General features: G+C 31.3%; 57 protein-coding genes and 1 other annotated feature (1 of these 58 running past the window's edge). Of the genes, 8 read left to right on the top strand and 49 right to left on the bottom strand.

Annotation, left to right across the window (positions count from 1 at the left end):
- Positions 1-373, top strand: partial view of a manganese catalase family protein gene (locus AC5M21_RS03180; RefSeq protein WP_008789498.1) — the 3' portion only. The gene continues 302 nt to the left of window position 1, outside the view; only the last 373 of its 675 coding nucleotides appear in the window; its start codon lies off the left edge, out of view; the stop codon is at positions 371-373.
- Positions 374-528: 155 nt separating this feature from the next.
- Here AC5M21_RS03180 and AC5M21_RS03175 read toward each other — a convergent pair whose 3' ends face one another.
- On the bottom strand, positions 529-3,582 hold the full coding sequence (locus AC5M21_RS03175) for an FtsX-like permease family protein (RefSeq protein WP_008789497.1): 3,054 nt from the start codon (positions 3,580-3,582) through the stop codon (positions 529-531).
- The gene (locus tag AC5M21_RS03170; RefSeq protein WP_008789496.1) at positions 3,576-4,280 is read right to left on the bottom strand and encodes an ABC transporter ATP-binding protein; all 705 of its coding nucleotides are present in this window, start codon (positions 4,278-4,280) and stop codon (positions 3,576-3,578) included. Before AC5M21_RS03170 ends, AC5M21_RS03175 begins: the two co-directional genes overlap by 7 nt.
- 81 nt (positions 4,281-4,361) lie before the next feature.
- Between AC5M21_RS03170 and AC5M21_RS03165 the strand changes: the two genes are divergently transcribed.
- Positions 4,362-4,865 carry a metallophosphoesterase family protein gene (locus AC5M21_RS03165; RefSeq protein WP_008789495.1) on the top strand — a complete coding sequence of 168 codons (504 nt, stop codon included), beginning with the start codon at positions 4,362-4,364 and terminating at the stop codon, positions 4,863-4,865.
- A gap of 68 nt (positions 4,866-4,933) precedes the next feature.
- Here the strand turns inward: AC5M21_RS03165 and AC5M21_RS03160 are convergent, their stop codons facing one another.
- From AC5M21_RS03160 to AC5M21_RS03145, 4 genes are read right to left on the bottom strand one after another with little or no spacing between them, the layout of a single operon-like run.
- Entirely contained in the window at positions 4,934-5,602 is a 669-nt protein-coding gene (locus AC5M21_RS03160) for a potassium channel family protein (protein ID WP_008789494.1), read from the bottom strand.
- A 4-nt stretch (positions 5,603-5,606) separates the two neighbouring features.
- Positions 5,607-7,010, bottom strand: a complete 1,404-nt coding sequence (locus tag AC5M21_RS03155; RefSeq protein ID WP_008789493.1) for a TrkH family potassium uptake protein — start codon at positions 7,008-7,010, stop codon at positions 5,607-5,609.
- The gene (locus AC5M21_RS03150; protein WP_008789492.1) at positions 6,997-8,574 is read right to left on the bottom strand and encodes an NAD(P)/FAD-dependent oxidoreductase; all 1,578 of its coding nucleotides are present in this window, start codon (positions 8,572-8,574) and stop codon (positions 6,997-6,999) included. Before AC5M21_RS03150 ends, AC5M21_RS03155 begins: the two co-directional genes overlap by 14 nt.
- Positions 8,558-9,727 carry an aminoacetone oxidase family FAD-binding enzyme gene (locus AC5M21_RS03145; RefSeq protein WP_017143713.1) on the bottom strand — a complete coding sequence of 390 codons (1,170 nt, stop codon included), beginning with the start codon at positions 9,725-9,727 and terminating at the stop codon, positions 8,558-8,560. The genes AC5M21_RS03150 and AC5M21_RS03145 overlap by 17 nt, the downstream gene beginning before the upstream one ends.
- Before the next feature lie 115 nt (positions 9,728-9,842).
- Here AC5M21_RS03145 and AC5M21_RS03140 point away from each other — a divergent pair, with 115 nt between their 5' ends.
- Positions 9,843-10,580, top strand: coding sequence for a YebC/PmpR family DNA-binding transcriptional regulator (locus AC5M21_RS03140; RefSeq protein ID WP_008789490.1), 738 nt, complete (start codon positions 9,843-9,845; stop codon positions 10,578-10,580).
- Between the two features lie 6 nt (positions 10,581-10,586).
- Complete coding sequence (locus tag AC5M21_RS03135; RefSeq protein ID WP_236916461.1) at positions 10,587-11,270, top strand: MBL fold metallo-hydrolase; 684 nt, start codon at positions 10,587-10,589, stop codon at positions 11,268-11,270.
- Between the two features lie 22 nt (positions 11,271-11,292).
- Here AC5M21_RS03135 and AC5M21_RS03130 read toward each other — a convergent pair whose 3' ends face one another.
- The 5 genes from AC5M21_RS03130 to AC5M21_RS03110 form a co-directional block, all read right to left on the bottom strand.
- Positions 11,293-12,420, bottom strand: coding sequence for a DUF2812 domain-containing protein (locus tag AC5M21_RS03130; protein WP_008789488.1), 1,128 nt, complete (start codon positions 12,418-12,420; stop codon positions 11,293-11,295).
- Positions 12,410-12,733 (bottom strand): PadR family transcriptional regulator, encoded by a 324-nt coding sequence (locus AC5M21_RS03125; RefSeq protein ID WP_008789487.1) that lies wholly within the window; start codon positions 12,731-12,733, stop codon positions 12,410-12,412. The genes AC5M21_RS03130 and AC5M21_RS03125 overlap by 11 nt, the downstream gene beginning before the upstream one ends.
- 98 nt (positions 12,734-12,831) lie before the next feature.
- Complete coding sequence (locus AC5M21_RS03120) at positions 12,832-13,203, bottom strand: VOC family protein (protein WP_008789486.1); 372 nt, start codon at positions 13,201-13,203, stop codon at positions 12,832-12,834.
- A 15-nt stretch (positions 13,204-13,218) separates the two neighbouring features.
- Positions 13,219-13,413: a DUF6440 family protein gene (locus AC5M21_RS03115; RefSeq protein ID WP_008789485.1), complete on the bottom strand. Its 195-nt coding sequence runs from the start codon at positions 13,411-13,413 to the stop codon at positions 13,219-13,221.
- 51 nt (positions 13,414-13,464) lie between these two features.
- A complete protein-coding gene (locus tag AC5M21_RS03110; RefSeq protein WP_008789484.1) occupies positions 13,465-13,809 on the bottom strand; it encodes an MmcQ/YjbR family DNA-binding protein in 345 nt (114 codons plus the stop codon).
- A 170-nt stretch (positions 13,810-13,979) separates the two neighbouring features.
- Between AC5M21_RS03110 and AC5M21_RS03105 the strand changes: the two genes are divergently transcribed.
- Complete coding sequence (locus AC5M21_RS03105; protein ID WP_008789483.1) at positions 13,980-14,240, top strand: GroES family chaperonin; 261 nt, start codon at positions 13,980-13,982, stop codon at positions 14,238-14,240.
- Between the two features lie 12 nt (positions 14,241-14,252).
- Positions 14,253-15,872: a chaperonin GroEL gene (gene groL, locus AC5M21_RS03100; protein ID WP_008789482.1), complete on the top strand. Its 1,620-nt coding sequence runs from the start codon at positions 14,253-14,255 to the stop codon at positions 15,870-15,872.
- 216 nt (positions 15,873-16,088) lie between these two features.
- On the opposite strand, the gene AC5M21_RS03095 is transcribed toward groL, so the two are convergent.
- From AC5M21_RS03095 to AC5M21_RS03070, 6 genes are all read right to left on the bottom strand, one after another.
- A complete protein-coding gene (locus AC5M21_RS03095) occupies positions 16,089-16,634 on the bottom strand; it encodes a GNAT family N-acetyltransferase (protein ID WP_008789481.1) in 546 nt (181 codons plus the stop codon).
- Between the two features lie 45 nt (positions 16,635-16,679).
- Positions 16,680-17,858 (bottom strand): NAD(P)-dependent malic enzyme, encoded by a 1,179-nt coding sequence (locus AC5M21_RS03090; protein ID WP_017143712.1) that lies wholly within the window; start codon positions 17,856-17,858, stop codon positions 16,680-16,682.
- A gap of 169 nt (positions 17,859-18,027) precedes the next feature.
- Positions 18,028-19,110, bottom strand: a complete 1,083-nt coding sequence (locus AC5M21_RS03085) for a DUF4261 domain-containing protein (protein ID WP_008789478.1) — start codon at positions 19,108-19,110, stop codon at positions 18,028-18,030.
- 53 nt (positions 19,111-19,163) lie between these two features.
- Positions 19,164-20,099 (bottom strand): type I phosphomannose isomerase catalytic subunit, encoded by a 936-nt coding sequence (locus AC5M21_RS03080; protein WP_008789477.1) that lies wholly within the window; start codon positions 20,097-20,099, stop codon positions 19,164-19,166.
- A complete protein-coding gene (locus tag AC5M21_RS03075) occupies positions 20,065-20,559 on the bottom strand; it encodes a 2-thiouracil desulfurase family protein (RefSeq protein ID WP_008789476.1) in 495 nt (164 codons plus the stop codon). The genes AC5M21_RS03080 and AC5M21_RS03075 overlap by 35 nt, the downstream gene beginning before the upstream one ends.
- Entirely contained in the window at positions 20,540-21,196 is a 657-nt protein-coding gene (locus AC5M21_RS03070) for an HAD family hydrolase (RefSeq protein WP_008789475.1), read from the bottom strand. Before AC5M21_RS03070 ends, AC5M21_RS03075 begins: the two co-directional genes overlap by 20 nt.
- A gap of 90 nt (positions 21,197-21,286) precedes the next feature.
- On the opposite strand from AC5M21_RS03070, the gene AC5M21_RS03065 reads away from it, so the two are divergent.
- Positions 21,287-21,493, top strand: coding sequence for a hypothetical protein (locus AC5M21_RS03065; protein WP_008789474.1), 207 nt, complete (start codon positions 21,287-21,289; stop codon positions 21,491-21,493).
- Between the two features lie 231 nt (positions 21,494-21,724).
- Here AC5M21_RS03065 and AC5M21_RS03060 read toward each other — a convergent pair whose 3' ends face one another.
- From AC5M21_RS03060 to nifJ, 21 genes are all read right to left on the bottom strand, one after another.
- The gene (locus AC5M21_RS03060; RefSeq protein WP_008789473.1) at positions 21,725-22,945 is read right to left on the bottom strand and encodes a D-alanyl-D-alanine carboxypeptidase family protein; all 1,221 of its coding nucleotides are present in this window, start codon (positions 22,943-22,945) and stop codon (positions 21,725-21,727) included.
- Entirely contained in the window at positions 22,929-23,825 is an 897-nt protein-coding gene (locus AC5M21_RS03055) for a DMT family transporter (protein WP_008789472.1), read from the bottom strand. Before AC5M21_RS03055 ends, AC5M21_RS03060 begins: the two co-directional genes overlap by 17 nt.
- A gap of 48 nt (positions 23,826-23,873) precedes the next feature.
- Positions 23,874-26,606 (bottom strand): isoleucine--tRNA ligase, encoded by a 2,733-nt coding sequence (ileS, locus tag AC5M21_RS03050; protein ID WP_117598766.1) that lies wholly within the window; start codon positions 26,604-26,606, stop codon positions 23,874-23,876.
- Positions 26,607-26,641: 35 nt separating this feature from the next.
- Positions 26,642-26,846, bottom strand: a binding site (T-box leader).
- A complete protein-coding gene (locus AC5M21_RS03045) occupies positions 26,843-27,271 on the bottom strand; it encodes a DivIVA domain-containing protein (RefSeq protein ID WP_008789470.1) in 429 nt (142 codons plus the stop codon). Its footprint overlaps the feature before it by 4 nt.
- A gap of 10 nt (positions 27,272-27,281) precedes the next feature.
- Positions 27,282-28,034, bottom strand: a complete 753-nt coding sequence (locus AC5M21_RS03040) for a YlmH family RNA-binding protein (RefSeq protein WP_008789469.1) — start codon at positions 28,032-28,034, stop codon at positions 27,282-27,284.
- 38 nt (positions 28,035-28,072) lie between these two features.
- Positions 28,073-28,516 (bottom strand): cell division protein SepF, encoded by a 444-nt coding sequence (locus AC5M21_RS03035; protein ID WP_008789468.1) that lies wholly within the window; start codon positions 28,514-28,516, stop codon positions 28,073-28,075.
- Positions 28,517-28,632: 116 nt separating this feature from the next.
- Positions 28,633-28,872, bottom strand: a complete 240-nt coding sequence (locus AC5M21_RS03030) for a YlmC/YmxH family sporulation protein (RefSeq protein ID WP_008789467.1) — start codon at positions 28,870-28,872, stop codon at positions 28,633-28,635.
- Positions 28,873-28,900: 28 nt separating this feature from the next.
- A complete protein-coding gene (locus AC5M21_RS03025; RefSeq protein ID WP_008789466.1) occupies positions 28,901-29,680 on the bottom strand; it encodes a sigma-70 family RNA polymerase sigma factor in 780 nt (259 codons plus the stop codon).
- A 43-nt stretch (positions 29,681-29,723) separates the two neighbouring features.
- Positions 29,724-30,416: an RNA polymerase sporulation sigma factor SigK gene (gene sigK / locus AC5M21_RS03020; protein WP_008789465.1), complete on the bottom strand. Its 693-nt coding sequence runs from the start codon at positions 30,414-30,416 to the stop codon at positions 29,724-29,726.
- Entirely contained in the window at positions 30,413-30,859 is a 447-nt protein-coding gene (locus AC5M21_RS03015) for a hypothetical protein (protein WP_147344841.1), read from the bottom strand. Before AC5M21_RS03015 ends, sigK begins: the two co-directional genes overlap by 4 nt.
- Before the next feature lie 560 nt (positions 30,860-31,419).
- The gene (locus AC5M21_RS03010) at positions 31,420-31,671 is read right to left on the bottom strand and encodes a helix-hairpin-helix domain-containing protein (RefSeq protein ID WP_008789463.1); all 252 of its coding nucleotides are present in this window, start codon (positions 31,669-31,671) and stop codon (positions 31,420-31,422) included.
- Positions 31,671-32,111: a hypothetical protein gene (locus tag AC5M21_RS03005; protein ID WP_008789462.1), complete on the bottom strand. Its 441-nt coding sequence runs from the start codon at positions 32,109-32,111 to the stop codon at positions 31,671-31,673. Before AC5M21_RS03005 ends, AC5M21_RS03010 begins: the two co-directional genes overlap by 1 nt.
- Before the next feature lie 39 nt (positions 32,112-32,150).
- On the bottom strand, positions 32,151-33,011 hold the full coding sequence (locus AC5M21_RS03000) for a hypothetical protein (RefSeq protein WP_008789461.1): 861 nt from the start codon (positions 33,009-33,011) through the stop codon (positions 32,151-32,153).
- Positions 33,012-33,022: 11 nt separating this feature from the next.
- The gene (locus tag AC5M21_RS02995; RefSeq protein ID WP_008789460.1) at positions 33,023-33,391 is read right to left on the bottom strand and encodes a DUF4180 domain-containing protein; all 369 of its coding nucleotides are present in this window, start codon (positions 33,389-33,391) and stop codon (positions 33,023-33,025) included.
- Positions 33,392-33,651: 260 nt separating this feature from the next.
- Positions 33,652-34,434 (bottom strand): phosphonoacetaldehyde hydrolase, encoded by a 783-nt coding sequence (gene phnX / locus AC5M21_RS02990; RefSeq protein ID WP_008789459.1) that lies wholly within the window; start codon positions 34,432-34,434, stop codon positions 33,652-33,654.
- Between the two features lie 3 nt (positions 34,435-34,437).
- A complete protein-coding gene (phnW, locus tag AC5M21_RS02985; protein ID WP_017143710.1) occupies positions 34,438-35,529 on the bottom strand; it encodes a 2-aminoethylphosphonate--pyruvate transaminase in 1,092 nt (363 codons plus the stop codon).
- Positions 35,530-35,531: 2 nt separating this feature from the next.
- A complete protein-coding gene (locus AC5M21_RS02980; RefSeq protein ID WP_008789457.1) occupies positions 35,532-36,518 on the bottom strand; it encodes an extracellular solute-binding protein in 987 nt (328 codons plus the stop codon).
- Positions 36,515-38,143 (bottom strand): ABC transporter permease subunit, encoded by a 1,629-nt coding sequence (locus AC5M21_RS02975; protein ID WP_008789456.1) that lies wholly within the window; start codon positions 38,141-38,143, stop codon positions 36,515-36,517. The genes AC5M21_RS02980 and AC5M21_RS02975 overlap by 4 nt, the downstream gene beginning before the upstream one ends.
- Positions 38,144-38,145: 2 nt before the next feature.
- Complete coding sequence (locus AC5M21_RS02970; protein ID WP_008789455.1) at positions 38,146-38,907, bottom strand: ABC transporter ATP-binding protein; 762 nt, start codon at positions 38,905-38,907, stop codon at positions 38,146-38,148.
- Between the two features lie 123 nt (positions 38,908-39,030).
- A complete protein-coding gene (locus AC5M21_RS02965; RefSeq protein ID WP_008789454.1) occupies positions 39,031-39,897 on the bottom strand; it encodes a MurR/RpiR family transcriptional regulator in 867 nt (288 codons plus the stop codon).
- Between the two features lie 242 nt (positions 39,898-40,139).
- Positions 40,140-43,658: a pyruvate:ferredoxin (flavodoxin) oxidoreductase gene (nifJ, locus tag AC5M21_RS02960; protein ID WP_117768902.1), complete on the bottom strand. Its 3,519-nt coding sequence runs from the start codon at positions 43,656-43,658 to the stop codon at positions 40,140-40,142.
- Between the two features lie 228 nt (positions 43,659-43,886).
- Here nifJ and AC5M21_RS02955 point away from each other — a divergent pair, with 228 nt between their 5' ends.
- The gene (locus AC5M21_RS02955; protein WP_117598764.1) at positions 43,887-45,128 is read left to right on the top strand and encodes a 6-phosphofructokinase; all 1,242 of its coding nucleotides are present in this window, start codon (positions 43,887-43,889) and stop codon (positions 45,126-45,128) included.
- 177 nt (positions 45,129-45,305) lie between these two features.
- On the opposite strand, the gene AC5M21_RS02950 is transcribed toward AC5M21_RS02955, so the two are convergent.
- The 11 genes from AC5M21_RS02950 to AC5M21_RS02900 form a co-directional block, all read right to left on the bottom strand.
- Positions 45,306-47,474: a transglutaminase-like domain-containing protein gene (locus tag AC5M21_RS02950; protein WP_117768903.1), complete on the bottom strand. Its 2,169-nt coding sequence runs from the start codon at positions 47,472-47,474 to the stop codon at positions 45,306-45,308.
- A complete protein-coding gene (locus AC5M21_RS02945) occupies positions 47,471-48,307 on the bottom strand; it encodes a DUF58 domain-containing protein (protein WP_236916466.1) in 837 nt (278 codons plus the stop codon). The genes AC5M21_RS02950 and AC5M21_RS02945 overlap by 4 nt, the downstream gene beginning before the upstream one ends.
- Before the next feature lie 143 nt (positions 48,308-48,450).
- Positions 48,451-49,380 carry an AAA family ATPase gene (locus tag AC5M21_RS02940; RefSeq protein ID WP_054689198.1) on the bottom strand — a complete coding sequence of 310 codons (930 nt, stop codon included), beginning with the start codon at positions 49,378-49,380 and terminating at the stop codon, positions 48,451-48,453.
- A 93-nt stretch (positions 49,381-49,473) separates the two neighbouring features.
- Positions 49,474-50,628, bottom strand: coding sequence for an ABC transporter permease (locus AC5M21_RS02935; protein WP_117598762.1), 1,155 nt, complete (start codon positions 50,626-50,628; stop codon positions 49,474-49,476).
- Positions 50,615-51,736, bottom strand: a complete 1,122-nt coding sequence (locus AC5M21_RS02930) for an ABC transporter permease (protein ID WP_008789447.1) — start codon at positions 51,734-51,736, stop codon at positions 50,615-50,617. The genes AC5M21_RS02935 and AC5M21_RS02930 overlap by 14 nt, the downstream gene beginning before the upstream one ends.
- Positions 51,737-51,739: 3 nt before the next feature.
- Positions 51,740-52,678, bottom strand: coding sequence for an ABC transporter ATP-binding protein (locus AC5M21_RS02925; RefSeq protein ID WP_008789446.1), 939 nt, complete (start codon positions 52,676-52,678; stop codon positions 51,740-51,742).
- 74 nt (positions 52,679-52,752) lie between these two features.
- On the bottom strand, positions 52,753-53,172 hold the full coding sequence (locus AC5M21_RS02920) for a hypothetical protein (RefSeq protein WP_008789445.1): 420 nt from the start codon (positions 53,170-53,172) through the stop codon (positions 52,753-52,755).
- Positions 53,173-53,182: 10 nt separating this feature from the next.
- The gene (locus AC5M21_RS02915) at positions 53,183-53,620 is read right to left on the bottom strand and encodes a LytTR family DNA-binding domain-containing protein (protein ID WP_008789444.1); all 438 of its coding nucleotides are present in this window, start codon (positions 53,618-53,620) and stop codon (positions 53,183-53,185) included.
- Positions 53,621-53,722: 102 nt separating this feature from the next.
- Complete coding sequence (locus tag AC5M21_RS02910; protein ID WP_008789443.1) at positions 53,723-54,067, bottom strand: arsenate reductase family protein; 345 nt, start codon at positions 54,065-54,067, stop codon at positions 53,723-53,725.
- Between the two features lie 3 nt (positions 54,068-54,070).
- Positions 54,071-56,218, bottom strand: a complete 2,148-nt coding sequence (locus tag AC5M21_RS02905) for a Tex family protein (protein ID WP_054325575.1) — start codon at positions 56,216-56,218, stop codon at positions 54,071-54,073.
- Between the two features lie 301 nt (positions 56,219-56,519).
- A complete protein-coding gene (locus AC5M21_RS02900) occupies positions 56,520-57,587 on the bottom strand; it encodes a tyrosine-type recombinase/integrase (RefSeq protein WP_160340864.1) in 1,068 nt (355 codons plus the stop codon).
- Positions 57,588-57,671 lie beyond the last annotated feature (84 nt).

Below are 57,671 nucleotides of genomic sequence, written 5' to 3'. Positions count from 1 at the left end.
GCTGACTCCAATGTTAGCTAATGCATCAGGTTATTTATGGACTGCTGCATATGTTAATGAAACTGGTGATTTAGCTGCTGATATATTATCTGATATAGCTTCTGAACAACGTGCTAAAGTTGTTTATCAAAATTTATATCGTCAAATTGATGATAATGGAGTAAGAGAAACAATTGATTTTTTATTAAATAGAGAAGAAGCACATAACACAATGTTTAGACAAGCATTTAATAAAATCCAGGAATCAGCAAGTTCACAACAAGATTGGGGAGTCACAAAAGATTCTAGAATTTACTTTGATCTCTCAAACTTAGATGGGCAAAACTTTCAACCTAATGATGTTCCACCAAGTTTCAATTTAAATAAGTTTTAAATGATTATTTTGCCATATTGACTAAAAATATGGCATTTTTTCTTTCAAGAAAAAAAGAGATACTTTTATGTGAACTCCAAAAGTTGAACTATCAACTGAAAGGGTCAGTTCATTCATTATCTCTTTTTTGATATAATCCTGTATATAATTACTCTCTATTCAATACTTTTTAATGATTCAACCATATCAACCTTATTTAAAACATGACGCATTGTTAAATTAATTAACATTGTAAATCCTAAAGTTATAAAAACAGCGATAACATAACTTGATAAAGTTAAATTTCTCACAAACATTGTCATATCCAATTCAACAGTACGAATAATAAATTGATGTAAAGCAAAACCAAAAATCATTCCTACCAAAGATCCGATAACAGATAAAAGGATATTTTCTCTAAATATATAATCGTAAACCTCTTTTCTTCTAAAACCTAAAACTTTAATTGTTGCGATTTCACTCTTACGTTCTTGAATATTAATATTCGTCAAATTATATAAAACAATAAAATTTAACGCCCCTGCACAAATAATAAGAATCGCAATAACAATATCTAAACTCTGAACCTGATTATCGAATTCACTACCACTACTATCAATATAAGAGAGATTCCCATAGTGATGATCCTGCATATAATTTTCAAGGCTGGTTTTATTAGATTGCGTCATCTTCTTCATTGTCATAAAAGCGTGATTAATTTTCAAATGTGACGATGTTAAGTTCTCATATAATGTCTGAGACATATAAACGTAATTCATAAAATAGTTTTCCATAATACCAGAAACCTTTACATTATATTTCGTTCCTGATATTTCTATATCTATATTATCATTCACGTCAACACCTAACAGTTCAGCAGTTTTAATAGACAACACAATTCCATCATCTGATAAAGCAATTTTTTTATTCGTTTTCATATCATTGAAAGTTATAAAATTCTGAATATTATCCATGGATTGGTAAACCACCATACTCGCATACAAATCTTCCTTATTTTTCATCACCTGTACACTTTGATTCAATACATATTCTACGTTGCTAACTTCATCTCTTTTTAATAAATTCTCCTGATATGTCTTTGCATCTGTTATACTCACTTCTTTTTCCAAACGCACTTGCGCATCATAGTTTAATATCTTTTCATATTGTCTATCTACAACTTCTGATACTGAGTATTTAATTCCAAAACCAGTAATTATTAAGGCTGTACATCCAGCAATTCCAATAACAGACATAAAGAAACGTTTTTTATACCTAAAGATATTTCGCATTGTAACTTTTTGATTGAAAGAGAGTCGTTTCCAAATCATATCCATTTTTTCCAGAAAAATTCTTTTACCAAGTTTTGGAGCCTTTGGTCTCATTAATACGGCTGGCATTAAATTTAATTCACTCATACAAACCGAAAGTGTTGCTATCATTGTTACAAAAACAGAAATAAAGACTGTTTGAAAAGCAATCATATAAGTTGATGAAATGAAAGTTGGTGCATCTATTTGAAACAACATCAAACTATATAAATAATAAATGATTCTTGGGAAAAACTGTGTTCCTAAAACAATTCCTAGAACACATGCAAAGAACGTTGCAAAGATCACATAAACAATATACTGTTTAATAACATCCCATTTAGAATATCCTAAAGCACGTAAGGTTCCACTTTGACTTCTTTGTTCCTCAACCATTCTTGTCATTGTTGTCAAAGAGACAAGAGCTGAAACCAAGAAAAACATTAATGGAAATATATCAGCAATAGACGATATAGAATCTACATTAGAATCATAATTCACCAAACCAGCATTTTCATGCCTTGTTAATGTATAGAGTTTTCCTTTTGGAATTTGATTAACTTGTTCCTTAGCATCTTGAATCTGTAAATCTGCCTGATTTAATTTTTCTTTTGCCTGATCTAACTGATTGCGTGTTTTAAGTTCTTGTAAAGTTAATTTGTTTTCCTGCTGTTGTATTTGTAACTTTGCCTTTTGAATTTGTAAGTCTGCCTCATTTAATTTTGAAAATCCATCTAATGCAGATGATGTTGAATCCAACAGTGTTCTAATAGATGCAATATCATCTAATATTTTTTGTACCTCTGGAGGTGTTTCAGTTAATGGATTATCTTTATATTTTTCTAATTGTGCTTTCAATATTTCTAGATCTTTTTTGAGTTCTTGAGATGTTTCTTCAATTGTACCAATCATATCTTTGGTTTGTTGATTGGCTTGTGATTGTGCTTTAAGATAATCAGTCTCTTTTTCAGCTAATGCCATTTTTGCATTCGTTAATTGAATTTTTGCTTCTAAAATTTGTGTTTCAAAAGTCGTCTTTGAATCAGAATATGTTTTAAAACCTTTATCATATTCAGTTTGAGCTTCATCTAATTTCTTTTTTGCATCTGCTGACAAAGATTCATACAAGTCGCTTAAACGAAGTGATAGAGCACTTTTCACTTTTGTATTCACATTTTCAATATAATCATCATATTCCTCACTAAAAAGATTATAATCACTTGCACCATCAACAGCAATAGATATCTGATTATACAGCACCTTTTCATCACGCAAATCATACAAATCTTTAGGCAAAGCAAAAAAAGCATTATCTTGATTTAAAATTTCAATATATCCTAAGTTTGTTCCATCTCCTAATGTATTTGTTCCACGATCTGTCTTTGCAACATATCTTACATCCTTCACAATTCCGACCACTTCAAAAGTCTTTTTCCCTTGATCATTAGAGATTTCAATTTTATCACCAATTTGCGTTCCTGCTTTAGCAATTTCTACATCAATTAAACATTCATCACTTTTGCTAGGATATTTTCCATCATTTAAGATAGGCTGATTCAGCATCTCATCATTATACGTTTCACTCGTATAAACTTTGACACCTGACAATTTATTGTTCATCATCGTTAATGCATCAAATTGATATCCATATTCAATACGAGATATGCCTTTTAAATCTTTAACTTCATTTATATCATCTTGACTAAAGCCCAAAGTTGATAAATATGTTAAATCACAAAAACGATACTCATCTAAATAAGCATCCATTGTCTTCATCATGGTCCCTGGTGTATTTCTTAACCCTGCAAAAAAGGCGGCACCTAGAAATACAATAGAAAAAATTGAAAGAAATCTAGCTTTGGACTTAAAAATAGATTTCCATAAATTTTTCCAATACGCTGTTTTCTTTTGCTTTACCATTCGATTTGCTCTATTGGTTGAGGATTTTGATTCATCTCAACACTATAAACCTTTCCATTTCTCAAATGAATCACACGGTCTGCCATTGGTGCCAAAGCAGAATTGTGAGTAATAACAACCACTGTCATCTGATATGTTTCACACATCTCACGCAATAATCCTAAGATAGCTTTTCCAGTCTGATAATCCAACGCTCCTGTTGGTTCATCACATAATAACAGTTTGGGATTTTTAGCAATGGCTCTTGCAATCGCTACACGCTGCTGTTCCCCACCAGAGAGTTGTGCAGGGAAGTTAGACAAACGGCTATCAAGTCCAACCCTTTCTAAGACATTCCTTGCATCTAAAGGATTTTGGCAAATTTGTGTAGCCAACTCAACATTTTCTAATGCTGTTAAATTTTGTACAAGATTATAAAACTGAAAAACAAAACCTATATCATTACGACGGTATTCTGTAAGTTTTTTTTCATCATATAAAGCAATGTTTTCACCATCAACCAAAATAGAACCACTGGTTGGCGAATCCATCCCTCCAAGTAAATTTAAAATAGTCGTTTTCCCTGCTCCTGAGGCCCCAACAATAACAACAAACTCCCCTTTATTGACTTCAAAATTAACACCATCACTAGCATTAATCGTTATATCACCCATTGTATAGCTTTTTATAATATTTTTAAATTCTATCAAAGCACACATTTTTCTTACCTTCCTTTGCTGTATCTGTTAATATAATTATAGTAACACATTTTGAAATAAAAAAACATATGGAGGTTGAATATGAGTCAAATATTAATTATTTCAGATTCACACTATTTACGAAAGAATGAACTTCATCAATTTTTTAAACAATTTCCACACTGTAGCACGATTATTCATTGTGGCGATATTTATCCTGGATATCAGCCTGATGAATTTGACAACTTCTATATTTGCAAAGGAAATAATGATTATGTCAATCTGCCACGAATATTAAGTTTTACAATTGACCATGTTCGTTTTACTATAACTCATGGGCATATTAAAAACTATGCATATCAACCAGATTCATTATTAGAATTATTAAATGATTATCCTGCTGATGTCATTTGCTTTGGTCATACCCATATTCCATATTTTCAAAAAACCAAGGACTGTATAATTATCAATCCTGGAAGTTTAGCATTGGGCAGAAGTTACCCAAGGCAAAACACCTATGCTTTATTTGATACCGAGACCAAAGATATTCATTTCTATGATATGAAAACAAAAGATGAAATTATTTTAGAAAATAGACAGTTATAAAAAAAGATGGATTATCCAGTTGCGAAGCAACATATCCATCTTTTCATATTCCCAATCATTCATTTCTATTATTTTTCAACTAAATAATCAAATTTCTCTATTTTATCAGTTTCAGCAATCATTAGGAAATGGTCTTCATTTTGAATTAAATAACTTGGATCAATTGATAACAGTAACTTATGTGTTTTCATATCTCTTAATCCTAGAATATTAATACCGTAATTTTTTCTTAAGTCAAGACCATTTAAAGAATGCCCAACCCAGGCAAGTGGAACCTTCATTTCGACAATACTATAGCTTTCATCAATTTCCACAAGATCAGTAATATTCTTTCTCAACATTGATCTAGCAACTCTTTCACCCATTTCCTTTTCAGGGCGTACAACACGATCAGCACCGATTTTTTCTAATACGACTTTAAATTGCTTATTTTTTGCTTTGGCAATAATATGAGGAACACCTATTTCCTTTAAGTTCAATACACCTAAAAGACTTTCCTCAAGATGATTTCCAATCGCAACAACACCAACATCAAATTCTTCAACACCCAAGTCAATTAAAAACTGACGATCTGTAATATCCCCAATTACAGCCTTTGTGGCAAACTCCGAAACTCTTTGTACACATTCTGGATCTTTATCAATTGCTAAAACTTCACAACCAAATTGTGATAATGTTTTTGTAATTGTAGAACCGAAAACACCTAAACCTAAAACAACATATTGTTTACTTTGCATAATACTAACCTATTAAGACATCACTTTGAGGATATGAGATGTCTTTTCCTTTCATCTGACTATAACGTTTAGCAAACATCAAAACCATTGTAATTGGCCCTATACGACCTATATACATCAATATAATTATGATGACTTTACCAACACTTGTCAATAGTGGTGTTATACTTGCTGATAACCCAACAGTTGCAAATGCTGAGAAAGCTTCAAATGTTAAATCAATAAATGGCAATGCCTCTTCTGTAATTGAAAGTACAAACAAACCACTTATCGTTATAAAGAAACTGACCATAGCAATTGTTAAAGAACGCTTAACTACCTGATCAGCAATTGAACGCTTCATCACCTTCACAGTATCGCTCCCTTTAATCAACGCGAAAATATATAATAACATAATAGCAACTGTTACAGTTTTAATACCACCAGCTGTTCCAGCAGGTGATCCACCGATAAACATAAACATTGACATTAATAATTTGGTAGAAACATGTAAACTTGCCATATCAACAGTTGCAAAGCCAGCAGTTCTCAAAGTCGTTGACTGGAAGAAGCTAGCTAGAACTTTTTGTGGCCAATCTAATGGTCCTAAGGTTGCAGGATTATCAAATTCTAAAGCAAGAATAATCATCATTCCAGACACAATTAAGAAGGTTGTCATAATTAAAACAATCTTTGTATGAACTGATAAAGCAGATATATATCTTTTTAATTGAAAAACTTTAAAGTTCTCTTTATATTTATGCCAAGATGTTCTCAAATCAACCCAAACAATAAATCCAAGTCCTCCAGAAATGATTAATCCAGCAATGACAAGATTGACCAAAACATTTCCTTGATAACCAATCAATGATTGGCTGCCAAGAATATCAAAACCAGCATTACAAAAAGCAGAAATCGCATGAAAAATCGAATAATATATTCCTTTTGCAAAACCGAATTGTGGAATAAAAACGAAACTCAAAAGAAGTGCTCCTGTTAATTCTATAACTGCAGTATACTTAATAACTCTTTTGATATATATAGCAATTGCTCGCATTGAACTCTGATTTAAAGCTTCTTGCATAATTAACTTATTTGTATAAGATAATTTCTTTTTAAATGCAACTAACATCATATTTAGTAAAGTTAAAAAGCCAAGACCACCAATTTGTATAAGTGCTAATATAATCAATTGACCAATCAAAGAATATTGTTCTGATACAACAATTGGTACAAGCCCTGTCACACAAGTTGCAGAAGTTGCTATAAATAAGTGATCCAAATATGGAATAACTGTTCCATTATTAGAAAAAGAAAAACATAAAAGAATTGAACCAATCAAAATAACCATAAAGAAACTAAAAGCAATTCTTCTCGTTGGTGAGAAAGATTTCTTCTTCTTATCTTTATGAATATCAACAGCTTCCATTTTTATCCTCCCTCAAAATCATTTCTGCACACATGATTCCATCAACTGCGGCCGACATAATACCACCTGCATAACCAGCACCCTCTCCAATTGGGTAGATGCCAGCAAAACATGATTCATAATATTCATTTCTCAACAACCTTACTGGCGCACTACTACGTGCTTCAACTCCAGTAATTAATGTATTTTCATCTATAAAACCAGGCATTTTCTGATTCATCAATATGAGTCCCTCTTTTAAGTTGCGATTAATAAAATCAGGAAAAAGAAGATTCAAATTACTAAAAACATAGCCAATTTGATAACTTGGCTTAACAGTTCCAAGCTGAGTTGAAATTCTATTTTCTAAATAGTCCTGTACCAATTGAACAGGAGCACAATAATTGTGACCTCCCATTTCAAATGCAGCCTTTTCTAATTGACGCTGGAAAGCAATTCCTGCAAGTGGATGTTCACTTTCAAAGTCTTCCGTCTTTACATTAACCAATATTGCGCTATTTGCATTGACACCATCTCGTGCATAATAACTCATACCATTTACACACAACGTTTTCTCTTCGTGCATGGAAGGCACAACATAGCCACCTGGACACATACAAAATGTATAAACACCTCTTTTTTCTTTTGTTGTAACAGCCAATTTATATGGTGCAGCTTTTAAATAAGGAGATGTTGCACTATCTTTGTATTGAATACGATTAATAGATTCTTGTGACTGCTCAATACGCACTCCAACTGCAAAAGCTTTCTGCTCCATTAACAAACCTTTATTGTAGAGCATTTCATATGTATCTCTAGCACTATGGCCAATTGCCAAAACAAGATCATCAGCCTCAATGAGAACTTCTTTTTGCTGGTGGATAGCTTTGACATACTTTTTATCATCTTTAATCTCAAAATCAACAAATTGAGTATCAAATAGAAACTTTACCCCTTTTAATTCCATCTCTTGACGCATGTTTATTAACACACGTCGTAAATAATCTGTTCCGATATGAGGCTTAGACAGATATAAAATATCTTGAGGTGCGCCATGTTTAACAAATGTTTCTAATATATATTGTAACCTTTTATTTTTAATTCCAGTCGTTAATTTACCATCTGAAAAAGTCCCAGCTCCACCCTCACCAAATGCAATATTACTTTGAGAATTAAGTTGTCCACATTTTAACAAAGCATCAACGTCTTTAACCCTTTGTTCAACAGGCTGCCCTCTTTCTATAACTGTTACTGCTTGCCCTACCTGTGACAATACATAAGCACAAAAAATGCCAGCGGGTCCACTTCCTACAACAACAACCTTGTGATCATTGCGTGGTAAATACTCATATTGATATGGTTTCACTCTTTGCACTTGTTGATGTTGTCTCAAAACAGTTTCTTCATCATCAACTTCAAATTCAAAACTACAAATCAAATGAACTCGCTGCCTTCTTGCATCTACTGATTGTTTAACAAGACGGACATTCTTCATTTCTTTTTCACGCATATTTAAGACTTGTGAAAGAATTTTTGCATAATTATTTTTACCCAATGCGACTTTCACATTATTTATTCTTAGCATGGAATTCCCTTTCTATTGCCTGAGCTACACGATATGCACTTGCAAATGCAAAATGCAAATTATATCCACCACATAGCCCTGCTACATTTAATATTTCTCCAACAGCATACAGATGTGGATATTTTTCAATCTGTAAATCATGATTGACTTCCAGAAGTGATAAACCGCCCTTCATAACCTGTGCTGTCTCATACGATCTGATTCCTGTCACTTGAAGACGAAAATCCTTAAATAGTTTGACTATTTCAAGTGTTGAAGTAAGATTTCTTCTTGCAAAATATGTAGAAATCTTATTATGAAGTAATCCATCGTAGAAATGATTATAGCCCTTATTCATTCTAAGTTCAACATATTCATGCAATTTCTTTACATCTTGATCATCAAAAAAATCAATTGAAAGCTCATATTGATGATTTTCCTGATAAAAAGCAGAAAGTTGCATGACTGCAATACCACTGACTCCATAATCAGTAAACAATAATTCCCCTTTTTCTTTATGAATACATTGATTATTTTCCAACAATGAAAATGTTCCTTTCACTCGAACACCTTTCCATTCTTTAATAACTGGTAATGTCGTCATTTGAACTAATGAAGGTGTACTCTTCACAACATCTAATTTTAATTTTTTCAAAATATCATAGCGAGAATTATTTACACCCGAGAGTTTTCCTGCTTCACTCCCCATAGCAAATATAACATAATCAGCCTGATATGTCTGATGTGTTGTATGGACTAGATAACGTTTACTTTGTTCAATGCTGATAACTTCCTGATTATAAAAAAAGGAAACCCCTAATTCATTTGCACAATTCATCATCACTTGTTTTACTGATAATGCCTGTTCACTTTTAGGATATAATAAATTACCTTGATAGACACAATACAAACCTAGTTCATTCATTTGTTTTAACATATCAAATTGATCAATAATATCTTGGACATAATCTTTTTGATCAGTACTAAAATAATCAACGGACATGTCTTTATTTGAGAGATTACATCTTCCATTTCCAGTTGCTAATAATTTTTTCAGTGGTGATGCATTTTGTTCTAAAACAATGATTTCACATTGATATTCTAATTTCTGTTTTAATAATATAGATAAATAAACACCTGAAGCCCCTGCTCCAATAATGATAATTTTCTTCACAATTGTCACCTCTTCACCTATTTTATACGAAATATAAGGATTATACCATTTTTTATTGAAAAATAGTGAAAAAATGTTTATAATACAAAAGTAATTTTAAAGGAGGAATCATTCAATGGGTAGAGCGCACGAAGTCCGTAAAGTCGCAATGGCAAAGACTGCAGCAAAAAAAGCAAAAGTTTATTCTCGTTATGGAAAAGAAATTTATTTAGCTGCAAAAGCTGGTGGTCCTGAACCTGATGCAAATCTATCATTAAGACGTTTAATTGAAAAAGCAAAAAAGGAGCAAGTCCCTGCTGATGTTATTAAACGAGCTATCGATAAAGTCAAGAGTGGTGTTACTGAAGATTATGAACCAATACAATTTGAAGGTTTTGGTCCTAACAACTCAACAATTATCGTCAAATGTTTAACAGATAATATTAATCGTACTATTTCTCAAGTTCGTCCAGCATTTACAAAATCTAAATCTAAATTAGGAGCTGAAGGATCAGTTGCTTATTTATATGATGTTGAAAGTACTGTTATTTTTAATGGTATGGATGAAGAAGCTGTATTAGATGCTTTAATTATGGCAGAAGTTGATGCTAAAGATATTGTAACGTTAGATGATGGACGTATCAAAATCACTGGTGAACCAACTGATTTATATAAAATCAAAACTGCAATTGAAGAAGCAAAACCTGATGTCGAATTTGATGTTGATGAAATCACAACAACTCCACAAGATTATGTGGAACTTGAAGGTGATGATATGATGTTATTTGAAAGATTAATGGATTTATTAGATGATTGTGATGATGTCGATCAAATCTTCCATAATGTTTCTAATTATGATGATGGAGAAGAATAACATGCATTGCATGTTATCTTTTTTTGTATGCTAGTTACACATCTCTATCATAGTGGATGTCTCATTGAATTAGAACATCATAGCCTTCTCTTTGATTATTATCAAGGAGATTTAAAACTCAATCAAGAAAAACCACTTTATATCTTTGTTTCTCATAGACATTTTGATCATTATAATCCGCAAATATTTAAACTTAAACATCCAAAAATCACCTATATTCTCTCAAATGATTTAAGACATAAATACGATGGAAATTATGTTGATGTTCACCAAACATATCATTTTGATGATATAAAAGTCAAAACTTTGTTATCTACTGATGAAGGATGTGCTTTTATTGTAGAAGTTGAAAATAAAACTATTTATTTTGCTGGAGATTTAAATTGGTGGCACTGGGAAGGCGAACCCAATCAAGATAACGATTACCAACGCAGCACATATCAGCAGGAAATAAACACTATCTGTCAGCCTCTTGATATTGCTTTTGTTGTTGTAGACAAAAGACAGGAAGAAAGTTATCTGCTCGGTTTACAATATTTTTTAAATCATGTCCAAGTTCGATATATTTTCCCTATTCATTATTTTGGTGATTATACAATTAGTGATCAGTTAAAAAAAGAAAAACTTGATAATCCATATCATGCTCAAATCATAGATATACATCATCAAGATGAAACATTTGAAATCTAGATCTCATTAGAGATCTTTTCTTTTACCATCCAAATTCTAGATACTTCTTTGTCTCTGTATTTAACAATTGATGATTTCCTCTTAAAATACGATTATCCCTACAAACAAGAACATTGTCCTCACTTATGAAATAAAGGTCATATCCTCTATCAGTCGTTTTTGTATAATGACTATAAGAAAGGAGATTTTTCAATACAATCGGATAGAGTCCCTCACTGTAACTTTCAAAATACATCAGCTGATTACCATCAGCCACCTCATAATTAACATAGCATGCTAAACTTGATTGCTGAAAGATGATGTATGGTTTTTCAGCTGCTATTGGCAAATTGACTTTTGGATAAGCAGTTCCAGATATAAAATAAGAAATTGAAATAAGACCTGCTAAACAAAACAATGTCAATGGGATTTTCAAGGCAAACCAAATATTTTCAGTTTTATTAATAAAGCAACTGCCAACAACTCCAACAATAATATAAATAATAATGATAATTTCATAAGTTATATATGGCATTTTTGCAAGGATAACAGCAATTAATGAGAAAAGACAAGCAATAAGTATGGAAGTATAATAAGAACGTTTTAATATATGGATATATGTATAATTCACTTTCTTAGTCAATTTATATTTCACAAAAGGATAAATATTAGCTATAAAGACATTAAGAAATATAAATAACCAAAAAAGAATACTCATTATCCAATAGTCATTTGAAATACTGAGAACATCTAATGAGAAATATGCCCAAAACAAAAATAGCCCACAAGCAGACATGAAAAAATCATAAATAAAATGACGATGTGAAGTTTTAGAAATAACATCTTTTTCGACCTTTTCATCTGTATGAATTGGCCTAGCCTGTGTGGAAGTAAAAATAGAGAATGGCTCACAGTAATCCAGTAATTGATAACCATTTTTCTGAAAATATTCAAAGTATTCTTCCTTTTGAGGAATATTTATGAATCCATCTTTTTTACTATAAACATCTACATAATAATAGATCTCATGAACAGGTTCAGTTTTGAAAACAAGATATTGAGAATGAATTTTTGTTAAATATTTACCATTCTTAGCCATCTCATTTATATAATCCTCTAATTGTTGCTTTTCAAAGTAATGAAATTTATTATATTTTAATTCATGATTCATCAATATCCTCCTCACTCTTCTTTGTATCTTCAATCATTTCAAGGAGATGCTGATATTCTTTTTCTAACATTATACGACCTTTATCTGTCATAATATAACTTCTCTTGCGCCCTTCTGTCTTCTTTTCATGTATCCATTTTTCAGCTTCAAACTTTGAAAGAATTGCATATAATGTTCCTGGACCAAGAATAATTCTTCCATGTGTTAATTTTTCGATATATTGTGAAATTTCAACACCATATCTTTCTTTTTTTAATGCTAATAAAACATAATACATTTGTTCTGTTAATGTTTTCAATTGAACCCTAGGCATACAATCAACTCCTTCATATCGTCTAACGATATGTTCCTCATCTTCAGTCTATTATCGTTTAACGATATTGTCAACAAAAAAAGAGAAAATCATATTTTCTATGATTTCTCTCTAATAATCTCAAACCAGTAATCATCTGGATCATTAATAAAATATAATCCCATAGCCTCATTTTCATAACAAATACAATTCATTCTCTGATGTAATGCATGAGCTTCTTCATAGTTATCAACTGTAAAACAAATATGGCTTTCATTCTCTCCAAGTTCATAACTTTGAGGATGATCCTTTAACCATGTTAATTCTAATTGAAATGGTGAAACACCATCACTTAAATAAACAAGTTTAAAACTGCCATCACTTGCTTCTTTTTCTCGAATAACTTCTAAGCCTAATGCTTCTTTATAAAAATGAATACTCTTTTCTAAATTAGTAACATTAATATTACAATGATTAAATATTGCTTTCATCTTATTCGCTCCTTTTTACTCATCTTTTGGAAAAACAGTTGTTATCATAGGTTTTCCTTCACGATCTACAAGAATTGTTAATCCTCCAGAATTCCCACTTGAATGGTAAAGATAATGAATACCAGTTTCTTTATCGACGAGGATTTCCGTTGCAGTCGCAAATGAACTTTGTTCATAGATACTTATAAAACGTTTATCTTTTTTTGCCATACTTCTTCCTCCATCGTTAACATTATAACAGAATCAAACGTTATTCCAAAATTATTTTCTTTTTCGTTTAACTAAAGTTATATCATAGCTTTCTTGAATCATTATCTCAATATCTTTTGGATCAACTGTACCATCTAGAATAATTGAATTCCAATGTTCTTTACTTAAATGATAACCTGGAACAACAGATTTATATTTTTCTCTAAAAAAATCTAACCACCCTTTTGTTCCCTTCACATTCACCCAAATACTTCCATTTCTTTCAAATATCCACGCAAATATTTTATGATTTTCGTGATGTCTCATACATGTCCAATTCGTATCAGAGAATGGATAATCTTCATATACATTTTGATATGTTAAACAATATGTAATGATTTCTTGCCTTGTCTTCATTATCTCACCTTCTTTTTTATTATACATAAAATATAGATAAAATGATAGGTATTTAGCACTTTCTTATAACTAGTGCCAAAAAGTTCATATTCAATTCACATTTAAGTTTATAATTATTTGTGTTAGCAATCTATAGTTATGAGTGCTAAGCATAAAAAGGAGGAATAAAAATGTTAAAGCCATTACATGACTATGTTATTTTAAAAAAGGAGCAAGCTGAAAAGCAAACTGCAAGTGGGATTATTCTCACCAATCCAAAGGAACAGGCAAGCAATCAAGCAACAGTTGTTGCTGTTGGTCCAAAATGTGACGACCATTTAAAAGAAGGAATGACTGTTATTTTCAAGGAATATTCAGGAACAAAATTTAAAGATGAAGAAACTGAATATATGATTTTAGAAGAAGAAGATATTTTAGCGATTGTTGAATAGGAGGAATTAATCATGAGTAAAGAGATTCGTTTTTCTAAAGATGTTAGAGATGCAATGTTAAAAGGTGTCAATACTTTGGCTGATGCTGTGAAAGTTACAATTGGTCCAAAAGGACGAAATGTTGTTTTAGATAAGGGATATGGTTCACCACTCATTACAAATGATGGAGTTAGTATAGCTAAAGAAATAGAACTAGAAGATACTTTTGAAAATATGGGTGCTAAACTTGTCTATGAAGTTGCCAATAAGACAAATGATGTTGCTGGAGATGGTACAACAACTGCGACTATTCTAGCCCAAAGTATGATTCAAAATGGATTAAAAGCCGTTGAAAAAGGTGCTAATCCTGTTTTAATGCGTGAAGGTATTGATTATGCAAGCAAGGAAGTTGCTAAATATATTTTAGATAAATCTCATATTGTAGAAACAAGCAATGATATTGAAAGTGTTGCAACAATTTCAGCTGGTGATCAAGAGATTGGTAAAATTATTGCACAGGCGATGGAAAAAGTCGGTAGAGATGGGGTCATCAGTGTTGATGAATCAAACAGTTTTGATACTGAATTAGAAGTTGCTGAAGGTATGCAATATGATAAAGGTTATGTATCTCCATATATGGTGTCAGATCGAGAAAAAATGACTGTTGATTTAGACAATCCAATGATTATGGTTACTGATCAAAAAATCAATACAATCCAAGAAATTCTACCAATTCTTGAACAAGTTATGCAAGCCAATAAATCTTTATTGTTAATTGCTGATGATTTCGAACAAGAAGTCATTTCTACATTAGTTGTTAATAAATTAAGAGGAACATTTAATGTTGTTGCAACAAAAGCACCAGGTTTTGGTGATAATCAAAAAGAAATCTTACAAGATATTGCAATATTAACAAATGCAAAATTCTATAGTAAAGATTTAAATATGAATTTAAAAGATATGCAAATGGATGAATTAGGATCAGCTAAAAAAGTTCATATTACTAAAGATCACTCAACTATGATTGGTGGCGCTGGTGAAAAAGATGCAATTGATCAACGTGTTCATGAAATTACTCAACAAATGAATAATTCAAAAAGTGAATATGATAAGAAAAATTATGCTGAAAGATTAGGTAAATTAAGTAATGGTGTTGCTATTATCAAAGTCGGTGGTGCAACTGAATCAGAATTAAAAGAAAAGAAATTAAGAATCGAAGATGCATTAAATGCAACAAAAGCTGCTGTCAGTGAAGGAATTGTTATGGGTGGCGGTGTGACATTAGTTAATGCTTATGTTGCTTTAAAAGATCAATTAAAAGATAAAGATATTGATAAACAAAAAGGTATTAAGGTTGTTTTAGATGCATTGCTTGCCCCAATGAGTCAAATTGCTGAAAATGCTGGCTATAATAGTGATGAAATCGTTGAAAAACAAATGAAGTCTCCTGAAGGTCAAGGCTTTGATGCAAAAGATGGTGAATGGGTTGCAATGTTTGATAAAGGTATTATTGACCCAACAAAGGTAACACGTAGCGCTTTATTAAATGCCGCAAGTATATCTGCATTATTCATTACAACAGAAGCTGGTGTTGCCCCTATTAAAGAAGACAATCCTGCTCCAGTTCCAATAGGTGCTCCAGGAATGTACTAATATTTTGATCTCAAAAACACAAGTGAAAAAGAAGTTCTCATAGTTTAGAGGACTTCTTTTTTCAATATACTCTTTTGAATATCAAAAAAACAGTTAAATGCTACATAGTGCAATAGCAATCAAATGAAACGACATAGAGATAACAGAATAAAGATAAACGTCACTGACAATGATAATAATTTATAAAGAAAAAGGATAAATTTTTACATATCTTTCCTATTTACAAGACTTCCATTCATCTTCTAATATAGCCATTAGAATATTATCAGCATACTTATCACCATCTTTAATAGCATCTTTTAATATGCCCTCTTGACGAAATCCAGCATGTTTATATGCTTTAATGGCTCTCACATTAAACGAAAAGACATTTAATTCTAAACGATGCAGATGCAGTTCTTGAAAAGCAAAATCTCTTGTTTTTTCCAGAGCCCATGTTCCAATCCCTTTTCCATAATCAGTCGGATGAAATAAACATATACGAAAATTAGCACTTCTTAAATCATTATCAATTTCATTAATAACACTTTCACCAATAATTTTACCTTCAGGAGAAATAATCATAAAATCATATCGATCACTAGCATCCAGGCATTGATAAAAAAATGAAATAACTTTATCCAATTCAAAATGTTTTTGGCTACCTGTCAACCTAGCTGTTTCTGAATCCAAAGGATTGAAATTATTCCTAAAATATGGTTCAGCATCTTGCTTTTGCGCTAATCTTAGTTTATATCCAGCTTTTGACCATTCTGTTCTCATAATAGCCTCCTTTCTCAAATAAATCTAAAGAAGATACATGTGTATCTATATTCTTGAAACACCTTCTTCTTGTGCTTTTTGAGACACTGCTTTTGCTACAACTTTAGCAACACGTGGATCTAATGCACGAGGAATAACATATGTTGGAGAAAGTTCCTCTTCACTGACAAGTGATGCCAAACCTCTTGCAGCAGCCATTTTCATACCTTCAGTAATCTTACGTGCTGTTACATCTAATGCTCCTTTAAATAATCCAGGAAAGGCCAATACATTATTAATTTGATTTGGGAAATCTGAACGACCAGTTCCCATAACTGCAACACCCGCTGCAATTGCATCATCATACTTGATTTCAGGCTCTGGATTGGCCATTGCAAATACAATAGGGTCTTTTTTCATATCTTTAACCATCTCTTGCGTTAATAAACCTGGTGCAGAAACACCAATAAAAACATCAGCCTCTTTAAGTGCTTCAGCCATTGTCATACGCTTTGCCTGAGAATTTGTAATTTCAGTTAATTCCTGTGTTAAAAAATCATATTGAGCATAATCTTCTTTTGTAACAATACCATGAATATTAAAACCATAGATTTCTTTTACTCCTAGAGAATGAATCATTTTAATAATAGAACTTCCAGCTGCCCCTGTTCCACTCACAACAACAGTTATATCTTGAATATCTTTATGAACAACTTTTAAAGCATTTAATAAACCAGCAGTGACAACGATAGCTGTTCCATGTTGATCATCATGGAAAACAGGAATATCTAATTCGTTAATTAATGTACGTTCTATCTCAACACAGCGTGGTGCACTAATATCCTCTAAATTGATGCCACCAAATGTTGGTGCCATTGCTTTAACAATCTGAATAATTTCCTTTGGATCTTTAGTATCTAAACAGATTGGAACTGCATCAATATCACCAAATTTTTTAAATAATATTGATTTTCCTTCCATAACTGGCAATGCTGCTTCTGGACCAATATCACCCAATCCCAAAACAGCTGTTCCATCACTTACAACAGCAACACTGTTGTGCTTCCATGTATATTTATAAACAGCTTCTTTATCCTTAGCAATTTCACGACATGGTTGAGCAACTCCAGGTGTGTATGCTAATGATAAATCATGACTTTCGTTTAACGGTACCTTTAATTGAATTTCTAGTTTTCCTTTTGTTTTTTCATGCATTCTTAATGCGTCTTGATATATATCTGACATGCTTTTTCTCCCCTTTTCACGTTTCTTATTATGACACAAATCATATAAATTGAAAAGTCTATAGCCTTTTTTACTTTGATTATAATTATCCAAAAAATCTGAAGAATAAATAATTTCTTCAGATTATAAAAACATCTTTACCCTATCATTACATTTAGAATATAAAACTTTATTCAATATCAACAACTTCAATCTTGAGAGTTTTTTCATCCAAAAAAATTCCTTGACTTAAAGTAATTTGACATTTTTGTGTAGCACTGACACCAATCGTTTCTCCTTGATGTAATTCAGCCCTTTGCTCAATTATATAACAAATGACATTAAACATGAATTCATGAAGTTCTGAAAGCTGTATGGTTGTTGGCAATGTTTCTATTTCATAATGTCCAAAATTCTTTAATCCGATTGTATAAATGTGATTTCCTTCTTGATTTGTAACAATTCCTAAATAAACCCATAACATAACAGGTAATGATTCATCTTGATAATAATCATTCATAATATCACGATAAATATGCTTAGGCCAAACCATCTCATCACCATAAACCGCAATAGACTGTTCAAAATTGAAACAAGCATCAATAAGTTGTGATTGCAATAACATAGCCTCTCTTGTATCAATACCATGCCCACTTGTCGTGACAATAATATGTGCTTTATGTTCCTTGACTTGCTCAACAGCATCTTCCCACATATAGCAGCCTTGTGCATAATATTCTGCCTCTCCTTCAGGAACTGGAGTTTCCATAATAGAAACAGATATCATTGATTCTTTGACATTCGCAACATAAACATTTCCTTTGCTCTCTTCAATTTGATTACACTCTATATGGCAATTTTCTTTGAGATAATGAAAAACATCTTTAAGATTTACATTTGAGTCTTTTAATAAAACAAAATGAACAAACAATGTACGCTCTTTTAATTCATCACTTTCATTCGCTGCATTCATCCAATATTCTCTAATTTGTTCAATCATATTGATACATTTTTGTTGTGCAGTATCTTCATGATAATTTTCATATTCGCTAAAAATATGACCACAATGACCAATTTCATCTTCATGATAACCACCACATACCCCTACAAGCCATGATGAGAATCGAGATTTTTTAAACTTAAAAATATAGTAATGTAAATTATGTAAGTCAAACTCACCAGCAATTTGAATTTGACTAGGTGCTTTCCCCAATTCATTTTCGTGACTTAACCATTCAATCATACATTGCAATGCATTTTCTTTTTGATCCATATTTTCCCTCCTATTTCCATCTATAAAGAAAAGCAGATTAAAAATCTGCTTGTTTATAATGTTGTTATCATGATAGTCATAACACCATCATAAACAACCTCGTTTTGATCACTGCATACAATAAAATGATCACCTTTCTTAACAGCTTGACCATCCATTATTCCTTCTCCTTCAAGAATACTAACCATTTGGAAAGGTTTATCATTTAAAATCGTATTTTCTCCAGTCAACCTATAACAATCCACTACAAAGAATTCACTATCTACATAGCGTGTTTTAGAACCATTATCTAAATGTGAATTTGTAAATAGAGTATTAGATGAATGAAGAGATGGAACACTTGTCACATCAATTGATTGTTGAACATGAAGCTGTCTTTCATTTCCATCTTTATCTTTTCTATGATAATCATAAACACGATATGTAATATCTGATGATTGCTGTGCTTCATAAATAAGAGAACCACTGCAGATAGCATGAATTGTTCCTGTTGGAATATAGAAGAAATCCCCTTTATGAATTTCAAAAGAATTCAATAAATGATCATAGTCATCATTTTCAATTGCTTTTACAAATTCTTCTTTTGTTTTGGCATGATGTCCCATAACCATTTTTGTTCCTTCATCAGCCTGCAATACATACCAGCACTCTGTTTTTCCTAAAGAATTTTCATGTTTTCCTGCATATTCATCATTTGGATGAACTTGTACAGATAAATCATTCTTTGCATCAATAATCTTCACTAATAAAGGAAATTGGTTCCCTTCGACATCTCCAAAAAGTTCTCTATGATTTTCAAACAGCCAAGCCACACTTTTTCCTTGATACTCACCATCACCAATAATACAATCTCCATTTTTATGTCCTGAAATCGCCCAGCATTCACCTGTTTGATCACTAGGGATATCATAACCATAAATATCTCTTAATTTATGTCCTCCCCAAATCATTTCTTTAAAAACTGGTTGAATCTTTAAAATATGTCCCATATTCTTCTTCCTTTCCTATATATTTTAAGAACTCCTCTATTTGGTTCTCATTAAAAACTTTCATTCCATTCTCTTCACATAATTTTGCAAAGACACCTTGTCCATCAATTAGCTGATGAGAAAATGTTCCATCATAAATACCTTGATTCCCACAACTAGGACTCCTAAACTTTAAAACAACAACTTCTACATTATTTTCTTTCAATATTTCTAATGCTTTTTGAGCACCCAAGATATACTCATTTGTAACATCAACATGTTGACATGTCTCAATTCGTAACAATTCTCCTGGCTGAATTTCTGCTGGGTCACGTGGTGTAGATAATCCACCAAGAACCTCTGGACAAACTTCAACAACAAAACCTAAATCATATAATTGTTTGAAACCTAAAACAAGATTATGTGAGCCATTATATGTGCATTTTACGCCAAGCAAACAACTACTCACCCCAATTTTCATTAATAATCCTCCATATCTCCATAGCTTCATCTACCACATAATCAGCGCCAGCCTCTTCAAGTTCAAGCCTTCCTCTAAATCCCCATGAAACCCCTATTGTTTTCATATCTGCACGATAGCCTGTTTCTATATCCACATCACTATCACCAATAAAATAACAATCCTGACGACTTAATTTCATTGCCATTAAAGCGAAATGTACCGACTCTGGATTAGGTTTTATAGGATATGCATCCTGCTGACCTAAAATAGATACAAACCGATTTGGAAAAAGATGTTCAACAATTTGAATGGCCATATCATGAGGTTTATTTGTAACAACCGATAATTTGATTCCCTGATCATATAAAGTCTCTATAAGTTCCATAATCCCCTCATAAGGTTGGGTATGATCCAGATAACGCCTTGCATAGACAACCTGAAACTCTCTTAGACATTCATCAAGAATATCAAGATGTTCCTGCCCTAAAGCTCTTTCCATTAATTTTTGTATCCCATTTCCAACAAAATGATTATATTTTGAAATATCATGTTGTGGCAATTGATGATTTCTTAAAACTTCATTTGTAGATAGAGCCAAATCTGTTAAAGAATTAACTAATGTTCCATCTAAATCAAATAAACAACCTTTTCTCATAACATCCTCCAATATCAGTATTATTATAACAGTATTGAAAAAATAATGAAAGATGTTATAATAAATTAGTATATAAAATGGGGTGAAATCATGAATGAATTGAAGTCAACAAAATATATGAAAATCTTTTCAGCACTTGGATATGCAATTGGTTTTGGATTAATTATTTGGTATTCTATCTTTCAAAATAACGCAGTCTTTCCAATTGTTGGTGTTATAGTGATTTTTATTGGAAGATTCATCGGTTATGGATTAGATAGAATTGTTGAATTGAAAGAAGACAAAAAAAAGAACTGATCATTATCAAACAATCAGTTCTTTTTTTAATACAAAATCTACTGCATTATTCTCAATAAAACCGATAACTTTCGTTTTATATAGAATGCTACCCTACGTATTTCATTGTTCTAATTACTACTTATTTTAAAACAATTCCTTTTGCATCAAAGAAACATTATTCATGTCATCCATGAGTTACCTTAACAAAAGATCATTGCAAAGCAAAACATATCTCTGTGAATTTGGACTCTAGACCTTCTTTTTCTTTCTTTGATAGATTTTTAAGCCAATAATAAATATGCACAATCCAGGAAATCCAATTATGATTCCATAATGTAAAACAATAGCAGCTGTTGAACTTTGAATTGTTTCAGGCATTGTTTCAATATATTTATATATAGGTTCTCCTTGATAATTGACGCTAATAATTGCCAATCCGTCGCCTTTATATATAGGCGCCTCTTTCCATTTTTGAATATTAACTTGTATATCCAAGTCTGATTTGTTTATTGTCTTCTCAACCAAAAGTGATATATCTTGTTGAGCTTTCATTTGATATGAACCTTGAAATGATTTCAATACCCAAAAGGTATCAATCTCTTCGTCTTTTTTATAAAGCACGACATTATGGAAAGATTGATCCATATATTGAGAAACAGTTGCAGCATCACGGATATGATTTCTCTTTCTCCTATCTTCTGCTTTTGCAGTGACAAGAATTAACCGATGCTGATCAATTGTCATTGTTGATGCATAAGTCAATCCTGCTTCATCAGTAAATCCACTCTTGCCACCATTTATTAAGCTTACATCCATATCTTTATTATCTTTTGCATTTTGTAAAGATGAAATCCACTGATGATTACCTTTTGAACTTTTATAAGAACGTGCCTCAAAAACTTTTACGAACTCCTTATTTTGTAAAGCATGATTCAATATTAGAGCCATTTCATGAGCAGTCGTATAATGTTTTTCATCATGCAATCCTGTCACATTCATAAAATGGGTTTGCTGCAATCCTAATTCTATGACTTTTTCATTCATGGCAGTGACCATATGATCAACATCTCCAAATATCAAACGTGCTAGAGCCTGACAAGCATCAGCACCAGATGGCAGTAAAGCGCCATATAATAAATCCTCATATGTCACCTTTTCTCCTGGAAATAGCCCAGCAACAGTTGCCCCTTCTTCAACAACCCCTTTAAAATCAGCTTGCTTTATTGTTACAACTTCCTGAAGATCAGTAATATAGTCTAAAGCCAAACTCACAGTTAAAATCTTTGTCATGCTTGCTGGATATATCTTTTCATTACTTTTCTTTTCCATATAAACAAGCGAAGTATCACGGTCATATAAATAAGCATATTGAGAATATAATTCAATGTTTATATTTGTATATGCATGGATTGGTTGTATAGAGAGGAAAATCAGCAAACAAGCAATGAGTGAACTAACGATCTTCTTCATCCAACATTCCACCTTTCTTTAAAAAAGACAACTTTGTTTCAGAGATAATAATAGCTATAAAAATTAAAATAAATCCAAGAATGACTTTTAACGTTAAAATCTCACCATAAAAAATAACTGAAAATGCAACTCCAAAAACTGACTCTAAAGATAAAATTAAAGAAGCATTACATTCACTTGTATATTTTTGCCCAATAGTTTGACATACCATTGTCACTGCAGTGGCAAAGAATGCTAGATAAAACAATTGCAAGAAAATAGATGATTGAATGTGGCCAACTAACGTGATATCTTCACTCAATACTGTAACCACCAAAGCTACACAGGCTCCACCAATAAACTGAAAGGTTGTAAATGCACCACCATCTACACCTGTTGAAAACTTTTTTATCATTAAAATGTGGATTGCATATAAAAAGCCACCACACAATGTTAATAAATCACCAATATTGATAGATAAATCACCATTAAGAGAAACACAACCAATCCCTAGAATACAAATAAATGCTGCAATAAAATTATAAATATCAGGTCTTTTATGATGAATTATCCAAACAAGAAAAGGGACAATCGCACAATAAACAGCAGTTAAAAAAGCATTCTTACCTGGTGTTGTAAAAGATAAACCCCATGTCTGTACATAATATGCAGCAAATAAACAACAACCTGTTAACATACCACCCAATATATTCTCTTTTGATAAATTCTTAATCTTGGAAAAAAAGAGAATTGCTAAGAAAATAGCAGCGAGTACAAAACGTATCAGTAACAATACAGCTGGTGTCAAAAAATCAACTGCACTTTTCATTACAATAAATGAACTTCCCCAAATCAACGCTGCTATAAACAGAAACACTGATCCTTTTAATTTTTGACTCATTTTTTAATCCTTTCTAAAAAGAAATGGTACAAAGTACCATTTTCTTTTTTATCCATTCATTACATCATGGCATCGGTGACAAAGTTCACCTTCCATTTCATCTTCATCATAATAGTTCCAACATCTAGGACATTGAATACCATTGAATTTTTCTGCTTTCATATATGCAGTATCAAATTCTACCAAATCAGTTAAATCATCTGTTAACTCCACTTTAGCAACAATAAATAACTGTTTTAAATCATTAACCAATTGAGCCATATCCTCATATTCATCTTTAAAACAAATTGTTAATTTTGCTTCCATATTAGATTTAATCACTTTTTCATTTCTTAAGTCTTCTAATGCTTTCATAACATCTTTTCTAACCATTAAGAAACGATCATAATATGCTTTAATACTTTCAGCATTATCAATATTCAATAATTCTGGTTTTGGTTCTAAGAATACAGACTCTGCTTTGTTTTCATCACAATGGAAATGATCATGTAATTCTTCTGCAGTAAAGACTAATACTGGAGATAATAATTTCATCATTGTTTTTGCATAATGATACAAGACAGTCTGAACTTGTCTTCTTCTCAATCCGTCTGCTTTTTCAATATAGAGAATATCTTTTGTGAAATCCATATAGAATGCACTTAATGTATTCGTAAAACAATTTAAAATCAATTGATTAGCTTCACTAAAATCATATTGATTTAAAGCTTCTTTATATCCTTTGACAAGTTGATTTAATTCTACTAACATATACTGATCTACACCTTCAAGTTTTGAAGTTTCTACAACATCACAAGATTTAAAATCAGATAAATTTCCAAGAACAAATCTCATTGTATTTCTCATCTTACGATAATTTTCAGCAACTTGTTTCATAATCTCATCTGAAATACGGACATCAGACTGATAAGCAATTGAAGTTGCCCATAATCTTAAAATATCTGCTCCATATTGATTGACCATTTTAATTGGATCAACAGTATTCCCCAATGATTTAGACATCTTATTTCCTTTACCATCTAAAACAAATCCATGAGAAAGGACAGTTTTATATGGAGCACAGCCATGTGCCGCTGTTCCAATAATCAAAGAGGAATTAAACCAACCACGATATTGGTCACTACCTTCAAAATATAAATCAACTGGATATGGATATCCTCTTTCTTTCATAACTCCTGTATGTGATGAACCAGAATCAAACCAGACATCCATAATATCTTTTTCTTTTCTAAAAATACCATTTGGTGAATGCTCATTTGTATAACCTTCTGGCAATAAGAAATTTTCATCTTTTTCAAACCAAACATTAGACCCATATTCTCTAAATAAATGCGAAATATGTTCAAAAACCTCTTTTTCCATAATTGGGGTTCCATCTTCACAATAGATAATTGGGATTGGTACTCCCCAACTTCTTTGTCTAGAAATACACCAGTCACCACGATCTCTAATCATATTATAGATACGGACATGCCCCCATTCATTTAACCAATTGACCTTATCAATTTCACTCAATAATTTTTCTCTAATCTTGTCAATTGAGCAGAACCATTGATCAGTTGCTCTAAAGATAATTGGTTTTTTAGTACGCCAATCATGAGGATAACTATGAGTAATAAATTCAAGCTTTAATAAAACACCCAATTCATCCAGTTTCATTGTCACAGTTTTGTTAGCATCATCAACATACTGACCAGCTAGCCATTCACCACAATCTTCCATCATTTTTCCATGAGCATCAACATTACAATAAATATCTAATCCATATTTTTGTCCAACAACGAAGTCATCCATCCCAAATCCAGGGGCTGTATGAACACAGCCAGTTCCTGCCTCAGCAGTCACATGGTCACCTAGAATAACTAATGATTCACGATCATATAAAGGATGCTGACATGTTATCATTTCCAATTCAGAACCCTTGAATCTTTGTAGAATTTCTTTTTGTTCTAAACCAAATTTTTCCCATAAAGAATCAACAAGTTCTTCAAGTACTAATAATTTGCCCTTTTCACTTTGAACAAGTGCATAAGTATAATCAGCATTTAAACAGATTGCTAAGTTTGCTGGAATTGTCCAAGGTGTTGTTGTCCAAATCACAAAACTTGTCTCATTATCCAAAATACCTTTGCCATCCTTAACTGCAAACTTAACAAAAATTGTAGGACTTTTCACATCATGATATTCAACCTCTGCCTCAGCTAATGCAGATTCACTTGATGGTGACCAGTATACTGGTTTTAAACCTTTATAAATCAAACCTTCCATTGCCATTTTCGCAAAAACATCAATTTGATTTGCTTCAAATTCAGGCATTAATGTTAGGTATGGATGTTTATAATCTGCAAATGTTCCTACTCTTATACACTGCTCCATTTGTTTATGAACCTGTTCCAATGCATATTCACGACATTTTTCTCTAAACTCAGCAGTCGTCATCGCTTTACGATTCACGCCTAACTTTTGAATAGCATTTTCAATTGGTAAGCCATGTGTATCCCATCCTGGAATAAATGGAGTATAAAATCCTTCCATGTTTTTATAACGACAGATAACATCTTTAATAACTTTGTTCATCATATGTCCAATATGCATATTTCCATTTGCATATGGTGGACCATCATGAAATACAAAAGCATCTTTTCCTTCATTTTGTTTAACAACTTTTTCATACATTGATGAATCTTGCCATCTTTGTACATATGCAGGTTCTTTTTTAGGAAGATTCCCTCGCATTTCAAATTCAGTTTTTGGCATTAATAGTGTGTCTTTATAGTTCATATTTTTTCCTTCCTTTCTAAATAAAAAAACGCCCAATAAAGGACGTTTAAACGCGGTACCACCTTTTTTTCATATCACATAGATATGCTCTCAATGTCTTAACGCGACCAACGGCTAATCCCTACTTATTTTCAGGACGCTACTCAGGAGTGATTCATTATAAATTTAACTTCCTTGTTTTCACCAGCCACAAGTTCTCTCTAAGTTTCCTTTATAAACAGTCTCCATCTTCGTAGTTAATTTTCTTTTTCTTCTCTTATTAAACTAAAAATTTCAGATTTGTCAATAGTTTCTAACATATCTTCACTCATTTTTACAACATTTGCTCTAAAATCAATAGCTTCTTGCTTGAAATTATCCATATCTTTAGATAAACCTCTAACATATTCCATTGATTCTTTTAATATCATATTGGCATTTCTTTTAGCCTTTTCAATTAATTCACTCGCTTCTTTTAATGCCAATCTCGCAATCTCTTCATTCGTTTTTTCATGAACATTTAATTCTTTTGTAAGTAAGGTATTTTGTTCATTCAACTGATCTATTTCACCTTGTAAAGATTGGATTGTCTCTGTCTGTTCTTGAATTTGTTGTTTTAACTCATTGATATAATCATCAACCTCAAGCCTATTATAACCTCGAAATTGTCTATCAAATTGTTCCACATCTTTCACCTCACTTATAAAAATACCCTGTCACAACATGATTTCCCTGCTTCGTTTGTCGATTTTCATCTACAAGTTTCACACGCCCATGACGCTTAAAGGATATTATATCATCATTATGACACAAAAAGCTGACTTCTTCAACATCTTTATGATTGACTTTGACATTTCCTGCACGAATTGACTCACTTGCTAATTGTCGAGGAACTTTGTACAATGTAGAAACCACTTTATCAAGTCTAAAACTTGATAAAAAGAAAGTTTTTGTCATATATTGGTGTTGAATTTCAATTGTTTCATTGATTACTTTTAAATGAATTTTAGATTTTTTTATTTGTTTCAAATGCATTTGTATAAATGAATACGTCTGTTGTGTACAAGCAAAGAATAATCTATCTGCATCATAAATATCTCCTATACACTCACGCTTAATACCTAAATTCATCAAAGCACCCAAAACATCTCTATGCTGCAATTTACCAAACTGCTGATGATAAAGAACTTCAACGACTACAATTTCAAAATCTTCTGATAAAACTTCATAAAAATCTGGACAAATAATAAGTCTTTGATTCTCAGCATTTTTAAAGCCACCCTGACAATGAATTTGTAAATCTTGAGTTCCTATTACTTTATATACAATATTCTGTTCATGTGGATTTAAAAAAGCTGTTAATATCATTCTTTGATGATTGAGAGCTTGATAGCGACAATCTAAAATCTTCTTAACAAAGGCTTCATCACCTTTAAAATGTTCTAACATAAGCAAAAAGAAAGTATTAGCAAGAGCTAATACTTATATTATTCTTCACTTTCATTTGAATCCATTGTGATATTTCCACTGACTCCAATATTTTTAGGTGTACACAGAAAAATCTTAGGACCAATTTGTTGAATATCTCCCTCAATCGCAAAGATAACTCCACTCAAGAAATCAATCACACGTTTAGATTGTTCTTTTTGTAAACGATGCAAATTAACTACAGCTGCTCTTTTTTGTTTTAAATAAATCGCTATTTCTTGTGTTTCACTATAGGCTCTAGGCTCAAACAAAACCAAATGACTATCTTTATTTGCACTTAAAGCTCTTACAGCATCACTTGTTTTTGTAGATTTTGCTTTTTCAAACATACTTGTTGTTTTAGCAGGCTCTTCTTCTGTATCTATTTCTACCTCTTCATAAATATCATCGTCTTCATCTTCTTCTTCAAAAAACCATTTTTTTACTTTTTGTCCGTATCCCATGAGGTAACCTCCTTATATTTCTTTCTTTATTATAACATAACCTGTGTATGAAAAAAAGAGAAAATTGTTTCCAATATTTCTCTTTTTACCAAATAAGTTGCTTTATAGCTATTTATTTAACACTCAATATTCACCAATATAACATCTTCTCCTATTGTTATAATATTTTCAATAGGAATAATAAACGTTGGTGGACCTTTAAACACACACAACAATCGAAATGCTGATACACGTTCCACAATAATTGCCTGTATACATCGGCAAAGTGGATCTATTTCAACATCGACAACATAACCAATCTTCGTTCCAGTTGCTGCATTCACAACATCTTTGCATTGTAAAGAAACAAATCGCATACAATCACCCATACAATATATGCAAACACTAGACCATATATTTCTTTAAATGTGATAAAGCCTGTTTTTCAATACGTGAAACCTGTGCTTGAGAAATAAATAGTTCTTTAGCAATTTCACTTTGCGTATGTCCTTTAAAATATCTCTCATTAATAATTTGCAATTCTTTTTCATCCAAGTGATTCATAGCTTCATATAAATCAATTGAATTCTGCATATCTTCCATTTGATTTTTACGGTCCGGAATTTGGCTTTCTAAATCAATCTGTCCATTCCCATCATTTTGAACCTCCTGTGAAAGAGAAGTTACACTATTGGTTGATGATAATGCCTCAACTAATAAGAATTCATCAACATCTAAAATCTTTGATAATTCTTTCGTTGATGCTTCTTTATGATGCTTTTTCATATATTCCTCATTTGCCAATAAAGCTTTATATGCCAAATCACGCATAGACCGTGGAATTCTCATTGGTGAATTATCTCGAATATAGCGTTTAATTTCTCCAATAATTAAAGGGACTGCATATGTGGAAAAACGAACATCTAATGATGTATCAAAATGATCAATAGCTTTGATAAGACCAATCACACCAACTTGGAATAAATCATCTAAATTACTGACTCTCTGATGGTATTTTTGGACTAATGATAAGACCAGTTTCAAATTAGAAAGAACAAGTTTTTCCTTTATATTTTCATCATTTGTTTGATGATATTGATCTAATAAGTTCATCGTTTCCTGATGACTTAATTTTTCGTATTCTTGGATAGTATAACCATTAATTTCAACTTTGTACCTTGACATACTTTCGACTCCTTTGATAGAAGTCTCACCATTTTAAATGACATTATTCATCATCATTCAATTTATTTCGTAACTTTTTGATAATCTTTTTCTCTAATCTAGATATATATGATTGTGATATCCCCAATACCTCTGCAACATCTTTTTGAGTTAATTCATCATGGCCTACCAAACCATATCGCATCATTAATATTTCCTGTTCTCTTTCATTTAAATGATGCAAAGCGCGATAGAATTTTTCTTTTTGATCATTATGTTCAATTTCATCTTGAACAATGTCTTTATCAGTCCCAATAATATCAGACAATAATAATTCATTACCATCATAATCTACATTTAAAGGTTCATCTAAAGATATTTCTTGTCTTAATTTGTTATTTTTTCTTAAAAACATCAATATTTCATTTTCTATACAGCGTGATGCATACGTTGCCAATTTAATGTTTTTATCCATTTTAAAAGTATTGACAGCTTTTACTAATCCAATCGTCCCAATACTAATTAAATCTTCAATACTCCCATTTTGAACAGAATCATACTTTTTAGCAACATAAACAACAAGACGTAAATTATGCTCAATTAACAAGTCTCTAGCCTGAGCATCTCCTTGTTGCAGTTTTACCAAAGCATCTGCTTCCTCTTTACCTTTCAAAGGTGCTTTTAAAACATCATGTCTACCAATATAAAATAGAACTTTCTTTTTGAATAGCCAACGCTTAATCCATTGTAAAATCATAACAAGCCTCCTAGTAACTGAGAATTTAAAATACAATCATACTCGTTAGATGACATCACTCCTACGTAAACATGATGTAGAACTTGATGATTAATCTCTATCTCTTTCATAACAATAATATCTACTGTCTCTACCTGATTTGCTGTCTCAATCACAATGCTATCAATCTTTTCATAAGTCTCCAACAGAGAATGACGAATAAAAATAACAGGATATCCCTTATAAAAAACTTTGTTTCCATTATCTATAAATCCTAAACATTCTTTCCCTAAAAAAGAAACGCTGACCATTTCATCTTTTTGAAGTTTATGTTGGCAAAATGCAATATAAAAATAAAAAATACCAAGTACTATAAATGTAAGAATAAGTAATGAAACAAAATCAAAACCTTCTACTAATAAAACACCCTGGAATATTGTAGAAGATGGTAATATCATCTCCAAAAAAGCCAATAATGAGATATAGACAAATAAAAACAAAGGGTAATAGATATAAGTGAGTTTTTTAAAATAAAAAAGAGTTAAGAGTAAGTCATATAACAAGAGGAACCCATCAAAGAAATCTATAAAAAGAAAAATGATCGATATGTTATAGGTAAGCGTATATTTGAACAGTTCTTTTATAGTCATTTGTTGGTTTAATAAAAAACACAATAATTCAAATGTTAGTAAGATCATCAATGCATTTATAGCATATGTGACTTCCAAATAGACCTCCATGATTTCACCCCTCTTTCATTATAGAAAATATCATGAGAAAATTATGTCAAAGAAAAGATGAGATTCAAGAATTCTCAAATCAAAAAAGTTCCAGCTTAACACCTGATGTCAATCAGTCGTTATTCTTGCTCTCATTCATAAATATATATTGAATTCAATACTATTCGTATTTTCAATGTCATGAAGGATAAATCAAATATCTTATAAAATACAATCATGCAAATTTGATTATTCTTTTATATAAAAAAAGAATGTATAACTTACATTCTTCATGCATATATGCTCTATTCATAATCTTTCCAATACCACCATTTTAATTTGTTAGAATCACGTTTCTCATTTTCAGCATAATAAACTGCCAAACGAAAGACATATAATAAACATCGGTCTTCTTGATAACCTTTATAATCACAAGATTTGATAAATAAGAGTTCGGGATCTTTACCCTTCAAATCATCAATACAATTGATACCGATATGAAACAAATCTTGTTCAATACTTTTCCCTATTCCAGGAATCTTTTGTAAATCACTCATCAATATCTCTCATCTATATATGTATTGATTTCTGCTGCAGTTAATTTTCTGACTTGTGTATGAGGAAACTCAAGATATTGATTTTTTTGATATACTGGTTTCATTAATAAACATTTCTTTTTATTGTTTTTTTGTAAATAAATGTATAAATCTTCATTATTAGCAAATATCTTATATGACTTTCTGCCTTTATCATTTTCTATTTCATAGATACCACAATTTGTTTTCATTGTATAATCAGCAGTTCTTAAATATAGTTTTGCTATATCAAGTGACTTAAATGGAAAGTTCCATCTTTGCAATCCTCTTTGAGGCTCCTTTTCAATGCAGATACAACGTCCACAAGTTCCACAAATATATTGAGTATGATTTTTTAAACATTCTAATGGTTTCAACAATGGTGTTATTCTTGGTGCTTCACTATAACATTCCTGACACATCTTTCTTCCTTTCTTCATCCATCTCTATTGATAACAAAACTATTTCTGAGAAAACAAATATGCTATCCATTGAGAAGAATTTCTTCTTGTCTCAAATGATTTATATCCTTTGTGACTATAAATATAATCAATTTTCCATTGACAAGGCTCCACTTCTTTTTGCTTAAGCAATTCTCTTAAAGCATTACAACGCTTATCTTGCCAGAGATTTCTTTGATTAACTATATAAACCAAATCAGTAAGTGATAACATATATGCTTGCGGAAACATAATATCAGTTATATGTGGACTGATTGGCTTTCCATTTGATAATCTTTGAAACATGCTATGTTTAAGCATATACTCTATTCCTAAATCAATAAAACATTCTACTTCTTCATCTTTATACTGAGTCATCTTCGCATATGTGATGAGGGCTCTTACTGTTTTTCCTATCCCAATATAACAAGGTGTTGCATGCATACAGCCACCATGCTTACAAATCCCATCATATGCCCATGCCGTTTTTTGATTTCTTTCAAAAATTTGATATTTTTTGATCCAGTTTAAAGCATTTTTAACTTCTTGCGATTCTGACAATCCCAATCTCGCATATGCCTCCATAAGCATAGCGTTATAACAGGGCACTATATAATGAACACTCCCTGTATACGAAAACCCCAAAGGTGTAGATAATTTATCTGAAACAAAATTAATGATTTTATTTGTGTAGTTCAAGCGTTCAATATAAGGGATTTCAGACAAACAAATCAATCTAAAAATATTAAAAAAAGCATTTTCATCATAATCTTTTGTTAATCTTTCTACAATCTTTGAACCCATGAGCAAATCTTGAATTTCGACATCAGTCAGTTCTTTACATTCATCATAATATTGTCTTAAAAGCAATGCTGTATCCAATCTTACCCCTCCTATACTACATTTATCAACTGATATAATGCTTCTTCTTTTGTACCTACAAAGAAAAAATTCTTTCCATGGTTAGATTCATAAACAAAATCATGAAATGACTGACTCATATACTGTCTAAAATCACCATAGATAGCAACCTTAATATGATAATTAACAAACTTTTGAAGAATTTCTCCTGCTAATCTTGTTTTTAAATGATAAAAATCATCAGATAAGGCTTCTTGATTGAGAATAATCCTTTCAGCATTGGTTTCATATTGAACTGACATAGCAAAATCTAATGCATCCTGAACATCTTTAATAATAACTGTATCACTTGATACAACTGCAATAATTATATCATTATGTATAACACTTTCAATTTTCATGATTTCCTCCCAAGAATATCCCTACTATTGCAGCAAATATTTATATAAGACAGCTATTTTATGGTGATACCCTATAATCTTATAAATTATATACCCATGCAACAAGATGATTTTTCTAAAGTATACCATATTTAGTTGCATATTTCAATACAATATGCAACTTCATCTATAAAGATAAACCGTTTTTTCTTTATAAAAATTTTCATTATATAATTATAATATCTATACTCAAAAAAGGCCAATCAAGGCCTTTTGATCTCTTATTCAGTTTCTAATTTTTCAATAAGTTCAGGTAATTCATTCAAATTCATAATAACAGCATTAGCTCCATTATCAACATATATCTGTTTAGTTTTTGTGATAGCCATCATCTTTTCATCCGGACTCAACAACTGATATTCTTCTTCGCTATACCCCATTAAAGAACTTCCTTCTATGACACCAATGGCATAAACACCTGCATTGACTGCTTCTTTGATATCTGATACAGTATCTCCAACCTTGATTATATGATGAACACTCGTTAAATGTAAGTTCATCATATTCTTAAATATCATATAAGGATATGGACGACCAAAATGTTCAGTTGCATCAGGTGAACACCAGCAATCTGGTTCATAACCTTGTTCTTTTGCACTCTTTAAAACAGGTTCCATCATCATATCAGTATAACCAGTTGTCGATCCAATCTTTAGTCCTTTTGTACGTAATTTTTGGACTGTCTCCACGACGTATGGTTTGATTCTTGTGTGTTGTGTTATCCCTTCCATTAATGCTTTTTCAAAAATATCATAAATATGATGAACATCTTCATCAGTATATGAACGCTGATAAACATCTTGAAATTCTTTTTTTAATGAATCCATCTCTAACATTGTTTTGATATGATCAATCTTTAACATCCCCATAGGTTGTCTAATTTCATCAAAAGTTGGATGCAATCCATAAGCCTCAAAAGCATCATGAAATGCCTGCACTGGTGCAAAACAACCATAATCAACTGTTGTTCCTGCCCAATCAAAAATCACTGCCTCTATTTTCATTCGCTATACCTCCGCTAAGAAATCACGAATAATATCACATAGGTTTAAGATATCTTCTTCATAGATTTCTCCAATATTTCCAATTCTAAAAGTTTCTGCTGTTGTTAACTTCCCAGGATAAATGGCATATCCTCTTTTTTTAATATATCGATACATATCAGGAAAAGCAAACTGTTTGTTTTCCGGGTAGTAGAAAGTTGTAATAATTGGTCCCTGATATTCAATATCAACATAACTTGCCATACCCATCTCAGCCATTTTTTGAATTAATAAACGATTGTTGTTATAATAACGTTTTGATCTGGCTGCAATGCCACCTTCTGCTAACAATTCTTCAAGAGCCTTTGAGAAAGCAAGAACAACATGAGTTGGTGAAGTAAAACGCCATTTCCCATCTTTTTCCATTGTTTTCCATTGATCATACAAATCCAATGATAAACTTCTTGCCTTACCTTGACTTTCTATTAACAATTGTTTATTTGCAATAATAAATGAAAATCCTGGAACACCCTGAATACATTTATTTGCACTACTAATGAGAAAATCAATGCCTAATTTTCCAACTTCTATATCAACGCCACCAAAACTACTCATAGCATCAACAATAAAGACTTTTTGATGTTCTTTCACAACTTTCGCAACACTTTCAATGTTATTTAAAATGCCTGATGTTGTTTCGCTATGCACCATAGCAACATGTGTAATCGAAGAATCTTCTCCTAATATTTGAATCACTTTCTTTGCATCTGGACTTTCGTTCTCAGCAAATGATATAAATTCATATGCAACATGTGCATGTTCACAAATATCCCTCATTCTATCACCATATGCTCCATTAGCTATAATCAAGAGTTTTTCATCATCGCCAACCACACTTGTGATAACCGATTCTACTCCAAAAGTTCCACTTCCCTGCATCAAAACAACTGTATAATCATCTTGAGAAACATGTGCTAATTGTAAGAGTTGCTTTCTTATTTTTAAAGTGATTTTTTTATAGTCATCATCCCATGTACAATGATCAAATAACATTTCCTGTTTCACTGTAGATGTTGTCGTTAAAGGTCCTGGTGTTAATAACTTATAGTTCTTCATTCTTATTTCTCCTTGCATTCTTCTGATAATTGTTGATGTTTCTTTAATAAATCAGCTGTTAATTTTTCTTTAAAAACTTTTGGATAGGCAGATTTATATGCTGATGAAGATGTTTCTCCATCATATAATGGATTTGGATAAGTTTCTAATAATTCTTTTCTGCCATGATCTATAATACATTGAGCCATCTTCATTGCTAATTTTTGATGGTCACTTCCTTTTTTATTAACAACTGCAACTGACTCAGTCAAACTAAAATTCCCTTCAGTTGGATCAATATAATCAATTGGTAATCCTGATGTTTTATCTCTGACTGCTTGGTGTCTTAAACCAAATCCAATCGCAACTTCTCCAGTTCTAACTTTTTTAATAGGTCCTGAGCCAGATTCTTCAATATGTGCTCCTGCGTTACTGTAGATACCTTTTAAAATATCCTTTGCTCCCTCTTCACCATATTCACTCACAATGCCTTGAATCAGTAACCACGCTGTTGATGAAGATGAAATATCAGTCACAGATATCATATCTTTATATTCTGGTTTTGCTAAATCTTTCATACTTTTTGGAGCAGTTAATTGATTTGTTTTTAACTCTTCAGTATTGACAATAATTGCCCCTTCTTGTGAAGTGATTGGTGCATAAAAATTTGGATACTCTTCTATTGATTTTGTATCAAAATCCAAATCAACAAACATATCATTTTGGTCTTGTGCACTCTCTAAATAGAAAGAACTCATTGTGACCAAATCAGCTTCAATATTTGTTCCTTCAGCTAATAGTTTCCCTCCTAATTCACTTGTTCCAAAAGTTTGAAATAAATATTGACCTTCATAACCATTTTTATCTAAAGCATTTTTCATTGCTGTAACAGCCTCATCATCCGCATTAGAATAAATAACCACCTGATTTGTAGCTGACTGACACCCTGTCAATAATGTTGCACATAAAAGTGCAGAAGCTAATGTCCCTTTTAATAATTTTGATTTCATTTTGTTTTCTCCCTTTTCTTTCGATGTGTGAAATAATAGAACAATCCTTTTGCAATAAAATTAATGATGAAAATAAAGATTGATAACACAAAGATTTCATTGAATTTTGCAAAGTGTTGAAGTTCCTTGATTTTTGTTGTCATAACCATTGTTCTTGCTCCAGCAATAAAGATAACTGCACTGACTGTCACCATAGCATTAATAAAATAATAGCTAAAAACTTCTAAAAGAGATGATAATGCATTGGGTGTAACAACTCTCAGAATAGTCTTGAACCAACTATCACCCATTAATCTTGCTGTTGTTTCATAGCCGGCATTCATTTTCATTAACGAATTCTTCATCATTAAATAGGGTGATGAGAAAAAATGAACAATATTGCAAACAATGATAATGACAAAAGTATTTTGAATGGGTGATCCTGAAAATATCAATAAATAAGCAATACCAATAACCATTCCTGGAACTGTATTTGTAACCAAAGCAATTGTTTCAATCACTTTCTTCAATTTAGGATGAATAGAACTTCTGGCAACAGCCAAAGCAGCTCCATAAACTACAAGTGTTCCAGTGATTGCTGTCAAAATAGCAACAATCAGCGAATTTTCTATAACCCCTATAAGCGCGGGCTCCATTAAGACAGCTTCTACATGATTCAACGTTAATGACATATCGTAAGGCCACATTTGAATAAATGGAACAATGAAAATAACCATGAATATAGCCAATACAAATACATTGATCATCAGTCCAATCAAACTCCAGAAAACGTCTCTCAAAGCATTTTTCTTAAATTCAATTGTTGAAATTTTGTTATAGCGAATGTTATACCTTTCTAAGTAATGAAGCAATGCAATACTTAAGACTGATGGCAATAACATAATCATTGCAACAACTGCACCATTGGCAAAGTTAGGAATACTTCCTAACATTTGATTATATAAGACACTCGCAACCACTTCAAACTGTCCGCCTACTGATGCTGGAATCCCAAAATCAGTAAAACTCAGAAAGAAAGCCTGAATAAAAGCTGCTGCCAAAGTCCCTAACATAGGTTTTAAGAGTGTTATGACAAAAGTTTTGAATGAGTTATCATCCATCAACTTAGAAACAATAATAAACTTTTTGTCAATATATTCCATAGCATTATGAATAAGCATAAAGGCAATAGGAAGTGTATAAATAACATATCCCAGTAATAAACCACTTATGCCATAAATATCAAAGAGCTGATGACCAAAGACTTTTGTCCATAATCCCTGTTTTCCAAATGAATATATAATCGCAAATCCATAAGTGATTGTTGGCAACAACATAGGAAGCATTGTCATATTCTTCATAAACTTTTTTAAGAGAAGAGGAATATTGGTATAATGAATAGCATAAGCCATCATAAAAGCTAAAAATGTTGTGATCAACGCACTTAATCCTGAGACAAGGAAACTATTTTGTAATGCTGTTAAAAATCCTTTTTCACCAATAACCTGAATGTAATTTGCAAAGGAGAAGTTTCCTTGACTCTGAAAAGATTGTATAAGTAATGAGCCAAGTGGAAGAACAAGGAAACAAGCAAAGAGAACAATAATAAACCAGTAGATTGCTTTGATTTCAAAGTTCTTTTTCATATTTATACCATTTGTTCTTGCATAGGATGAAACAGCGCAAAGATATTTCTTCTTTTGATTTCCAATTGATTTAAAATAAAGTCTTGTACAAAATCACAACTTGGCTGATTCATAATATCTTCTGGTTTTCCATATTGAGAAATTTGACCTTCATTAATAATTAAGACACGATCTGATAATGTCAAGGCTTCTTCTGGATCATGTGTAACAATGATTGTTGTTAAGTTATATTCTTTAGCAATCATCTTAATTCTTTCTTTAATAGATTCCTTTATAACACCATCTAATGCACTTAATGGTTCATCTAATAATAAAATTTTAGGTTTCATAACCAGTGTTCTAGCCAAGGCCACACGCTGTTTTTGTCCCCCAGATAATTGATCAATACGTTTCTCTAAATGTTTTTCTAATCCTAATAAATGAACAAGTTCCTGAACTTCTTCTGGTGATGAAATTTGTGGTTTGTTTTTTAAACCATATGTTATATTTTCAAAAGCAGTGAGATTTGGAAATAATGCATAGTCTTGAAAAACAATATTAAACCCTCGTTGTTCCATTGGAACATGTGTCATATCCTGTTCATTAAAAAGAATGCGTCCCTCATCTATTTCAGTAATACCAAGAATAAGATTTAGTAAAGTTGTTTTCCCACTCCCTGATGGTCCTAAAATGGATACAATCTCGCCATTAGGTATTTCTAATGATAAATCATTAAGAATATGAACCCCATCAAATGATTTTTGTATATGTTCTAGTTTTAACATTTTTTTCCTCCTGTCCTTATTGACACTTGCATTATGCCAAGTTCTTAAATATTTTTCTACACATATTTCTTTAAGAGTTTGTTAAGGATTTGTAAAGTCAAAAAGACCATAGATGTAGTTTCTCTACATCTTTTGGTCTTCTTTTTGGAATCCTCTTTTTTTAATAAGTTGACTATATGTATCTAATTTTTTTGTGTATTTTTGGTAATCGCAGAATAGGATTCCAACATATAGCATATCAATAATACTTGTTTGTGTTGTTCGTGAATAAATGGCATCCCCATATAAATATTGTTTTTGACTTGTATATAAGGAAACGTCACCATATTGATGAATCAATGCATTCTCAAAATTACTGATTGTTATTGTATGAGCTTGACTCTTATGTGCTAATTTCAATGTTTCAATTGTATTGACAGAATTACCTGAATAAGAAATACCAATGGCTATATCATCTTGACTAAGATTTTGAGCATTAATATTTTGTAAATAATAATCGTTATAATAGTGTACATCTTTCCCTAAATATAACAGTTTTGTCATCAAATCAACAGCAACACTAGCTGAGTTTTCAACAGCATAAATGCTAATATGCTGTGCATTATGTAACATCCTTACTGCTTTCTCAAAAGAATCGACAGAAATTGATTTTAATGTATCTTCAAGCATTTGAATTGTTGTTGCAATCATTAAAGATGGAATATCCTGAATTTTACTCAATTGTGTAATATCAAAACCATAAAGAAAATGAGTATGAGTTTCATTTGACTTTATTAAATGATATTTCAACTGTTTAAATCCCTTATATCCAATCGCTTTAACAAAGCGCATAATAGTTGGTTGTGAAACACCAACTTCTTTTTCAATAAGTGACATTGATAATGTTTCAATACTATTATTATAATTCAGAATATAATCAGCAACCTTTTTTTCTGATGGACGTAACTGATTATAAACAGTTTGAATTTGAAACTGTATTGTGTCTTCCATAATTTCCTCCTTGTAGAAAAACTACATTTTTGTTGCTTTTCTATACTCTTATTATCTAAAATTTTTTTCTACACGTAAAATCTTAATACGTTAAGAAAATGTAATATTTATATTAAGAAAATGATTTAGACACAAAAATCATGAATAACTATCGAAAAAACTACTTTTTTATAATGAAATATATATATCAATCAAATAAAAAAGACATATTTACTTATTGAAATATGCCTTTCCCTATTTGATTATTCTGAAACCATACGATCTAAACGTGCACGACGTTTTTTAGCATCTTTTTCACATTTTGTCATTAATGCTTCAGCATGTTCAGGATTCACTTTAGCTAACATTGCAAATCTGTTTTCATTTAATAAGAAATCTTTGAACTTAGTAAAATCAGGTTCTTTAGAATCAATTTGTAATGGATTCTTTTCTTGATCTTCTAAACGTGGATCATATCTGAATAAGTTGAAGTAACCACATTCAACAGCACGTTTTTGTTCAATTTGATGATTTGCTAAACCACCTTTAATACCATGCTCAATACATGGAGCATAAGCGATAATTAATGATGGTCCATCATAAGCTTCTGCTTCTTTCATAGCTTTAATTGTTTGCATTGGATTAGCCCCCATAGAAATTTGAGCTACATAAACATGTCCATATGCCATAGCAATTTGAGCCAAATCTTTCTTAGAAGCTGATTTACCTCCAGCAGTGAATTTTGCAATTGAACCAGCTTGTGAAGATTTAGAAGATTGTCCTCCTGTATTAGAGTAAACTTCTGTATCAAGCACTAAGATATTAACATTTTGATCACTTGCTAAAACATGGTCAACTCCACCGTATCCGATGTCGTATGCCCAACCATCTCCACCGATAATCCATTGTGATTTTGTAACCAATTCACCTTTCATATCTAATAAAGGTTTGATTCCTTCACATTTTGAAGTTTCAAGTAATGATACTAATTGATCGTATAATTTTCTTTCTTCTTCACGTTGACCTTTCACACCTTCATATTGAGTTAATACTTCTTGAAGTTCAGGTTCACAATTTGCTTTGTTATCTCTAATGATTTCTAAAATATGTTTAGCCATATAGTTTTCAGCTAGTTTCATACCAAAACCATATTCAGCATTATCTTCAAATAATGAGTTAGCCCATGCAGGTCCTTGACCATTTTCATCAACTGTACATGGAGTTGATGGTGTAGATCCTGAATAGATTGAACTACATCCTGTTGCATTAGCAATTCTCATATCTTTACCAAATAATTGAGAAGCCAAACGGTAATATGGAGTTTCACCACATCCACCACAAGCTCCAGAAACTTCAAAGTATGGTCTCATGAAACCAACACCTTTAACAGTAGTTAATGGATAACGATCAGCCTTATAAGATACTTTTGTATACATATAATCAGCTAATGGCGCATGATCCAATTCTTCTTTTACTGGTACCATAGTTAAAGCTTTCTTTCCTGCTTTACCTGGACATTCAGTGACACAAAGACCACATCCAACACAATTATCAGGTGAAACTTGGATACGGTATGCCAAACCATCAACATTCTTACCAATTGGTTTTAAGACATCATCATGGATATCTTCTGGTAATGCATTCATTTCTTCATCATTTAATAAGAATGCACGAATTGTTGCATGTGGACAAACCATAACACAGTTATTACATTGGATACAGTTTTCTTTTTCCCAGCGAGGAACTTCAACTGCAATTGCACGTTTTTCTTTTAAAGCAACACCTGATTGCATAGAACCATCTAACTTATCCATGAAAGCAGATACTGGTAAATCGTAACCATCTAATGAATTGATTGGTGATACAAAGTTATCGAAATGATCATCACCAGTACGTTGACGTGTCTCATTAACTGTTAAATTAGCCCAATCAGCAGATACAGGAACTTCTACAATTGCATCTTTTCCAGCATCGATTGCTTTATAGTTTAATTCAACAATAGCGTCACCTTTTTTACCATATGTTTTCTTAGCCATTGCTTTCATATATTCAACAGATTTCTCAATTGGTAAAATTTGTGGATTTAATGCAAAGAAAGCAGATTGAAGAATTGTATTTGTTCTTCTTCCCATACCAATTTCACTTGCCAATTTATTTGCATTAATGATAAAGAATTTAGCATTCTTATCTGCCAATTGTTTTTTCAAACGATTTGGTAAATAATCAACAACTTCTTTTTCATCAAATTCAGTATTTAATAAGAATGTTCCACCCTTTTTCAAATTCTTCAACATATCGAATTTGACAACATAGTTATCTAATGAACATGAAATAAAATCAGCATTATTAACATAATAAGTTGCACGAATTGGAGTATGTCCAAATCTTAAGTTAGAACGAGTTGCTCCACCTGCTTTTTTACTATCATAAGCAAAATAAGCTTGTGAATATAAATCAGTATGGTCCCCAATAATCTTAATAGAAGATTTATTAGCAGATACCGTACCATCAGATCCTAATCCATAGAATAAACAAGATGTGTAATCAGCATCAACAGTAAATTCATCATCTTCTTTTAATGACAAATGAGTGACATCATCATGAATACCAATTGTAAATGAATTAAATGGATCAGTTTCTAATAAATGATCATAAACACCTTTAATTTGACGAGGTGTTGTATCTTTAGAACCCATACCATAACGACCACCAATGATATTGATATCTTTATCTTTTAAAACAGCAACAACATCTAAGTATAATGGTTCACCAGTTGATCCGATTTCTTTCGTACGGTCTAAAACAGCAATTTTCTTAACTGTTTCTGGTAAAACATCTAATAAATATTTTGGAGAGAATGGTCTATATAAGTGAACTTTGATTAAACCAACCTTTTCTCCATTTTTCATCATTTCATCAATTGTTTCTTTTACAGTTTCTGTTACTGATCCCATTGCAACGATAACTCTATCTGCATCTGGTGCTCCATAATATGTAAATGGAGCATATTCTCTACCAGTAATTTCAGAAATCTTTTTCATATAATCAGCAGCAATTTCTACAACAGCATCATAATGTTTATTTTGAGCTTCTCTACCCTGGAAGTAGATATCATCATTTTCAGCCCCACCACGTTCAATAGGATTTGTGTGTGGATTCAATGCATTGTCTTTAAATTTCTTTAATGCTTCTTTATCTAATAAACTATCTAGAACTTCATAATCCATAACTTCTACTTTTTGAATTTCATGAGATGTTCTAAAACCATCAAAGAAATGAATAACTGGTACACTTGCTTTAATTGCTGTTAAGTGAGCAATTCCACCTAAATCCATAACTTCTTGAACACTATGAGAACAAATCATAGGGGCACCAACTTGACGACAAGCATATACGTCTTGATGATCACCAAAAATATTTAACGCACGTGTTGCAAGTGCTCTTGCAGCCACATGGAATACACCAGGTAACAATTCACCTTGAATTTTATAAAGGTTTGGAATCATTAATAACAAACCTTGTGAAGCAGTAAAAGTTGTTGCTAAAGCACCACCTTGTAAAGCTCCATGAACAGCCCCTGCTGCTCCCGCTTCTGATTGCATTTCAATAACATTTACAGAAGACCCAAAAATATTCTTCATCCCTTGAGCAGCCCAAGCCTCAGCGTTTTCTGCCATTGGAGAAGATGGGGTAATTGGATAGATACTTGCAACTTCACTAAATGCATAGGCCACGTGCGCAGCTGCAGTATTTCCATCCATAGATAAATACTTTTTAGACATAATTTTCTTTCCTCCTATATATCTATAGTATACTCTTTTCTCTTGTGAATTTCCATATCAATTTATTTAAAATCACTGGGAAGTATATGCTAACTCCCAAATATATCCATATGTTCACAAAACTACTAGTTCATTTTCATTTGAAAAGCACGTAATCACAAAAATAGACTTTTTTTTCCATAAAAAAAATGATAGAATATTGAAGAATAAAGACAAAGGAGTTCATTCATGAAAAAAAGAAACTGTTTTATTGGACAATCAGGTGGTCCAACAACTGCTATTAATGCTTCATTAGCTGGGATTATTGCAGAATGTATTGATACTCAACAATTTGCTCATGTTTATGGGATGATTAATGGAGTCAAAGGTTTATTAGAAAATAAATATATGGATTTACTTGAAATCTTTAAAAGCACTGAAGATTTAAACCATCTTAAGCATTCTCCTGCTATGTATCTTGGATCATGTCGCTATAAATTGCCAGAGTTTCAAGAAGATCCACAAACATATCAATTGTTATTTCAATTATTTAATGAATTAGAAATCACTGATTTTTATTATATTGGTGGAAATGATTCAATGGATACAGTTGCTAAACTATCAACATATGCGAAAACTATTGATTCTCATATTCGTTTTATTGGCATCCCAAAAACTATTGATAACGACCTTATGGGAACTGACCATACACCAGGATTTGGATCAGCAGCAAAATATGTTGCAACCTCTATGTTAGAAATAGCTTATGACAGCTCTATCTACAAACTCAACGCTGTCACTATCGTCGAAATTATGGGAAGAAACGCTGGATGGTTAACTGCCGCAAGTGCACTTGCAAGAACAGCATATAGCGATGCACCTGACCTCATTTACTTACCAGAAGTTCCCTTTAGCAAGAAAGCCTTTTTAGAAGATATTCATGCAGTGTTCAAAAAAAAGAGAAGTGTTATTATTGCTGTAAGTGAAGGAATTAGAAATGAAAACGGTGAATTCTTAGACTCAGATTCAAAATATGCAAAGCGTGATGCTTTTGGTCATATTCTTCATTCGGGCACAGGAAAAGTATTAGAATCTATGGTCTATCAAGAATTTAAATGCAAGGTAAGAAGTATTGAATTAAATGTTTTACAAAGATGCGCAATGCATATTGCATCAGCTGTTGATTTAGATGAATCATTTGAAATCGGACGTTATGCGGTGAAAACATCTATGGCTGGAGAAACAAGTGTTATGATGGTCTTCAATCGTACCAGCAATAACCCCTATACTATAGAATGTGATTTTAAAGATGTGACTTCAATTGCCAATCTTGAACAGCGTATTCCTGTTGAATGGATTAATGAAGATCATAATGATATCACGCAAGACCTTTACAATTATCTTTATCCATTAATACAAGGCGAGATTGCAATTACATATGAAAATGGTGTTCCACAATATGCAAACATAAATCATTTAAAAAACAATTAAGAGGTTCAACCTCTTTTTTTATTTCAATATCATTGCTTTCTATAATAAAAAAATCAGGAATAACCCTGATTTTCAATGGAAGACTTCAAATATATTTTTCACAACAATATTCATTCTCTAATCACATGACCTATTTGCTTCACCAATACTCCTTATTTTTGTAAAGATATCTCTTCTTTATAAATAACCTAATATAAATTTAAAACAAATTTTCCTATAAAATGGCAGAGTCTTATATATTTGGTGTGAGAATAAAGAATAATATTCTTCAACCTCTTTTAATTCTTCATCACTTATTGTATGGGTTGAGAATTTCGCCTTATATGCCAACATTTCAATATCATCCTGAATATATCCTCCATAACGAGAGATACGTTTCATTCTTTGATAATAAAGAATGATTTTTTGATTTGATGATTTATGCCTCAATTTGAGCTTAAATGCTTTTGTTGAAACCAATCTATAAAGGAAAACAATTGCTAAAAAAATAAATCCTCTTATTATATAATCACTATATCCCAAAATACCCTGGTACCAAAGAGGTTCCTGTGTTTCTAATATATCGGAATCTGGTGTCTCTATAGGCGTTTGAGTATCAGGCTGATCTTGATTTGGTGGCTGCTCAGTGTTAGGATTCGTTGCTTGAGGTGTCTCTTGGCTGTCATCTGTTAAATTATCAAGCATTGTACCTAATGAATCCACGCCAGAGGATGAATCTGTTGGTGTCATATCTATCGGTATCCATCCAATTCCATCATAGTATATTTCTATCCATGCATGCGAACGATTATTACGAATTTCAGCTACACCATCTTTAAAATCACTAGATTTCATGACAAATCCGCTGACATAACGTGATGGAATTCCCAGGCAGCGTAACAATAAAGCTCCCGTTGTTGCAAAATGTGTACAACTCCCTTTCTTTGTTTGAAATAAGAAATTTTCAACAAAATCTGCTCCAGCAGGCAATTCTCCTGTCTTTAATGAATATGTTGTTTGCTTTTGCAACATATATTGAACTTGATTTGCTATTTCTATAGGATTTGAATAATTGGTTAAATCTTTTCTCGTAAGATAACCATTATCTTCTAAATTTGAATCAATAAATTGATTTAAATTCTCCCTAAGTTGATCTGGGACATTCAAGTATTCATCCTCGACATATTGCTGATAATCCAAGTATTGTTCACGAGGAAAACTATTCAGTGTTTTTAAAGATTCTATATCATATGCGAAAACATCAAAAAATTCATCCGTTCTTTTAAAATACGAATCAGCAATAATTTCATTTTGTGTATCAGCAAAATATGGAACTAACTGATAACTTGTTGATTTTTTTGGAGTCACTTTAACTTGTTGAAAAATTACATCTGTATATTGTTCTTTTATATAATTTGTATATAGAGTCACAGATCTAGAATCTTCAAAATTTTTAATAACAGGTTGCCATTTATTATTTTCATAATGCGCCAGAGAATATCCTCTTAAATAAGAAGAGAATGGTTCAGAAGATTGTACAGTTAAAGCTATACTATGACTAAGTGTAATATCTCCTGTTGGCAGACCACCATTAATTGAGGGACTTAACCCAGTTCCATTATGACTATCTCCAAAGAACCCATCAAACCAATTGGTTATTTGAGTCGACACTGATGTTGAACTTTGTCTAAAAATTGGATTTGATTCTAAATTTATACTTGAAAAAATGAGAATAAAAGATAAAAAAAGAAGAAAACATATTTTTAAAATAGGTTGTTGTTGTTTTTGATGTTTCAATATTGCACTAAATAACAATTCATATATCAGAAAACCAATAACACAATAACTTGTTATACTATTCAACTGATGTTTTATAAATACTGGAAAAAGAAATATAAATAAACATAACAGTAATTTGATATAAGTAAGTTTCTTCTGTGTAACAGTTGAAACAACTAAATAAACAATGGGAATGCCAATCATAAGGTAGAATAATATCGGAACAATACCACCTACTAATTGAGCATTTTTAAACAATTCATCAAACCGTAAAAAATAATCAAACTTAATGACTACTTTTAATTGATCAATAACACTTTCAAATTGGTAAGATGTATAACTTAAAACAAAACAAACAATCCATCCAATAATAACACATAAAAAACCAGATTTATAACTTTTTAGCATCGTCAAATACACAATACCTGAGAAAATAATGAGTAGAAATAATCCTGATACAAACTCTTCAGGAAAATACAAAGAATAACCTAACCCTCCACTTAAACCAACAACGCCCAAAATAATAATCACAAAGTCTAAGCAGATGTTACACTGTTTTTGAGGTAACTTTAAAATCAAGTTTTTCATTTTTCATACACCTCAATTCCTTGACTAGAGACAACAAAGACACTCAGATAATCATGATTTTGTGCTAAAGCACTTTGATATTTTAAACTCATATCTTTCAATATTCTTTTCATACATTCTCGCAAATGTTCTTGATTTAAAATCAGTTCTGGTACCATCCCCTCAGTATGTGATTGAGGACATAAAATTTCAAAATGAACTTGTCTTTTCAATAATAAAGAACAGAGTGAATAAAACCTATCCAAAGCTTGATTATCTTCTCTCATGTGATGAAGTTCAACAGCCAATAGTATTTTTTTAACAATAGGTTGACTTCCTATTTTTACAAATAACTCATCTTTTTTCAAAGAAGCTTTCCAGTGAATATGTCTCAATGAATCATGTTCATGATATGGACGTAAATCAAAAATTTCCAAATAATCTTCACCTGACTGATAAGGCGAATATTCAGTAGACTCTTGTGTAAATCCAACAGTATTTTCTAATTGCATATCTATAGGTATCAATGATGGAAAGACATAGAAGTAAGCATGTTGATTTGAGCTTCTTTTGAAATGAATACAACCAAGCAAATCAAAGCAATAAATATGATGGATTTGAACATAATAATAACCACAGTCATCAATTGTTAAAGCATCCATGGCGAGTTGATCATAGATTTTCTGTTTGCGACGATAGATGACTTTTCCTAAACTATCAATAACACTATAATCAACAATCAATGAACCACAATGGAACAAACTCTTATCCACTCTTGTAAATGTCATATAAAGATTTTCATGTCGCTCTAGAATAGAACGATGACATGTTACAATGACATCCGTCATTCTCATACTTTTGTAACTCACTATCACAGAAAAAAAGAAGAGCAAGACACCCAATGCAAATAACAAAAACAAAAAATAACCTAACAGTAAGCTCCATACCCCATATAGAAATATCAAGACACAAAGATACTTCATAAGTCCTTTATACATTATTCAATACCTGGCTCTCGAATGTGATCAAGAATATCATCTAACAAACTATAAGCTGACATTTCCTTCATTTTTGCATCATAATTTAAAATGATGCGATGGGCAAGTACCATATGTACAACGTCTTTTACATCTGATGGAATAACATAATCTCTATCATGCATAAAAGCACATGCCTTGGCAACCTTCATAGTTGCTAATGAGCCACGTGGACTAGCTCCCTGTTCAATATATTCATTGTGTCTTGTCGCATCAACAATAGCAACAATATAGTAGTATATTTCATCACTTATGAAAACCTGATCAACCTGTTTTTGAAAAGTTGTCATCATTTGAGGTGTTATTATTGCTTGAATCGTATCTAGCGGATTACTTATCTGACGATTTTTCATAATTTCAACTTCATCAGTAATACTAGGATATCCCAAATTCAATCTAACCATAAAACGATCCAACTGTGAATCTGGCAACAACTGTGTTCCAGCAGAACCAAAAGGATTTTGTGTTGCAATCACAAAGAATGGTTCTGGTAAAACATATGTATTTCCATCAACAGTCATCTTCCCTTCTTCCATTAACTCAAGTAATGCAGCTTGTGTTTTACTAGAAGTACGATTAATTTCATCAGCTAGCAGCAAATGACAAAATGCTATACCTTCCTTATATTCAAAAGTGTTTTTTTGAGGATTATACATCGTAAAACCAACAATATCACTGGGCAAGACATCTGTTGTTAATTGAACACGATGATAATCTAGTGTCATACTCTTAGATAGTGCTAATGCTAAATTTGTTTTTCCCACTCCAGGTATATCTTCTAATAAAATATGGCCTCGTGCCAATAACGTCATGATAATTTTTTCAATGATTTCATCTTTACCAACAACTGCTTTTTTTATTTCTTCAATTACTTGTTTTATTTCTTTCATGCATTCATCTCCTTATACTCATATAAATATAGTATATCTTATAATCATACATTTGAGAATATAATTTAAAAAGAAAAGAGCATTTTCATGCTCTTAAGATTTCTTTAATTTTAAACGACTTACCAATTGAATTAAGATATAAAATAAGACTGCAAACCCTAATATTATTGCCATATTCATTATGATTGGCTGTAACTCAGTCCAAGAATAGCCAGACAAACTAGCAATTTTATTATTGCCATCAATAAACCAGTAAGATGGTGTCAACTTAGCAATATTTAAAACAAATGGTGCTAAAAACTCTTGGGGAACAAATGCCCCTGCAATGAAACTCGTTCCTAACCCAACAACCGTTGATATTCCGCTTACCAATTCACGATTATGTGTAACAGTCGTCAGGAAGAAACTAAAGACAAGTATAAAGATAACCAAAACAAAAGAATTTAATATCAGCAATAGTCCTGCATTGGTTAACATTGTTGCTCCATATAATGCAAAACTTGCTATCACATATAATGACCATACTCCTATGGATGTGATAATATTTCCTAATAGAAGTTGACGATTAAAACTCTGATATGAAATTGATGACACCAAATTTCTACGACGAATTTTTTCTTCATTAAAAGAAATCATCACCATTGAGACAACAACAATAATAATTGCCAGCAACGTATAATTTGCAAAATTATAGAAAGTGGTCGCTTTTGCAATGTTGTTATCAACAACAACATTATGGAAATCAACGTCAGTATGAATATTTAAATCTCTACTCACATATTGAGTCAATTTATCATCTGCTATATCTGCCTTTAAATAAAGTTTAGCAGTATTTAAATATTTATTCATCAAAGTCTTAGAATACATAGAATTATATGAATCTGGCACTTCCATTGTTTCAATTTTCACATCTTTATTGTTTAAAAAATCATCAGTGAATCCTTTAGGAATGATCATAATATAATCAACTTTTCTAAAGAACAATGCATCTCTAAGTTCCTCATCACTATCCTGAATATTAACATACTCAGCATTCTCTTTAATATATTTTTGAAAGGAATTTATAAATGATGATTCTTGATCGTGATTTATAAATGCTATGCGTGATTCACTCGCTTCAAAAGCATCAGTATTTTGAGCACCACTCGTTGAAGATATAGTAGCTATTCCAACAAATATAAGTGTATATACTATAATAATTGGAAGAAAAGATTTTGCGACCTTCAAATAATTTTTAAAGACTATCATATTTTTTCCTCCTTGATAAAAGAACTGAAATCATTGTAAGAATAACTCCCATAACAGCTAATATTGAAACATTTAGCAAGAAGCGCTCATATGTTGGATAGTAATACAAAGCATAAAGTGCATCAGTAATCACACTAACAGGATTGATATACCCTAAAATAGGTACATTTTCCTGAATAATATATTTTAAATCAATCACCATCATTCCTGATAAGAAAGAACAAAAAAGTGATGCTGATGTTAATATAGATATCTTTGTATTCTCTGAACATTTAAATAAATTGCCAATTAAATTACCAAGTGTAATTCCTACATAACTTCCTACTGCCATTAATAGGAGAATATACCCAATTTGATCTCCAAAAGCAATATTTAGTCCTAGTGTTAAATATCCTAAAAGCAATAACATTGCAAGATATTGCATAATAAATGCAGCTATATTTCCTGTTAAAATCATTTTAACTTTGGAAACAGGGGCAACCTGTATACGTGTTCCTTGTCGAGAAAGGTTTGCCTCTATATTAGTGGATACCTTTAATCCCCAGAAACCACCATACATACAAGTCATTCCTATTAAAGTATAAAAGTAAATCACCGTAACATCTAAAGAAGACATTTGACGACTTTCAAAATAATCTTGATTCATATTCAAATCTTCTTGAATAATTTGTACTAATGCTTGAGGATTTTCTTTAGCAATCGAATTCATTGTATGTGTCGTTTGCTGATAACTATCAATAACACTTTGAATAATCGTTTGAGCAATCCCATTTTCTTTTACTGATATTTTTAATGTATTATCAATTGTTAAATACCCATCAATGTCTTCATCAGACAATAACTGTTGTGCCTGTGTTAAAGAAACATATTGAACATCTAATAATTGATCATCAGTTTCTTTAGATAATTCATTTAATAATGATTTTAATTCCTTGTTTTCTTTGACTTCAACAACAGCCAGTTTCGATGGTTCGAATCCTTCACTTGAATTTAATTTTGAAAATGCCAAATTAAAGAAGGTTGCAAGAATTAAGGGAAATAAGAATGTCCAGAACATCATTGTTCTGTCTCTAAAAAGCAGTTTTGCCTGATAAATAAAACTATGCATCGCTTAATCCCTTAACTCTTTTCCTGTCAATTCTAAAAAGACATCATTAAGTGTTGGTCTTTCACTAAAAACACTATTATATTGAATATGATGTTCCCTTAAGACATCAATCAATTTTCCTAAATTATTTTCTTTGGTACAGTAAGAAATATGAATTGTATTTTGGATTTGTTCAACACTTAATATTTCCGGATTCTGACGTAATTCTTCAATCAAATCAATTTCATCTTTTTCAACCACAAGTGTGACTCTCTCTCCAAGTTGAATTTGATTTTTTAGGTCATCATTGGTTCCATGAGCAATGACCTTTCCCTTATCCATAATAACAATTTCATGACATAATTGTTCAACTTCCTCCATGTAATGAGTAGTATAAACAATAGTTGCTCCATTCTCATTTAATATTTTAATCCCTTCTAAAATGTGATTACGGCTCTGTGGATCTACTGCAACAGTAGGTTCATCAAGAAAAATCAAATGAGGTTTATGTGCAATCCCACATGCAATATTTAATCTTCGTAATAATCCCCCGCTTAATTGTTTAGGTTTAAATTTCTTAAATTCTTCTAATCCTACCAATGCAATAGCATCTTCCACATATTGTTGTCTGATTGCTTTATCCTTAATGTATAAACCACAAAAATAATCAATATTTTCTTTGACATTGAGTTCTTCAAATACAGCAACATCTTGAAATACAACTCCAATTTTAGATTTGATATCATATGCACTTGGACTCATTTCCTTATTAAAAATACGAATACTTCCTTCATCAAAATTTAATAAAGAAAGAATGGTATTAATACAAGTTGACTTCCCACTCCCATTGGGTCCTAACAACCCTAAAATTTCCCCTTCTTTGACTGTTAAGTTAAAATGATCTAAAGCAACCAGATCACCATAACGTTTTGTTAAATTCTTAATCTCTATAACATTATTCATTTTGACTCCTCCTTGTCGTCACTATACTACCAAACCTATTCGTTGCACGCTATACATTCTCAGTTGCAGTTACGCTACTTTAAGTTTCTTTTCCGATTTTCTTTGATAATTTGGTTAATTCTCTGTGCTTCACAACCATGAACACAGTAAATAGCAAACCAAACTCCACCAAAGACAATTGTTAACAAAGTAGCTTCTGCTATTACATTCCATAATTCAAATTGCTTATGAAAAAGAAATTTAATAATAAATACAGAAGACATCATAATAACATAACTCGTTATTGCAAAATGCTCTCGTAAAATAGTTATTGATTCACCATAAGTAATAACTACTGCAATAAAAAGACATGTTACAAATATCTGAAAAATACTCCTTACTGATAAAGAAGCCCATTCTCCTGTATATTCAAGACTCATTAAAATTGCATTTAATAAAACAACCAACATAAAAGATGTGCTCATAATTGTTAAAACATACTTTAATCTTTTCATCATACACCTCCTATCCCTCAAATGCCTTTTTAAAATCAGTTATATATTTTCTACTGATAATTAACTTTTCCTGGTTTAGAAGTGTGGCTTCATATTTTCCATTAAGCAAAGCTCTAATATGGTCCAAATATTCTAAATTCAAGAGACATGATTTACTAATTCGAATAAAACCATGGGAATTTAGTTTCTTTTCTAATTCATAAAGTTTTTTAGAAACTTCATAAACATCATCACGACTATAAGCAAATGTCTTTTCATCAATTGTTTCAATATAATATATATCAACTATATTGACTTGATAGATATCTCGTTCTTTCTTACATTGAAGTTTTATGCTATCATGTTCTAAAAGTTCAATAATTTTATTAATATCTTGATTTTGAATAGGACAGCGAATAATAATTTCCACCTCTTCGCACTCCTTGACTTCCTCAATCGAAATCTTCATTAATCTCCCCCTCACTTGTTTTCAGTATACCAAGTTTCTTTTACAAACTCTATAAAATATAGCCCAAATGCAAAAAACACAACCTTAAAAGCAAAAAGAAATCTACAATTGCTCATAGATTTCCTTTTTATATCCAATTATAATTTGATTTTCCATAATTAACAGAGGTCTCTTTATTAGCATTCCATTGCTTGACAATAATTCTACTGCTTCCTCAATACTCATATCAGGTAATCTATCTTTCAAAGCCAATTCTCTATAAACCATCCCTGATGTATTGAAAAAAGGTTTTATACCTTGACCATAATCCAATATCCATTTATATAATTCTTGTTTTGTTGGTGTTTCTTTAACAATATCTCTTTTAACAATTTGATACTCCTTAGCTTGTAATTGTTTTAAAGCTTTAAGACATGTACTACATTTAGGATAATAAATAAATTCCATTGTCTATACCTCCATCAAAGATAATGCAACACGTTTCTTTTTCAAATCTATGTCATAAACATACACATCTAAGATATCTCCAACATTACAGACATCTAAAGTATGTTTAATTTTTTGTTTTGACATTTTAGATATATGAACTAATCCATCATTTTTAAGACCAATATCAACAAATGCTCCAAAATCAACAACATTTCTTACAACTCCTTGTAATTTCATGCCTACTTTAAGATCATCTATTTTTAAGACGTCTTGTCTTAAAATAGGTGCATTGTATTCATCACGAGGAGAACGATGTGGAGATACAAAAGCATCAAGAAGATCATCTAATAAAAACGTGTCCATTCCTAATTCTGTCTTAGCTTGTTCTTTATTGACTTTTACAATCACATCTTGTGCCTGTTGTGTTCCAATATCTTCTTTTGTCAAATGAAGATATTGCAATAAACGAGATGCATCTTGATAATTATCTGGGTGAATACTTGTTTCATCAAATCTTTCATTCCCTGATAGAATTCTTAAAAATCCTACTGCCAATTCATAGGTTTTATCACCAAGCTTATGAACCTTTTTGATTTGATCACGAGATGTGAATTTACCGTTTTCTTCACGATATTTGACAATATTTTTTGCTAAAGTCATAGAAAGACCAGAAACATATTGTAATAATGATGGTGAAGCTGTATTAATATTAACTCCAACTTGATTGACAACTTTTTCAACAACGAAATCTAATTGTTCAGTCAACTTCTTTTGATTCATATCATGCTGATATTGACCAACAGATATCGCTTTTGGCTCGATCTTGACAAGTTCCGCAAGCGGATCTTGAAGTCGCCTAGCAATAGAAACAGCAGAACGCTCCTCAACTTGATATGTAGGAAATTCTTCTTTGGCAATTGCGCTCGCTGAATAAACACTAGCACCAGCTTCAGAAACAATAACATATTGAAGATTTAAAGCATTCTTCTTAATAAATTCAGCAATAAAACTTTCAGTTTCACGACTTGCTGTCCCATTTCCAATAGCTATAATTTCAATTCTATATTTTTGAATCATCGAAAGAAGAATTTTTTCATCTTTTGTATAATCGGCTTTAGGCAAAGTGATAAAAACTTTATTTATATCTAAAACCTTTCCAGTTGGATCAATGGCTGCTAATTTACAACCTGTTCTAAAAGCGGGGTCTACTCCTAATACATAACGATCTTTTAGAGGTGCTTGTAATAATAATTTTTCTAAATTAATAGAGAAGACTTTTAAAGCTTGTTCCTGAGCCTTTTCTGTCAATTCACTTCTGACTTCTCTTTCTACTGATGGGTAAATCAAACGCTTAAATGCATCTTTTACACATATCATAATGAAATCATTTAGATTAGATTCACGTTTTCTCATCACTCCATTATATATATAGTTTTCAAATTTTTCTTCATCAATTGTTATTGAAACATTCAAAACCTTTTCTTTCTCAGCACGATTCATAGCCAAAATACGATGAGAAGCTATATACTGTACCTTTTCATTATAATCATAATACATCTCATAGATACCATCTTCATCAGGGTTTTTCTTTTTAACAGAAGATGTTATTATTCCTGTTTTATAAATCATATCTTTTGTATATTTACGATAACGAGGTTCATCACTTATTTGTTCTGCAATAATGTCTTTAGCCCCTTGGATGGCATCTTCAATGGTTAATACTTCTTCATTTAAATATTTTTGAGCAGCAGCCTCTAAATCAAATTGTCTTGATAATTTTAAAATATCTAAAGCAAATGGTTCTAATCCTTTAGCTTTTGCAACAGAAGCTTTTGTTTTTTTCTTTTCTTTAAATGGTCGATAGTAATCTTCAACTTCACTTAATTTCTCTGCCTTCAATATTTGATTTCTAAGATCTTCAGTCAACATTCCTTTTTCATCTATCAAACGAATAACATCTTCTTTTCTTTGTTGAAGATTCATTTGATATTCATAAACCTTAGAAATCTCTCTAATTTGATCTTCATTAAGTCCATCCGTCTTTTCTTTACGATAACGTGCAATAAAAGGAACAGTAGCCCCCTCTTGTAATAAAGACAATACATTTTCAATTTGTTTTTCACTAATATTAAGTTCAATGCTCATTGTTTTAATAATCTCAGTATTCATATATAAATCCTCCCTAAATAAACTTAATTTATTTTATCCATATCAAGTTTTATATTTTTTAATATCACTGCTTGTTATTTTATCATAACTCACAGAGAGTTTCCATATTTGACTTTACCTTTTAAAATACCTCATGACTATATTATTCATTTAAAATAAAAAGCCAACATTCTATCGTTGGTTTCAACTCTTAAAGATTTGGTGCAGCTGATGAGTTCTGCACCACTCTATCAACTACATTCATCTTCGTTCATTTGTTAATAACATTATACCATATGACGGTTTTTTATTCAATACTATTTTAAATATTTATCACTTCCTTTTGTACATAATTATACAAATTTACAATTTGATCCATTTCTATATCTGTACATTCATTTTCTGTGATTTCTTTTCTTAAGAGTTCTTTTATATTATCTACCAATACAATAAATTTGCTTTTGTTATGACTCTGCACATTCCTTTCTATTTCTTTTGTCAACTTAAATTGTGCTTTTGAATTTGTGTGTATATATGTTTTTAAAGTGATTTCGATATTCTCATGCCCTAGTCTTTCGCTTATAGCCTTGATATCCGTCGAAAAATCCGCGAGCATAGTCGCATGACTGTGACGAAATCCATGCAAAGTAATTTCAGGAAGTTGAGTTTTTGCTAAATATTTTTTTAATAATCTTTGTAAAGAAGTAAAACTCATCATTTTATCACCACCAATAACAAATTTTTGTTTTATATCCTTTCCATAAATTTTTCTTTGACCTATGTAATATTCTTCAATTAATTCACACAAAAATTTATCCATAACAACAATTCGATTAGAATGAACAGTTTTAGGTGGTGTAATAACTTGTCCCTTTCCCTTTTCTCTATTCGCTGTAGAAATAATCTTAATATTCTTTTGAGCAAAAGAAACTTCATTCCACCTTAACGATAATAATTCTCCCTTTCTTATTCCTAAAAAGAAAAGCATATTAAATATAACTTTATCAGTTGTGTTGTTTATATATTCATTAAATTTTAAAAATTGTTCTAAATTCCATATAACCTTTTCTTTAGGTATTTTAACTCTTTTATTAATCATTCTTACACTAGCGATAGTATTTGTTTTTATATAACCATTCTCCAATGCGAAGTTAAAAATTTGTTTCAAAACACCTATTAAATTATTTACATGAGATACACTATAATTACATTCATTTAATAAATAATTTTGATACTTTCTTATAGCTATTTTATTTATATTTGATATATTACTTTTTCCAAAATATCGTGAAATAACAACATATCTATTTTCAATAGTTTCAACAGTTGCCTGTATAATATCAATTTTTTTATCTTCAATAAATATTTCATAAAGTTCATCTAATGTCATAAAAACACTCCCCTTTTAAAATTTTATACTATTATTTTAAAAGACGTCTTCCATATTTTTCCACCGGTTTTCTTATTATATCTT

Source organism: Coprobacillus sp. (genome assembly GCF_984815275.1).
The sequence above is the reverse complement of the archived record's forward strand: the minus strand, read 5'-3'. Positions and strand labels throughout refer to the sequence as shown.

Coding starts and splice junctions, on each gene's coding strand:
- AC5M21_RS03175 (WP_008789497.1), bottom strand. CDS start 3,582: ATGGTAAAGCAAAAGAAAACAGCGTATTGGAAAAATTTATGGAAATCT.
- AC5M21_RS03170 (WP_008789496.1), bottom strand. CDS start 4,280: ATGTGTGCTTTGATAGAATTTAAAAATATTATAAAAAGCTATACAATG.
- AC5M21_RS03165 (WP_008789495.1), top strand. CDS start 4,362: ATGAGTCAAATATTAATTATTTCAGATTCACACTATTTACGAAAGAAT.
- AC5M21_RS03160 (WP_008789494.1), bottom strand. CDS start 5,602: ATGCAAAGTAAACAATATGTTGTTTTAGGTTTAGGTGTTTTCGGTTCT.
- AC5M21_RS03155 (WP_008789493.1), bottom strand. CDS start 7,010: ATGGAAGCTGTTGATATTCATAAAGATAAGAAGAAGAAATCTTTCTCA.
- AC5M21_RS03150 (WP_008789492.1), bottom strand. CDS start 8,574: ATGCTAAGAATAAATAATGTGAAAGTCGCATTGGGTAAAAATAATTAT.
- AC5M21_RS03140 (WP_008789490.1), top strand. CDS start 9,843: ATGGGTAGAGCGCACGAAGTCCGTAAAGTCGCAATGGCAAAGACTGCA.
- AC5M21_RS03130 (WP_008789488.1), bottom strand. CDS start 12,420: ATGAATCATGAATTAAAATATAATAAATTTCATTACTTTGAAAAGCAA.
- AC5M21_RS03125 (WP_008789487.1), bottom strand. CDS start 12,733: ATGCCTAGGGTTCAATTGAAAACATTAACAGAACAAATGTATTATGTT.
- AC5M21_RS03120 (WP_008789486.1), bottom strand. CDS start 13,203: ATGAAAGCAATATTTAATCATTGTAATATTAATGTTACTAATTTAGAA.
- AC5M21_RS03115 (WP_008789485.1), bottom strand. CDS start 13,413: ATGGCAAAAAAAGATAAACGTTTTATAAGTATCTATGAACAAAGTTCA.
- AC5M21_RS03110 (WP_008789484.1), bottom strand. CDS start 13,809: ATGAAGACAAGGCAAGAAATCATTACATATTGTTTAACATATCAAAAT.
- AC5M21_RS03105 (WP_008789483.1), top strand. CDS start 13,980: ATGTTAAAGCCATTACATGACTATGTTATTTTAAAAAAGGAGCAAGCT.
- groL (WP_008789482.1), top strand. CDS start 14,253: ATGAGTAAAGAGATTCGTTTTTCTAAAGATGTTAGAGATGCAATGTTA.
- AC5M21_RS03095 (WP_008789481.1), bottom strand. CDS start 16,634: ATGAGAACAGAATGGTCAAAAGCTGGATATAAACTAAGATTAGCGCAA.
- AC5M21_RS03090 (WP_017143712.1), bottom strand. CDS start 17,858: ATGTCAGATATATATCAAGACGCATTAAGAATGCATGAAAAAACAAAA.
- AC5M21_RS03085 (WP_008789478.1), bottom strand. CDS start 19,110: ATGGATCAAAAAGAAAATGCATTGCAATGTATGATTGAATGGTTAAGT.
- AC5M21_RS03080 (WP_008789477.1), bottom strand. CDS start 20,099: ATGGGACATATTTTAAAGATTCAACCAGTTTTTAAAGAAATGATTTGG.
- AC5M21_RS03075 (WP_008789476.1), bottom strand. CDS start 20,559: ATGAAAATTGGGGTGAGTAGTTGTTTGCTTGGCGTAAAATGCACATAT.
- AC5M21_RS03070 (WP_008789475.1), bottom strand. CDS start 21,196: ATGAGAAAAGGTTGTTTATTTGATTTAGATGGAACATTAGTTAATTCT.
- AC5M21_RS03065 (WP_008789474.1), top strand. CDS start 21,287: ATGAATGAATTGAAGTCAACAAAATATATGAAAATCTTTTCAGCACTT.
- AC5M21_RS03060 (WP_008789473.1), bottom strand. CDS start 22,945: ATGAAGAAGATCGTTAGTTCACTCATTGCTTGTTTGCTGATTTTCCTC.
- AC5M21_RS03055 (WP_008789472.1), bottom strand. CDS start 23,825: ATGAGTCAAAAATTAAAAGGATCAGTGTTTCTGTTTATAGCAGCGTTG.
- ileS (WP_117598766.1), bottom strand. CDS start 26,606: ATGAACTATAAAGACACACTATTAATGCCAAAAACTGAATTTGAAATG.
- AC5M21_RS03040 (WP_008789469.1), bottom strand. CDS start 28,034: ATGTTAGAACATTTTAAAGGTGATGAAGCCTTTGTTAAGAAGATTTTA.
- AC5M21_RS03035 (WP_008789468.1), bottom strand. CDS start 28,516: ATGGGATACGGACAAAAAGTAAAAAAATGGTTTTTTGAAGAAGAAGAT.
- AC5M21_RS03030 (WP_008789467.1), bottom strand. CDS start 28,872: ATGCGATTTGTTTCTTTACAATGCAAAGATGTTGTGAATGCAGCAACT.
- AC5M21_RS03025 (WP_008789466.1), bottom strand. CDS start 29,680: ATGTCAAGGTACAAAGTTGAAATTAATGGTTATACTATCCAAGAATAC.
- sigK (WP_008789465.1), bottom strand. CDS start 30,416: ATGATTTTACAATGGATTAAGCGTTGGCTATTCAAAAAGAAAGTTCTA.
- AC5M21_RS03010 (WP_008789463.1), bottom strand. CDS start 31,671: ATGAGTGATTTACAAAAGATTCCTGGAATAGGGAAAAGTATTGAACAA.
- AC5M21_RS03005 (WP_008789462.1), bottom strand. CDS start 32,111: ATGTGTCAGGAATGTTATAGTGAAGCACCAAGAATAACACCATTGTTG.
- AC5M21_RS02995 (WP_008789460.1), bottom strand. CDS start 33,391: ATGAAAATTGAAAGTGTTATACATAATGATATAATTATTGCAGTTGTA.
- phnX (WP_008789459.1), bottom strand. CDS start 34,434: ATGAAAATAGAGGCAGTGATTTTTGATTGGGCAGGAACAACAGTTGAT.
- phnW (WP_017143710.1), bottom strand. CDS start 35,529: ATGAAGAACTATAAGTTATTAACACCAGGACCTTTAACGACAACATCT.
- AC5M21_RS02980 (WP_008789457.1), bottom strand. CDS start 36,518: ATGAAATCAAAATTATTAAAAGGGACATTAGCTTCTGCACTTTTATGT.
- AC5M21_RS02975 (WP_008789456.1), bottom strand. CDS start 38,143: ATGAAAAAGAACTTTGAAATCAAAGCAATCTACTGGTTTATTATTGTT.
- AC5M21_RS02970 (WP_008789455.1), bottom strand. CDS start 38,907: ATGTTAAAACTAGAACATATACAAAAATCATTTGATGGGGTTCATATT.
- AC5M21_RS02965 (WP_008789454.1), bottom strand. CDS start 39,897: ATGGAAGACACAATACAGTTTCAAATTCAAACTGTTTATAATCAGTTA.
- nifJ (WP_117768902.1), bottom strand. CDS start 43,658: ATGTCTAAAAAGTATTTATCTATGGATGGAAATACTGCAGCTGCGCAC.
- AC5M21_RS02955 (WP_117598764.1), top strand. CDS start 43,887: ATGAAAAAAAGAAACTGTTTTATTGGACAATCAGGTGGTCCAACAACT.
- AC5M21_RS02950 (WP_117768903.1), bottom strand. CDS start 47,474: ATGAAAAACTTGATTTTAAAGTTACCTCAAAAACAGTGTAACATCTGC.
- AC5M21_RS02945 (WP_236916466.1), bottom strand. CDS start 48,307: ATGAGAATGACGGATGTCATTGTAACATGTCATCGTTCTATTCTAGAG.
- AC5M21_RS02940 (WP_054689198.1), bottom strand. CDS start 49,380: ATGAAAGAAATAAAACAAGTAATTGAAGAAATAAAAAAAGCAGTTGTT.
- AC5M21_RS02935 (WP_117598762.1), bottom strand. CDS start 50,628: ATGATAGTCTTTAAAAATTATTTGAAGGTCGCAAAATCTTTTCTTCCA.
- AC5M21_RS02930 (WP_008789447.1), bottom strand. CDS start 51,736: ATGCATAGTTTTATTTATCAGGCAAAACTGCTTTTTAGAGACAGAACA.
- AC5M21_RS02925 (WP_008789446.1), bottom strand. CDS start 52,678: ATGAATAATGTTATAGAGATTAAGAATTTAACAAAACGTTATGGTGAT.
- AC5M21_RS02920 (WP_008789445.1), bottom strand. CDS start 53,172: ATGAAAAGATTAAAGTATGTTTTAACAATTATGAGCACATCTTTTATG.
- AC5M21_RS02915 (WP_008789444.1), bottom strand. CDS start 53,620: ATGAAGATTTCGATTGAGGAAGTCAAGGAGTGCGAAGAGGTGGAAATT.
- AC5M21_RS02910 (WP_008789443.1), bottom strand. CDS start 54,067: ATGGAATTTATTTATTATCCTAAATGTAGTACATGTCTTAAAGCTTTA.
- AC5M21_RS02905 (WP_054325575.1), bottom strand. CDS start 56,218: ATGAATACTGAGATTATTAAAACAATGAGCATTGAACTTAATATTAGT.
- AC5M21_RS02900 (WP_160340864.1), bottom strand. CDS start 57,587: ATGACATTAGATGAACTTTATGAAATATTTATTGAAGATAAAAAAATT.